A 49527-nucleotide genomic window follows, 5' to 3' on the forward strand; every position below is an offset into this window, starting at 1 on the left:
GCCGACTGGCCGCTGTCGGCCAGTCGGGCATCACTGCTGTCGAGCGGGAAGCCGGTGTGCGAGAAGGTGTGGCGCTCGATACGCTCGTCGGCGGCTTCGTCGTCAGTGCGGTGGTAGCGAATGACGCGAACGGCAAGGAGACGATTGTCGTGGACGGTGACGGTCGGGGTAGCCTGGCAGCGGCTGGCAGTGCCTGCGTCAGGGAGCGTAGCGGTGGCCATGGCAAGTGCACCTTGTTGCGAGGGAGTGAAGAAGGGGCGGAGCGTCTCCGGCTGCATCGGCATGGGCCCGGTACAGATGCCGGGCTCACACATTCCGCCCCTCTGGTTCACACTATAAGAAGCAGGTCTCAAGTTTCACCCGCCAGCCGCCAGACGGTTAGCGTGCGCTTAGCGCGGTCCGGGTCCCGTCGCGGCGGGCAAACCAGTCGTCAAGAGAGTCGGCTGCATTCAGTACATGCTGACGCAGGAAGGCTGCGGCACCGATGGCATCCTTGCTGCGGCACAGCGCCAGCAGATGGGTGTGTTCGGCCTGGGCCCGGTCTGCAAAATTGGTCAGCAGAATCTGCATTCGCGTATAGCGATCGGTGCGGTTGTGCAGTGACTCGACCAGGGCCATGGTCTGCGGTCGTCCGGCAGCACGATACAGCGCGATATGAAAACGGGCATTCAGCGTGCCCCAGTGGGCAATGTCGTGTCGTGCCAGAGCCGTCTCGAATTCGGCCAGCGCGGCGGCCGCTTCGTCGATATCGGCGGCACACTGGCGCGGCACGGCGCGCAGCAGCAGGTCGCTTTCGACCAGAGCACGGATATCGAGCAGTTCGCGTACATCATCCAGCGACAGCTCGGTCACCACCGCGCCGCGATGATCGAAAATCCGGACCAGCCCTTCGGCTTCCAGTTGCCGCAGGGCTTCCCGCACCGGCACGCGGCTGACGCCGAACTCCTGCGACAGGGCCTCCTGGCGCAGCTGGGTGCCACCGGTCAGGTCTCCGGTCAGGATGCGGTTGCGCAATGCCTCGGTCACGGCGGAGGTCAGGGTCTGGCGCGAAACACGCAGGTCGGGGGCGGTCATGGCGGTTTTGAGGGCAGTCGGAAAGGAAAGGGGACAGGCGGCAAGCGCACGATAGCGGTTGCCGCCTGCAGCGTCCAGCGCGGGTCAGTGCAGCGGCATGACCGGGCGGCAGGCCAGTGCGTCGTCGATGACGGCCTGCACCCGGACCCGTTCGTCACCGGTCAGTGGCAGCCGCGGCGCACGCACATGGCCGGTCCCGTAGCCGACCGCAAGTTCGGCCAGCTTGATGTTCTGCACCAGCTTGGTCGATACGTCGAGATGCAGCAGGGGGGCAAACCAGCGGTACAGGGCCAGCGCCTCGGCCAGACGGCCGGCGCGCATCAGCCTGTAGATGGCCACGGTTTCCTGCGGAAACGCGCAGACCAGCCCGGCCACCCAGCCCTGCACGCCGGCCGCCAGGCTTTCCAGCGCCAGGTCATCGACGCCGGTGAAGACGGCATAGCGGTCGCCGACGGCGTTGAAAATGTCGGTCACGCGGCGCACGTCGCCGCTGGACTCCTTGATCGCCTGGAATTTCGGCTCGTCGGCCAGCTCGGCCAGCATGTCTGGCCTGATGTCGACCCCGTAGGCGAGCGGGTTGTTGTAGATCATGACCGGCAGGTCGCTGGCCGCCGCCACGGCACGGTAGTGCACCAGCGTTTCGTGCCGGTCGGACAGATAGCGCATGCCCGGCAGCACCATCAGTCCGTGCGCACCCCGCTGCTGGGCGTCGGCGGCAAAGCGGCAGGCGTCACGCGTGCTGTTCTCGGCCACGGTGACCAGCACCGGCACCCTGCCGTCGGCCGTTTCCAGGGCGATCTGCAGGACATCGAGTTTTTCTGCAGAACTCAGTGTCGAGTTTTCCCCCAGCGACCCGACCATGACCAGCCCGTCGGCGCCACAACGGATCTGCCAGTCGTACAGTTTCTGCATCGCGGCGGCATCCAGCTCGCCGTCCGCGGTGAATTGGGTCGTGACGGCGGGAAACACGCCGGACCAGTGGATCGCTTTTTGCATGGGTTTCTCCTGTAGAGGGGCTGGCGGGGTCAGGGGGCGCCGCGGCCAGAGTCGGGCGCTCCATAAATTGTATACAATATTCAAAAATAATCAGCCGGATTGTCATCGCATGGGGGCGCTCAGGCGCAGGGCCGCTTTTTCCGGGGCAGAATGGCAAGAAATCCATCAGTTTTCGCGCGAAATCCCGTGCGGCAGAGGTCGTCGGCTACGGGAAAAAAAGCCGGTTGCACTGTTTGACAGTATTTTGTATACAAATACGAAGACATACCCGACAAGGATGCGACGCATGGACCGGATGGTTTTCGAATGTATCGACGGGCATACCTGCGGCAACCCGGTCCGTCTGGTGACCGATGGTGCACCCGTGCTGAACGGTGACACCCAGGCCGCGCGGCGCGAGGACTTCCTGGCCCGTTTCGACCGGATTCGCACCGGGCTGATGTTCGAGCCGCGCGGGCACGGGCAGATGTCGGGTGCTTTCCTGTATCCGTCGACGCGGGATGACTGCGATATCGCCGTGCTGTTTATCGAAACCAGTGGCTGCCTGCCGATGTGCGGCCATGGCACCATCGGTGTGGTGACGATGGCGATCGAACACGATCTGGTGACGCCGCGCACGGCGGGCGAGCTGATGCTGGATACGCCGGCCGGTCCGGTGCGGGCACGCTATACCCGGAGCGGGGACAAGGTGACCTCGGTCCGCATCACCAATGTGCCGTCCTTCCTGTTCCGGCGCGACGTGCCCGTCGAGCATCCGGCACTGGGCCCGCTGACGGTGGATATCGCCTATGGCGGCAATTTCTATCCAATTGTCGACAGCCAGCCCAATTTCCGCGACATGGCCGACTACTCGCCGGCGCAGCTGATCGAATACGGTCGCACGCTGCGCGAGCTGATCGATCGCGATCATCCGGACATCGTCCATCCGCTGCATCCGACCATCCGCGGCGTGCGCCACGTGCTGTGGACCGGTGCGCCGCGCATGGCAGGATCGGATGCACGCAATGCCGTGCTGTACGGCGCTTCGGCCATCGACCGCTCACCATGCGGGACCGGTACCTCGGCCCGGCTGGCGCAGCGGGTTGCCCGAGGCTGGCAGGACCCGGCGCGGCCGTTCGTGCATGAAAGCATCATTGGCAGCCAGTTTGTTGCCCGGGTCGAGCAACTGACCGAAGTGGGGCCGCACGCGGCCATCGTGCCGAGCATCGAGGGCTGGGCCAGGGTCACCGGCTACAACCGCATCGTGCTCGATCCGGCGGACGATCCGTACGCCTTTGGCTTCGAGCTTGCCTGATGAACGCGCCGACCGGGACTCGCGGGCAGGTCATCATCGTCGGCGCCGGCATTGTCGGTATCGGCGCCGCGCATGCGCTGCTGGATGACGGCTGGCAGGTGACGCTGCTCGAACGTCACCTGCCGGCGCGCGGGGCGTCATATGGCAATGCTGGCGCCTTTGCCGTCAGCGACATCATTCCCCTGTCGTCGCCGGGCATCATCCGCCAGGTGCCGGGCTGGCTGCTGGATCCGTGCGGGCCGCTGGCTGTGCGCTGGCGCCATCTGCCGACACTGGCGCCGTGGCTGTGGCGGTTTGTCCGGGCCGGCCACCCGGCCCGGGTCCGTACCCTGACCCGGGCCATGGCCGCGCTGCTGGGCCGGGTCGATGCCGACTATGCGCCGCTGATTGCGGCAGCCGGACTGACGCCGATGTGGCGACGGCGGGGTTCGCTGACCCTGTATCCGTCGCTGCGGGCGCGGGATGCCGACGCGGTCGCCTGGCGCAGCCGGCGCAGTTTCGGCATCCGCTGCATCGAAGTGGCCGACAAGGAACTGGCACAGCTTGAGCCCGGGCTGTCCGCGCCCTGGCATCAGGCAGTCAGGGTACCGGCCTGGTCTCATGTCGACGACCCGTACCGTTTTGCTACCGGCCTGCATGCGGCGGCGCTGGCGCGCGGAGCCCGCTCCGTGCAGGCAACGGTCGACCGGGTCGATCACGAACACGGGCGGGTGCGGGGTGTGGTGCTGGACGATGGCCAGCGGATCGCTGCTGATGCGGTGGTCATTGCCGCCGGCATCGACAGCGACCGCTTTACCCGCCAGCTGGGCCTGCGGGTGCCGCTGGAGAGCGAACGCGGCTATCACGTCACGCTGCCGCAGGCCGGCATCGAGCTGAACCATTTTCTGCAGCCGGCCGGCGAGGGCTTTGTCATCCTGCCGATGGGAGACGGTGCGATCCGGCTGGCCGGTACGGTCGAACTGGCCAGCCGTGACGCGCCGGAGAACTGGGCGCGCGCCCGGGTGCTGATCGACAAGGCGCGCCGCATCCTGCCGCCGTTCTCGACCGCTGACATGAGCCAGTGGATGGGCAACCGGCCGTCGCTGCCGGATACGCTGCCGATTATCAGTGCCGCACCCGGCGTGGACCGGTTGCTGTTCGCGACCGGACATGGTCATCTGGGCCTGACGCTGGCGGCGACCACCGGTCGTCTGCTGGCCGACCTGCTGGCCGGGCGCGACAGCGGCATCGACCTGGCGCCCTATGCGGCCACGCGGTTCTGAATCGGCGCTGGCGCCGCGCATTTCTTGACGCAAGCCGTTCTGATATCCCGCCGGGGGCCCGACCGGCAGGGAAACAACGATAACGGGTCGAGTCACCATCACAAGGAGAAGCACGCATGAGATCGCATCGAGTACTGCCCCGACGGCTGGCGCTGTGTACCCTGCTGGCCCTGTGTGCGGGTCATGCCGCGGCCGACCAGATCGTCAGGATCGGGTTTGCGTCGCCGCTGTCCGGCCCGCAGGCACACTATGGCAAGGACAATGAAAACGCCAGCAAGATGGCGATAGACGACCTGAACGGCAAGGGTCTGGTCATCGGCGGCCAGAAGATATCGTTCCAGCTGGTCACCGAGGACGACCAGGCCGACCCGCGCATCGGCACCCAGGTGGCGCAGCGCCTGGTCGACGCCGACGTCAAGGCGGTGATCGGTCACTTCAATTCCGGGGTGTCGATTCCGGCCTCGAAGATCTACAGCGATGCCGGCATTCCGCAACTGTCAGTATCGACCGCCGTGCCGTATACCCGTCAGGGACTGAAGACCGCATTCCGGCTGGTCGGCAGCGATGGACAGGTCGGTTCGGCGCTCGGTCACTTTGCCGTCAAGGAACTGAAAGCGAAAAGCATCGTCGCCATCGATGACCGCACCGCCTATGGTCAGGGCATCGCCGATGAATTCATCAAGGCGGTGCAGGCCAATGGCGGCAAGGTGGCGCGGCGTGAATACACCAACGACAAGGCGGCCGATTTCGCCGCGATCCTGACCGCCATCAAGCCGCTGAAACCGGACGTCATTTTCTATGGCGGCGCCGATGCGCAGGCTGCCCCGATGGTCAGGCAGATGAAGCGGCTCGGCATCAATGCGCGGCTGATGGGGGGCGACATGCTGAATACGCCCAAATTCATCGAACTGGCTGGTGCCGACGCCGCAGGTGAATTTTCCGCCGTGCCCGGGAGCACACTGGCATCGCGACCGGCCGGCAAGGTCTTCGAGCAGCGCTACAAGGCGCGTTTCAAACAGGACGTAGTACTGCTCGGCCCGCAATTCTACGATGGCGTGATGCTGGTCGCCGAGGCGATGAAGCAGGCCAACTCGACCGATCCGGCCAGATATCTGCCGGTGCTGGCAAAAATCAGCTACCGCGGCGTGACGGCCGACTTCACCTTTGACAGCCATGGCGACCTGAAGCAGGCGCCGGTGACCATTTCCGAGGTAAAGAACAACAAGTGGGAAACCCGCGCCATCATCCGCTGAGCCGGCAGCAGGCAGGCACCATGCCCCGATCGTGCATGGTGCCTGTTCAGTAATGGATATCGCGTCGTGCTCCGCAAGCCAGGCATCGCCAGCGCAGGCCATGCCTCCCATGGCACAGCACGCAGGGACCGCTGCAGTCGGGACAGCGCTCGCCCCGTCCGTGGCGCCAGCCGTGCAGCCGCCACACGCCGCGCCCGAACAGCACCACGGCCGCCAGCGCCAGGCAGGCAGCCAGGAAGCGCAGCACCACGGCCTTGAGCAGATCGTAGGCGGGAAGCAGGGCGGGGTGGTGCGTGACCGGCATCAGATCGAGATGAACCAGCCATTCGCACAATCCGGCCAGCCCGGCGAGCAGGACGACCGGACTGAGCAGATTTGAAACCAGCCGAAACGTGGAGAAGGGCATGCCTGATTATGGCATTGATTGCCCATGCCATGACAATGACGTTAAATGTGTCAGTCACATCAAGTGAATAAGGTCGGCGTCTTGACCTTTCAATCAAAAAACCCCTATATGCTTATGAGTGCCAAGACACATCACTGCCCGCTGGCGGGCAGACTACAAAGGAGACCGGCATGGAAAGCAGAAAGAGCTGGATCATCGCTGGCGCAGTCATCATCGTTGCCCTGATCTGCGTCTTTGTCTGGCGGTCCGGCGGACACTATCCGCAGGAAGGCCCGCTGGCGCGTCCGGATGTCGTGTTCCGGGACCCGGAATCCGGCAGCGTGCGCCAAGTAGAAGCTTACCTGAAGCAGAAATATCCTACCGCCGGCGAATACCGTGGCGGCAGCTGGTCCAGCATTGTCCAGCGCAGCGATGGGACCTACATGGTTGAGCACAAGTACCGGGTGTGGAATTCGGCCGGCAAAATGCTCGATTACGACCAGACTTTTATTCTGGATGCCGAGGGTAATATCCTGTCTGTACTCGATCACCACTAAAAGAATAATGGAAAAATTGCAGATTTTTCCGTAATTCGAGGGTATTTTCGTACGTCAATTTAAGCTTTATGCCATCGATATGGCGGGATTCAAATGGCTAGACTGCGAACTGGTCACTACCGACCAGCGAGCAGGAGATCCTCATGCAATCCCTTCCTCATACTGTTCACACACAGTCCCGGCGTCATTGGTCCCGGCGTTGCATCGCCGCCTTGTTCCGCGTCAGCGGTGCCATGGCCGTTGGTGCGGTGCCGATCGCGGAAGCCAGCAATGACTACCGCCAGCGCACTGCCGACAATCAGCGGCAGCAGCTTGCCGCTGCCGGTATTCCCGCCGGCATGATCGATGACGCCCTGTCCGGCCTGGCGCAGCCCGCCGGGCAACGCCCGGTGACCGATGCCGGCAATGGCCGGCCATCGTCATCACTGCCTTCCTATCCCCGCCTGTCCAGCGGCATACCGATCTCCAGCACGAAGAAGGGACCGTCGATACAGGGAGAGCGCCGCGCGACCGGTGTGTCCCGGCTGTCCAGCGGCATACCGATCTCCAGCACGAAAAAGGGGCCACCGATCCGGCGCGTGAAGTCGGCGTTGTCGACTGGCAATTATCTGGACAAATCACTGCGACCGACCCGGATGCTCGGCAAGCACTTCGGACGCGTAGCGGACAATGTGGCCGAAGATGGCTCCGGCTTCGGCATCAATCTGGTCAGCCGCGGCCAGCCGGGCACGCGCATCGGCGATGCCAGCTATGGCATGGTGGTCATGCAGCAGCGTTTCACCCTTGGTGACGACGCGCAGTTGACCACGCGTTATGGCATTGCCCGGCTGCAGGCGGGCAGCAGTAATGGCGTCAGCCAGTTCGCCGGCCTGCGTCACGTGCAGACCCTGGATGCCGGGCTGAAGCTGGAAAGCGAATTCCACTACGCGCGGCACCAGTCCGGCCAGCAATACGAACCGGGCAGCGAGCCTCGCCGCGATCAGCTGGCCGGTCAGATTGCCGTGGCGCTGCCTTACGCGGTGGGCACCGGCATGAAGGTCGAGCCGTTGTTCGGGCTGGCGCTGCGTCATGATCGGGAGATGGCACTGAATGCGCGTGCCGGTTCCGGCGATCTGCTGCGACTGTCAGCGCAGAGCGACAAGGCGCTGGATGGCGTGCTGGGGGTTCGCCTTGCCTTCCGTGGCGCCGAGGCCCGCGAGGGACGGGGGTGGCGGATCGATGCCGAAGCGCTGGCGCGGCCGCAGCTGTACCGGCAGGACAGCGGGCGCAGCGCCCACTGGGCCGACGACGTCGACACCCGCGTGGCCTTGCCGGGAAATCCGCGCAGCCGTTTCGGCTACGACGGGCGCCTCAGCATCAGTCATCGCAGCAAGGACCGGAGCCTGCTCAGTGTCAGCGCCTATGCCAGCCACAGTGACGGCATGAATGACCGGGGAATCATGACGACGTATCAGTCGTCATTCTAGTCGCCGGATAAGGCAAAAGACGTGACAGCGGCCCGGTTAACCCGGGCCGCTGGCTGCTTCCTTATTCCCTGTTCCCTTAACGGGATCAAGATTTCCTTGACGGGATCAAGCAGGTTCGGCTGCCTCGTTTTCGATCAGTGCCAGAGCGGCGAACGGATCGTAGGCCTTCCATTGCTGGGCCGGGGAGCCATTGAAGGTATATCCCCAGATCGGCTGGCCGTCGGTAGCCACCCGGCTCTTCACGTCAATGACCAGCGACGTATTGGCCAGGGAAGTGATATAGCCACCCTTTATCAGGAAGCTCCATTGCTGGGTCGGGGTCGGGGTGCCGTTGTACGGCGACAGCACCAGCGGCACCTGGTTGCCGGCCTGGCCATTGGCAAAGTCGATGGCCAGTGTGTTGCCACTGGCGGTCAGCAGGATAACGTTCTTGGCCAGATCGACATCCCAGATGGCATTGCGGCCGCCGCTGATCTTGCTGAGTACCAGCGGGGAGCCACTAATCTGGTCAGGCACACCGATGGCGAAGCTGGTATTGAGTTGCCACTGAATGATTTTCTGCTGAGTCGACATATAAGGCCTCCTTGAAATTATGCCCTCAGAATGGAAGGCACGTATTCGTCATAGGGGGCTTTGCGCCGTGCCGCAATGGATGGCTACCGGCCATTCGACAGCCGGTAGCCATATTTGCAGGGAAACGGGGAGGGTCGCCGGTTCAGCTGTCGAGTCCGGCCTGCACCAGTTCGGCCGCGCGCAACACTGCCCGGGCCTTGTTGCGGGTTTCGGCCCATTCGCTTTCCGGCACCGAGTCGGCGACGATGCCGGCGCCGGCCTGCACGTACAGCGTCTGGTCCTTGATCACCGCGGTGCGGATGGCGATGGCAAGGTCCATGTCGCCATTGAAGCCCAGATAGCCGACCGCGCCGGCATAGATGCCGCGCCGGGTCGGTTCGAACTCGTCGATGATTTCCATCGCCCGCACCTTGGGCGCGCCGGACAGGGTGCCGGCCGGGAAGGTGGCCTTCAGTACGTCCAGATTGCTCATGTCCTCGCGCAGGCGACCCTCGACGCTGGACACGATATGCATCACGTGCGAATAGCGCTCGATCACCATCTGGTCGGTCACCCTGACCGAGCCGATCTCGGTCACGCGGCCGATGTCGTTGCGGCCAAGGTCGATCAGCATCACGTGCTCGGCGATTTCCTTCGGGTCCGCCAGCAGCTCTTCCGCCAGCTGTTCGTCCAGCTCGCGGGTGGCGCCGCGCGGCCGGGTGCCGGCGAGCGGGCGCACGGTCACAGTGCGGTTTTCCTGGCGGACCAGAATCTCCGGCGAACTGCCGACCACGTGAAAATCGTCGAAGTGGTACAGGAACATGTACGGCGACGGGTTCAGGCTGCGCAGCGCGCGGTACAGCGCCAGCGGGCTGTCCGCAAACGGCATGATCATGCGCTGGCTCGGCACCACCTGCATCACGTCGCCATCGACGATATAGCGCTTGATGTCCTCGACGGCCTGCTTGAAGGCCGCCTCGCCCATTTCCGATTGTGCCTCGGTCCGCTGCGACGGCGTCGACAGCGGCAACGGGACCGGTTCGCGCAGCCGGGCGCGCAGCTGCGCGAGCCGGGCCTGCGCTTTCTGCCAGGCATTCGGCACCGCCGGGTCGGCATACACGACCAGGTACAGCTTGCCGGACAGGTTGTCGACTACGGCCAGTTCCTCTGACTGCATCAGCAGGATGTCCGGCGCACCGATCGGGTCCGGCTTGGCCGGGCGTGCGGCCAGTTTTTTCTCGATCAGCTTGATGGTTTCATAGCCGAAGTAACCGACCAGACCGCCGGTAAAGCGGGGCAGGGCCGCTTGCGGCGGGGTGCGGAAGCGTTGCTGGAAAGCTTCGATAAAGCCGAGCGGATCGCCATCCTGGCTCTCGACCACCCGGTCGCCATGTTCGACCTGCACCCGGGTGCCAATCACCCGCAACCGGGTCGAAGACGGCAGGCCGATAAACGAGTAGCGGCCGAAGCGCTCGCCACCGACCACTGATTCCAGCAGGTAGGTGTACGGCGCATTGGCGAGTTTCAGATAGACCGACAGCGGGGTGTCGAGGTCGGCGAACAATTCCAGCGTGACCGGAATGCGGTTGTAACCTTCGGCGGCATAGCGCGCGAAATCGTCTTGCGTCATGAGGGAAGCCCAATCAGGGTAAGGCAGTCAACAGGGAGGGGTGGCGGCCGGAACATCAATTCAGGCTTGCCATCGCCAGCTCGCCGGATTGGGCAGGAATTTCATGTCATGCAAACGGGGTGAGTCGTGATCAGTGCCGATTCTTAACGAATTCGACCGCATCGGCAAGCGTGGCGGCGATGTAGTCTGCCGCGTAGCTGCTGACGTCTTCGTAGCCGTAGCTGACCGAGATCGCCAGGCTGCCGGCATTGCGCGCGCACAGCACGTCATTGATCGAATCGCCGACCATGGCGATTTCCCGCGTCTGGATGCCCAGCGTGTGGGCCACATGGTGCAGCGGCTGTGCGGACGGTTTCTTTTCCGGCAGCGAGTCGCCGCCGACCTGAAGCGCGAACCACGGCGCGAGTTCGAGCCGGGTTGTCAGCTTTTCCGCCAGGGCGATCGACTTGTTGGTGACCAGCGCAATGGCGTAGCCGTTGTCGCGCATCTGCTGCAGCGCATCGAGCACGCCGGGATAGACCCGGGTGTGCACGTCGATATGGTCGCCATACCAGGCGAGGAACACGTTCATCGCCTCGGCGTGCTGTTCGAGCGGCACGCTGCCATCGCGCAGATCGGTCAGCGCCCGGTGGACCAGCGTGGCCACGCCGTCGCCGACGTGGCTGCGGATGCGGTCTTCCGCCAGCGGCGGCAGATGGAAATGGCGGCGAACCTGGTTGGCGGCGGCGGACAGGTCGGGGATCGAATCGACCAGCGTGCCGTCCAGATCAAGAGCAAAAGCGCGGATGGACATGGCTACCCTTCTGGCCCGGCCGGAACCGGGCGGATTGAAACTGTTGCCTGCCATGGTAAGGCAACGGGGGGCGCTTGACGACCCGGCGGCCGCTCAGCCGGCCGGATGCTGCCGGCGCAGCAGCACGAAGATGGCACCGTCGCCGCCGCCCTCGGGCGGCGCCGGACAGTAGGCGAGCACATCGGGATGGCGTCCCAGCGTGGCGCGCACCATCGGCCGCAGCACCGGCTGCCCGGCCACCGAGCCGAAACCCTGACCATGGATGACCGCAACCAGACGGGCACCGTCGTGCACCGAGCGGTGCAGGAACAGCAGCAGCCGGGCCTCGGCCGCATCGCGGTCCAGTCCGTGCAGGTCGAGCCGGCCGGCCAGCGGCCAGTGGCGGGCGCGGATTTTCTTCAGCACGTCGCGCGGGACGCCGTCGCGGGTGAAATCGGCCTGGGCGCGGTCCTCGTCAAACCAGCTGGCGAAATGATCCGCCTCCGGCGGACGGACCATGCCGGTCTGGCGCGGCTGCGGATGCGGCGAGGGCGGCACGCGTGCCGGGTGGACGCGGTTGTCCGGCGCGAGCGGCTGCACATCGCGCATCAACCACGAAAACGACGGGGACGGCGGCGGCAACGGCAAAGCCGGCACGGGTCGGGAGATGACCAGCGCCGGCTTCAGGGCCTTGAGCTGCGCCTTGAGCGGCTTGCGGCTCATGCGGCGTTCATGCTGCAGCGATCCTTACTTGTCGAGGTAACGCTCGGCATCGAGTGCGGCCTGGCAGCCCGACGCTGCACTGGTGACCGCCTGGCGGTAGATGTGATCCTGCACATCGCCGGCGGCGAACACGCCCGGCACGCTGGTCGCCGTGGCATTGCCATCGCGACCGCCGCGGGTGATCAGATAGCCGGTGGCGTCCATTTCCAGCTGACCCTTGAAAATCTCGGTGTTCGGTTTGTGGCCGATGGCGATAAAGACGCCGGCAACCGCGATGTCCGTGGTCGAGCCGTCCGTGGTCGACTTGACGCGCATGCCGGTGACGCCACTGTCGTCGCCGAGCACTTCGTCCAGCACGCTGTCGAGTTGCAGCGTGATCTTGCCTTCCCTGACGCGCTCTTCCAGCTTGCCGAGCAGGATCTTCTCGGCGCGGAATTCGTTGCGGCGGTGCACCAGCGTGACATGCGCCGCGATATTGGACAGGTACAGCGCTTCTTCGACGGCGGTATTGCCGCCGCCGATCACGGCAACGCGCTGCTTCTTGAAGAAGAAGCCGTCGCAGGTCGCGCAGCCGGACACGCCCCGACCCATGAAACTGGACTCGCTTTCGAGGCCGAGATACTGGGCCGAAGCGCCGGTGGCGATGATCAGCGCATCACACGTGTATTCGCCGGCATCGCCGACCAGGCGCAGCGGGCTGGCCGGGTCCTGCATGCGGGCGGAGAAGTCGACGGTATGGATCTGGTCGAACAGGATTTCGGTGTTGAAGCGCTCGGCGTGCTGCTGGAAGCGCTGCATCAGTTCCGGACCCTGCACGCCATTGGCGTCGGCCGGCCAGTTGTCGACATCGGTCGTGGTCATCAGCTGGCCGCCCTGGGCCATGCCGGTAATCATGACCGGGGCCAGGTTGGCGCGGGCGGCATAGACGGCGGCGGTGTAGCCGGCGGGGCCGGAACCCAGAATCAACAGAGGGCTGTGGCGGGATGTGCTCATGTCGGTCTTCCGTGCTAGGGGGAACAGGGTATTTTATCAGGTTTGCCGCAGGCGGCGCGCCGGGCGCCGCGGCGGAGGATTGCCGCGAAGGCTATCACCGGGTCCGGGGCGGGGCGAATTGATATTCCTGCAAACCCCGATAGCAAGCCGCTATGAGGGTCCGTCAGGCGCTTTCCGGTGGCGTTGCCGGCGGACTGGTCTTACCATGAGAGTCGGATGTCATGGGCCATGCCGGCCACGGCATTCAACTCTGTCTGTCGCCGGTCGATAAGACGGAGAGGCTTATACAGCCGGAAAGGAGTATCACCGTGGACAATGTTCAATCGACAAGCAGTGCCAACGTACTGGACCAGTCGGCTGTTTTCGCGATCAAGAAGCAACGCGACATCACCAAGGACACCATCAATACGCTGGTCGAGTCTACCGTGCAGCAAAGCCGTTCGGTCAATCCGGCCCATCTGGGTCAGAATATCGACGTGCGCGCCTGACCGGAAGTGAACGCCGGAACGGGCGGCCGCAAGGTCCGCCCGTTCTTTTTTGTGCCGGCTACTGCAGATCGGATTCGGGCTGCACCTCGGCAGCCGGCCCGGTGTGCACCGGACAGTAGCCATTGACTTCTTCCTTCGGCCGGGTGAAGTAGACGGCCACCGCGGCACACAGGGCGGCGAACGCCCAGACAATGAAGAAACTGATCGAATACCCGGCCAGCGGCGAATGGAACAGCGGTTCGCCATGGCGGTGCATTTCCATCGGATCGAAGGCGGTATAGAACGCCACGGTGGCCAGAAACGCCACGCAGAAGGAGGTCCACAGCACGATCGCTGTCCTGCTTGTCGTCATGTTCAGACTCCTGACTGTTTGCATTGACGGAGGGTGGCAGCCGGTCGCCGGCTGACCGATCCCGCTGATTTGTTTGCGGTTTTTCGAGGGTAGCCGGTGATCGGCATGACATCAAGGCGGGTCATGCCGCCGCTGCCATCGCCGGCCGCGATGGCGGCATCGTCAGCCGGCAGTGGTCGCGGCAGCCGCCACGCCGGGATAATGTCAAAACCATAGACCATCCTGGGCGAGAACATGCAACAGAATGTCCATGCCGTCGCCCGCCGTCGGCCGTCAGTCGCGGTATTGTGCTGGCCGTGCTGGCCGCCGCCGGCTTTTCCGCCAAAGCCATTTTCATCAAGCTTGCCTACCAGTACCAGGTCGATCCGCTGACCCTGCTGACCCTGCGCATGCTGTTTGCGCTGCCGTTTTTCCTGCTGATGGTGCTGACCCCGGGTGCGCTGCGCGCCGCCCGCAGCTATTCGCTCCGTACCTGGCTGGCGCTGGTTCTGCTCGGCGGCTGTGGCTACTACCTGTCCAGCCTGTTCGACTTTCTCGGACTGCAATACATCTCGTCGGCGCTGGAGCGGCTGGTGCTGTACCTGTACCCGACCTTCGTGCTGCTGCTGGCGGTGCTCTGTTTCGGTCGCAGGATCGGCCGGCGCGAATGGCTGGCGCTGGCGCTGTGCTACGGCGGCATCGGCCTGGCGGTGGCTCATGACCTGCGCCATGCGTTCAGTGGTGACGCGATCTGGCTCGGCGTGGCCTGGGTGCTGGCCAGTGCGGTCAGCTATGCCGTCTACCTGACCGGCGCCGGTGAACTGGTCAAGCGCATCGGCTCGGTGCGGATGGCGGCCTGGGGCTGTCTGTTCTCCACCGCCGGCATCGTGATCCACTTTCTGGTCACCCGCGACCCGCAGGCCTTGCTGCAGCCGTGGCCGGTCTATGGCTATGGCCTGGCCATGGCCGTCATCAGTACTGTGCTGCCGGTGGTATGGATGAATATTGCCATGACCCATATCGGCGCCAGCCGCATGGCCATGGTGTCGACCCTCGGGCCGGCCATCACCCTGGTGCTGGGCTGGCTGGTGCTCGGCGACGCGATGTCCGGCTGGCAGATCGCGGGGGCCTTGCTGGTGGTCGGCGGCGTGATCATGGTCAACCAGCGCAAATAGCCTGTCAGCGCGCGGTCGTATCGCTGTGCGACAATCGCGCGATCTGTCTTCCTTCCGTATCTGAAACCGATGAGTACTCCTGCACAAGCCGGCGTCAGCCCCGCTGACCGCCATGCCGCTGCCAAGCGCTCGACCCTGGTCAGCGTGGTGGTCAATGTCGTGCTGTCGACGCTGCAGATCGTGCTGGGCTTCTTCGCCCATTCCCAGTCGCTGATCGCTGACGGCTTTCACTCGCTGTCCGATCTGCTGGCCGATTTTGTCGTGCTGGCGGCAAACCGCGTCAGCCATGAGGCGGCCGATGCCAACCACCCGTACGGCCACGCCCGTTTCGAGACGGCTGCCTCAATGCTGCTCGGTCTGCTGCTGCTGATCGTCGGCATCGGCATGCTGTGGTCTGCCGGCATGAAAATGACCAATCCCGAGCTGATTCCGACCGTCCACCCGGTCGCGCTGTGGGTCGCACTGCTGACGCTGCTGTGCAAGGAAGGGCTGTTTCGCTACATGCTGCGCGTGGCCGAGTCGGTCAAGTCGAGCATGCTGGTGGCCAATGCCTGGCATGCCCGCTCGGACGCGGCCAGCTCGCTGGTGGTGGCGGTCGGCATTGGCGGCAACCTGATGGGCTACCGTTTCCTCGATCCGCTGGCGGCGGCGCTGGTCGGCTTCATGATCGGCCGTTCCGGCTGGAAGTTCGCCTGGTCGGCGCTGTCCGACCTGATGGACCGTGGCCTGTCAGACCATGAAGTGGACGAGATCCGGCAGACGCTGGCGGCCACGCCGGGGGTGCGCAATGTGCATGATCTGCGGACCCGGCACATGGGCGACTACGCGCTGGTCGATGCCCACTTGCTGGTTGATGGTCGTATCAGCGTATCCGAAGGGCACTATATCGCCGCGACGGCACGGCGCCGCGTGCTGCAGCATCACCGCGCGCTGGATGTGCTGGTGCATATCGATCCCGAGGATGACGAAGGCGAGCGCAATGCTTACGACCTGCCTTTCCGCGAGGCCGTGATGCAGCGACTGCGCGACAGCCTGGGTGACAGCGAGGCCGGCGGTTTCGAGATCCAGCTGCATTATCTGGGAGGCTGGCTGGATCTGGATATTGTGCTCGACGATCGCCTGACCGCGCCGGACCCGGCTGCCTGCGAGCAATTGCTGGCCCGGCTGAAGGCCGCGCTGGGCGAGCTGGCGCAGATCCGCGACATCCGCATCCTGCGACCGGCCTGCGCGATGCACCATGAGCGGGCCGATGACTGAGTGAGGCTAAGCATTTAAATAAACGCGATTTACCGGCCGTCCGTCCGGTAAAAAGCACTTGCCCCGGGGGGAGGGGCCGGGTACATTCCCCGGCCCGTATCCTGCCGGGGTTTTCCCGGCAGTTGCGCGGTTTTTAGCACCGTATCCGTAAACTCGTTTTGGCGGGATTCGGCTGGTCTTACTCTTGCATCCCAAGGAGTGGGAAGAATGTCTGATCTGGCTCAGGCCCAACTGCTGGGCGCGTCCTGCGCGCAATTGCCCATCCATACTTATTTTGATCCGGCATTCCATGAACTGGAGCAACAGCTGCTGTTCCGCGATGCGCCGGTCTACTATGGCCACGAGCTGATGGTGCCGAATGTCGGCGACTATCACACGCTGGAATGGATGGGGCACGGCAGAATGCTCAAGCGCAATGCCGATGGTGTCCGCCTGCTGTCCAATGTCTGCCGCCACCGTCAGGCGCTGATGCTGAAGGGGCGCGGCAATACCGACCACATCACCTGCAATATCCACGGCTGGACCTACGACAACCAGGGCCGGTTGCTCGGGGCGCCGCACTTTGCCGAAACGCCCTGTCTGAAGCTGGAGCAGGTCGAGCTGACCTGCTGGAACGGCCTGCTGTTCGATGGCCGCCGCGATGTCGCCCGCGATCTGGCGACACTCGGTGTTGCCCGTCATCTGTCGTTCGACCAGTACGGCTTCCACAGCGCCCATGTGACCGAATACGACTTCAACTGGAAAACCTTCATTGAAGTGTATTCGGAGGACTACCACGTCGATCCGTTCCACCCGGGGCTTGGCAATTTTGTCGATTGCGCCGACCTGAAGTGGGAGTGGGGCGAGCAGTATCACGTGCAGACGGTCGGGGTGAAGAACCGGCTGGCGCGTGCCGGCAGCCAGGTCTATGACGACTGGCATCAGCAGGTACGGCAGCGCCATGCCGACCGCCAGCCCGATTTCGGCGCCATCTGGCTGACCTACTATCCGAACATCATGGTCGAGTGGTATCCGCACGTGCTGGTAGTCAGCGTGGCCATTCCGCGCGGCGTCGACAAGACCACGGTCATTACCGAGTTCTACTACCCGGAAGACATCCTCTGGTTCGAGCCGGACTTTATCGAAGCCGAGCAGAAGGCCTACTTCGAAACCGCGGTCGAGGATGACGAAATCTGCTACCGGATGCACGAAGGCCGTCGCGCGCTGTGGCTGCGCGGCGACAGTGAGGTCGGTCCGTACCAGTCGCCGACCGAGGACGGCATGCAGCATTTCCACGAGTTCTACCGGCGGCAGATGGGGCAGGCCCTTGCCGGCTGACACGGCCTGTTCGCGGAGCGGCTGGCTGGCCCGGGCATTGCTGCTGCTCTGCCTGCTGCCGTCGGCCGCCGGCGCGGGCGTGGTCCGCGACCGTGAGCTCGGTTTCAGCATCGACCTGCCGCCGCGCTGGAAACTGACCTACCGCGAGCTGTCGGCCCCGGACCGTTCGCGGGCCTGGATTCCGTCGCGGCGCACCGACGCCGACCGCGGCCGGGCGCGCATCGAGGTCGAGCGCCGTCGCCATCCCGGGGCACGCAAGCTGGAGCGCGAGATCCGCCGCCGCGGCAAGGAACTGACCGCACCGCTCCGCATCCGGACCTATCCGCGCCCCAACCATACCGAACTGACGCTGGTTGAATACCGCGACGGCAGCTACGATCGCAGCGGTGCGTGGCTGGTCAACCGCTATCTGCTGGCCTACCTGCCGGTGGATGGCAAGACGCTGCTGGTTGCCCGCTGCCAGGCGGCGGAAACCGATTTCGCCCTCTATCGCGCCCAGCTGGAAAAAAGCTGTCTGAGCCTGTCGGCGCTGCCGCGCTGAGCGCGTCTGCGATACAATCCGTCCCTTCGTGCGCCGCGAGACCGAGCGGTGGCACACCGGGAACCCCAGTGGTTCCGCCAACTTCGACTGTTCTTCGAAGGGACATATCATGACCGCATCCGTCGATGCCGGCCGGGCACTCGTCGTGCTTTCCGGCGGCCAGGACTCGACCACCTGCCTGTACTGGGCGCTTGCCCGTTTTTCCCATGTGGAAGCCGTCACGTTCGACTATGGCCAGCGCCATCGGGTCGAACTGGCGTCTGCCCGCACCATCGCCACGCTGGCCGGCGTGCGCCAGACCGTGCTGCCGATCGACACCTTCAGCGCGCTCGGCGGCAATGCGCTGACCGACGACATCGCGCCCGAGGCAGCTGCCGGCGACGCGCTGCCGAATACCTTTGTGCCCGGTCGCAACCTGATTTTCCTGACCTTCGCCGCCGCCTATGCCTACCAGCATCAACTGGGCCATATCGTGACCGGTGTCGCACAGACCGACTATTCCGGCTACCCCGACTGCCGCGAGAACACGCTCAAGGCACTGGAACTGGCGATCAACCTGGGCATGGACGCCCGGCTGCAGCTGCACGCGCCGCTGATGTTCCTCAGCAAGGCCGATACCGTGCGCCTGGCACAGTCGGTCGGCGCGTTCGATGCGCTGGCCCACAGCCATACCTGCTATGAAGGCCAGGTGCCGCCATGCGGCCAGTGTGCTGCCTGCCAGTTGCGCGCCCGCGGCTTTGCCGAAGCCGGCGTCGCCGACCCGCTGCTCGTCCGGACGGGAGGCTGACATGCGTATCGTGCATTGTGCTGCGGCCGGCTTCGAGTCCGCGCGCCGGCTGGCGTCGGACGAGGCGCATGGTCACAGCTTCACGGTCAGTGCCCACGCCGCAACCGGGCTGGCTTCCCTGCGCGCCCGGTTGCATGAGGTGACGCAGGCGCTCGATTACCGCGACCTGAACCAGGTGCTGCCGTCGCCGGACGATGCGGCGCTGGCCGACTGGATCGCCGCGCGCCTGCCGATGGCGGCCGATCTGGTTCTGCGCAGCGCGCCCGACCGGGGTGTCGAGCGCGATGCTGACGGGACGCGGCGGGTCTGGCTGAAAAGCGGCTTCGAGGCGGCCCACCAGCTGCCGCACGTGCCGGCCGGCCACCAGTGCGGTCGCCTGCACGGCCACGGCTTCGGCGTGCGGCTGCTGGCCGATGCCGACCGACAGGACATCGCCGCGCTGCAGGCGGCCTGGGCGCCGCTGCATGCGCAGCTCAACCATGCATACCTGAATGCCTTGCCCGGACTGGACAACCCGACCAGCGAGAACCTCGCCGCCTGGCTGTGGCAGCGACTGGGCGCGGTCGTGCCCGGCCTGCGTGCCGTCGACGTCTTCGAGACCGCCACTGCCGGCAGCCGCTACGATGGCCACCGTTTCCGGATCTGGAAGGAAATGCGCTTCGAGGCGGCGGTGCCGTTCGACGGTCACGGCCGCTATACCGGTCACAGCTATCTGGTACGGCTGCATCTGGCCGGCCAGGTCGACGCCCGGGGCTGGGTGCGCGACTTTGGCGAGGTCAAGGCGCGCTTCAAACCGTGCTATGCCCGGCTCGACCACCATCCGCTCGACCAGCTGCCGGGCATCGGCGCCACCGACTGCGCCGGCATTGCCGGCTGGATTGCCGCGCAATTCGCCGCCGGGGTGCCGGAGCTGTGCCGGGTCGACGTGCTGGAAAACGACCACGATGGCGCCGAGTGCCGGCTGGCCGGGGAGGGGGCATGAACTACACGGTCAAGGAAGTGTTCTACACCCTGCAGGGTGAAGGCGCGCAGGCCGGCCGAGCGGCAGTGTTCTGCCGTTTCTCCGGCTGCAATCTGTGGAGCGGGCGCGAGGTGGATCGTGATCGCGCCATCTGCCGTTTCTGCGATACCGACTTTGTCGGCACCGGTCCGGACGGCGGCAAGTTCGCCGATGCCGGGGCGCTGGCCGCACATATCCGTGCCGGCTGGCGCGGGCAGGGCGGCACACCGTATGTGGTATTCACCGGCGGCGAGCCACTGCTGCAACTGGACGCTGCCCTGATCACGGCACTGCACCGGCTCGGCTTCGAAATCGGCGTCGAAACCAACGGCACGCTGCCGGCCCCCGACGGCATCGACTGGCTGTGCGTCAGCCCGAAGGCCGACACCGACTGGGTACAGCGCCGTGGCGACGAGATCAAGCTGGTCTACCCGCAACCGGCCCTGCTGCCGGACACGGTCGCCACCGACGGCTTTACCCACGCGTGGCTGCAGCCGATGGACGGCCCGGCACGCACGGAACACACCCGGGCGGCGATTGCCGCCTGCCTGACCGATCCCCGCTGGCGGCTGTCGGTCCAGACCCACAAGATCACCGGCATCCGCTGAAGCGGAGGCCGCTTGCCCATCCAGGAGTTTCCCCGATGAACCTGCACGACAAACTGAATGCCCTGGGCAGCCAGCGCACCGACTACCGCTACGACCAGCCGGACGCCGCGCTGCTGGAGCGCTTCCCGAACCCGTATGCCGAAGCGACGATCAACCCGCACGGCGTGACCGGCAGCCTGAACATCACCTGCCCGGAATTCACCAGCCTGTGCCCGGTCACCGGCCAGCCGGACTTCGCCACCCTTGTCATCGACATGATCCCGGGCGCGTGGTGCGTCGAATCGAAGTCGCTGAAGCTGTATCTCGGTTCCTTCCGCATGCATGGCGAGTTCCACGAAGCCTGCGTCTGCCGCATCTGCAACGATCTGGTCACCCTGCTGCAGCCGAAGTGGATCCGGGTCGAAGGCCGCTTCACGCCGCGGGGCGGCATCCCGCTGTGGCCGACCGCCGAGTGGCGCCAGCCGGGCTGCTGATTTCCGGCCGGCGCGCTGCCGGTTCACGGGCGGGCATGGTATTGTCCGGTCCATGCCCTTGACCCGAATTTCCTCGTCCCTGACCGGCCTGCCGCCGGACTGGGCCACGCGGCTGAAAACCGGCCAGCTTGGCGCGGCCTGGATGCTGGTTGCCGCCTTCTTCTTTGCGCTGATGGCCTCCTGCGTCAAGCTCGGCGCCGTCCATCATGGCGCGGTCGAACTGGTGTTCTGGCGAACGCTGTTCGGCATGGTGTCGCTGGGCGCCGTCGCCGGTGTGCGCCGGCAGTCCCTGCTGACGCCGAACTGGTGGGTCCAGGTCAAGCGCGGGCTGTTCGGCTATGTGTCGCTGGTCTGCTATTTCTCGGCCATGACCGAGCTGTCGATCTCGACCGCGGTCACCCTCAATTATTCGTCGTCGATTTTTCTTGCCCTGCTGTCGGTGCTGATGCTCGGCGAACGGCTGACGCCAAAGCTGCTGCTGTCGCTGGGGCTGGGACTGGTCGGCGTGGCACTGCTGCTGCGGCCGTCGATCGGCGCCGGTCAATGGCAGTCGGGGATGATCGGCCTCGGTTCCGGCCTGATGGCCGCCTTTGCCTATCTGCACGTGCGCGAACTCGGCCAGCTTGGCGAGCCGGACTGGCGCACCGTGTTCTGGTTTACCGGACTGTCCACCGTCTGCGGCGGCGTCTGGCTGCTGCTGAGCGGCGGATTCCGGCTGCCGACGGCCGAATCGGTCTGGCCGCTGCTTGGCATGGGCATCACGGCCACGCTGGCGCAGCTGGCGATGACCCGTGCCTATTCGCAGGGCGACAAGCTGGTCGCCTCCGCGCTCGCCTATTGCACCGTGGCCTTTACCGCGCTGGCCGGCGCCCTGCTGTTCGGTGACCGGCTCGACCTGCCGGCCGTGGCGGCGATCGTGCTGATCGTCGTCAGCGGGCTGATTGCGGCCAGACGCTGAGCGGGTGCTTTATAGGAAGCCCCCCGCTGCGCTACGATAGAAGAAAACCACCCCAGCCGAAGGAGGCACGCATGATCTCGATCCGCCCGCAGGATTTCGGCCTTGATGTCGCGTTGTACAACGAATTCACCCTGGCCGATTTCAAAAGCCTCGAAGCTGCGCTGCTCGACCGTTTCAACAGCCAGGCCAAACCCAATGTCCTGATCGACATGAGTGAAGTGGTCGACTTCACCATCGACATGGCCGTCGAGGAACTGCGCTTCGTCCGCGCGCACGAAAAGCATTTTGGCCGCATCGCCGTGGTGGTCAAGGACAACTGGATCAAGCTGGCGGCGCATATTGCCGGCCTGCTCAGCGGTGACACCGACGTGATGTATTTCGACAGCGCCGAGTCGGCCCGTGAATGGGTCGAGGGCGGGGAACTGCCCGCGGTCTGACGCACAGCCGGCCGCGCATCGCGGCCGGCCCTCCCATTGCAGAAGTCGCCACTGAAGACTGCGACAAGCCTGTCTGAGCAGTAAAATCTCCCCATACATAGGACTCCCCATCGCGTGGAGGCAATCAATACCCTGCTGTTGCTGGGTGGCGGCCTGCTGTTTCTCAGCGTGCTGGCCAGCCTGGTGTCGGCGCGTTTCGGCGTGCCATTGCTGCTGGTGTTCCTGGTGGTCGGCATGCTGGCCGGCGAGGACGGCCCCGGCGGCATCCGCTTCGACAATTACGGCGCAAGTTTCTTTATCGGCAACCTCGCGCTGGCCATCATCCTGCTCAACGGCGGCCTGCAGACCTCGATCAAGTCGTTCCGCACCGGCCTGAAGCCGGCGCTGTCTCTGGCCACCGTCGGCGTACTGGTGTCGGCCGGGCTGGTCGGCGTGTTCGCCATGCTGCTGATGGGCATCGATCTCGCCCATGGCCTGCTGCTGGGTGCCATCATCGGCTCGACCGATGCCGCCGCCGTGTTCGCGCTGCTGCGCTCCGGCGGCATCCGGCTGAACGACCGGGTCGGCTCGACACTGGAGATCGAGTCCGGCGCCAATGACCCGATGGCGGTGCTGCTGGTGCTGATGCTGGTCGGCTGGATGTCCGGCCGGGCCGACGGCGGGCCGCTGACGCTGCTGCTGACCTTTGTCACCCAGTTTGGCGTCGGCGCGCTGGCCGGACTCGGCGGCGGCTGGCTGCTGTCGCGGCTGTTCGCCCGGTTGCGGCTGGCGGACGGCCTGTATGCCCTGCTGCTGGCTGCCGGCGGGATTTCGCTGTTTGCGCTGGCGAACAAGATGGGCGGCAGCGGCTTTCTGGCGATCTACCTGGCCGGTGTGGTCATTGGCAACCGGCCGACACCGGCCTCGCCGATCATGCTGCCGGTCATGGATGGCCTGGCCTGGTTCGCCCAGGCGGTCATGTTCCTGATGCTCGGCCTGCTGGTCACGCCGTCGAAGATGGTGGGCGACCTGCCGCAGGCCTTTGCCGTCGCCGTGTTCCTGATGCTGGTGGCGCGACCGGTGGCGGTCATGCTCTGCCTGCGTCCGTTCCGCTTTCCGCGCCACGAAGTGCTGTTTGTCAGCTGGGTCGGCCTGCGTGGCGCGGTACCGATCGTGATCGCCATTTTTCCGATGATGGCCGGCGTGCCGGCCTCGGCGCCGCTGTTCGGCGTGACCTTTGCCGTGGTGCTGGTGTCGCTGCTGGTGCAGGGCTCGTCGCTCGGCTGGATGGCGCGCAAGCTGGGCGTGGTGGTGCCCGAGCCGGACCCGCTGCCCCAGGCCCGTGCGCCGCTGCTGGCGCTGACGCCGACGGCCGACTGGCTGACACTGAGCGTGCATCCCGACGCGGCAGCCATTGGCGAACCGGTCGGCACGGTGCTGGCCGGGGCCTTGCCCGGCGCTGCAGCGCATTGTCTGGCGCTGTCGCGCCACGGTCAGCTGATCGTGCCGGATGCCAGCACCCGCTTCGCTGCCGGTGACGACGTGCTGGTGCTGGCGCCGGCCGGAGAGGGCGAGGCGCTGTCGCGCGTTTTCCTGCCGCAGCCGGAGCAGGACGGGCCGCTGTGCGAGCGGCGCTTCTTCGGTGACTTCGTACTCGATGGCAGCGCACGGCTCGGCGATGTCGCCGGACTGTATGGTGAAACGCCGCCGGCGGATGAGGCTGATCTGACGCTGGATGCCCTGTTTGCCCGTCGTTATGCCTGCGTGCGGGTCGTTGGCGACCGTATCCGCATCGGCCGGTTGTGTCTGACCATCCGGGCCATGAACGACCGTCATGTCGGCCGCGTCGGCCTGAGGCTGGCGGCAGACCGCCAACTGCACCCGTTGGCGTGACCGCCTTGCATCCTGCGCGCACCGGCTCTAAAGTCCGCGCTCCATCGAAACCGACCCTACCCACTGATTGTCACGATGCTGAAACCGATTGCCCAACGCCTGGCCGAAGAACTCAACGTCCGCCTGGCGCAAGTGTCCGCCACCATCGAGCTGTTCGACGGCGGCGCGACCGTGCCGTTTGTCGCCCGCTACCGCAAGGAAGCCACCGGGGGTCTCGACGACACCCAGCTGCGCCTGCTCGACGAGCGCCTGCGCTATCTGCGCGAGCTGGATGACCGGCGCGACACCATCGTCAAGTCGATCGCCGAACAGGGCAAGCTGAGCCCCGAAGTGGAAAGCGCGCTCTACGCTGCCGGCGACAAGACCACGCTGGAAGACCTGTACCTGCCGTACAAGCCCAAGCGGCGTACCAAGGCACAGATTGCGCGCGAAGCCGGACTGGCGCCGCTGGCGGAGACGCTGCTGGCCGACCCGTCGCAGACGCCGGAAGCCGTGGCGGCCGGCTTCGTCAATGCCGACAACGGCGTGGCCGACATCAAGGCGGCGCTGGACGGGGCGCGGGCGATCCTGATCGAACGCTTTGCCGAAGATGCGCAGTTGCTGGGCGAGCTGCGCGACAAGCTGTGGCGCGAAGGTGAAGTCGTCGCGCGGGTCGTGCCGGGCAAGGAAAGTGCCGGCGCCAAGTTCGCCGACTATTTCGCCCATGAGGAACCGCTGCGCAGCCTGCCGTCGCACCGGGCGCTGGCACTGCTGCGCGGTCGCAATGAAGAATGCCTGACCCTGGCGCTGCGCTATCAGCCGGAAGACACGCCGCTGACCCAGCGCAGCGAATACGAGCAGCGCATCGCTGCCCGTTTCGGCCTGACCGATCAGGGCCGGCCGGCCGACAAGTGGCTGCTCGACAGCGTGCGCCTGTGCTGGCGGGCCAAAATTTTCCTGTCGCTGGAACTGGAGCTGTTCGGTCGGGTGCGCGAGGCGGCGGAAGAAGAGGCGATCCAGGTGTTCGCCCGCAACCTGCACGACCTGCTGCTGGCCGCACCGGCCGGCCCGCGCGCCACACTGGGGCTGGACCCCGGCCTGCGCACCGGGGTCAAGGTGGCGGTGGTCGACGCCACTGGCAAGCTGCTCGACACCGCGACCATCTATCCGCACGAACCGCGCCGCGACTGGGACCGCTCGCTGGCGACGCTGGGTGCACTGTGCGCCCGGCACAAGGTCGACCTGATCGCCATCGGCAACGGTACCGCCAGCCGCGAAACCGACCGGCTGGCGGCAGACCTGATCCGCCTGCACCCGGAACTCGGCATGACCCGGATCGTGGTCAGCGAAGCCGGTGCCTCGGTCTATTCGGCCAGCGAACTGGCGGCGCGGGAGTTTCCCGATCTCGACGTCAGCCTGCGCGGCGCGGTGTCGATCGCCCGCCGGCTGCAGGACCCGCTGGCGGAACTGGTCAAGATCGACCCGAAGTCGATCGGCGTCGGCCAGTACCAGCATGACGTCAACCAGAGCCAGCTGGCTCGTGCGCTGGATGCCGTGGTCGAGGATTGCGTGAATGCGGTCGGTGTCGACGTCAATATGGCGTCGGCAGCGCTGCTGACCCGGGTCTCGGGCCTGAATGCCACCCTGGCGGCGAACATCGTCGCCCATCGCGATGCGCACGGCGCCTTTGACAGCCGTACCGCGCTGAAGGCCGTGCCGCGCCTCGGCGACAAGACCTTCGAGCAGGCGGCCGGCTTCCTGCGGGTGATGGGCGGCGTCAACCCGCTCGATGCTTCGTCGGTCCACCCGGAAGCCTATCCGGTGGTGGAGAAGATCGTGGCCCGCTCCGGTCGCGAGGTGAAATCGATGATCGGCGACAGCGGTTTCCTGAAAACGCTGAAGGCGACCGATTACACCGATGAGCGTTTCGGCCTGCCGACGGTGATGGACATCCTCGGTGAACTCGACAAGCCGGGGCGCGACCCGCGTCCGGAATTCAGAACGGCGGCCTTTGCCGACGGGGTCGAGGATATCCGCGATCTGCAGCCGGGCATGGTGCTGGAAGGTGTGGTCACCAATGTGGCCAACTTCGGTGCCTTTGTCGATATCGGCGTCCACCAGGACGGACTGGTCCATATCTCGGCGCTGTCGAAGAAATACGTCGCCGATCCGCGCACGGTGGTCAAGGCCGGCGATGTGGTCAAGGTCAAGGTGGTCGAAGTCGACGCTCCGCGCAAGCGCATCGCGCTGACCATGCGCCTCGACGATCCGCTGGATGCGCCGCGTGCCGGAGCGGGCAGGGCTGCCGCTGTGGCCACCGGTGGCCAGCAGAAGCGTCGCCGCGACGACAAGCCGGCCGCCGCCGGCAACTCGGCCATGGCCGATGCCTTCGCACGGCTGAAGCGCTGATCGCGGCAGCAGGAAAAAAAGCCCTGGCGGTTTCCCCGCCAGGGCTTTTTTGCGATCGGGCCGGCTGATATCAGCGACCGTGTCCGGTCTTCTGTGTTTTCTGCTTCTTTTGCTCCTTGTGCGTCACTGCCTTGTGCGGCGCCGCTTTCTTGCTGGCGGCACTTTTCCGGTTCACGGCCTTGCCACTGGCCTTGCTGCCAGTCTTGCCCGCGTGCGCGGTCTGCCTGTTGCGCTTGCTGCTGCCGGCCTTGTGGTTTGCCACGGCTTTCCTGTTTGCCGACGCCTTGCTGCCGCGCACCGCCTTCTTGTGCGAATCCGGCCGGGCGCTGGCGTGGACGGCCTGTTTCTTGCCCTTTTCGGCATGGATCTTGCTTTTGCTGGCGGGACGGGCGGCCTTGCGCTTGTCGACCGTGGCGTGCTTGCCGTGCCGGGCCGAGGCGGTTGTTGCCGTGGCGGTTTTCTTCTTGCCGGCGTGCCGGGCGGAAACCGGCTTTGCCTGGGCGTGCTTCGCACTGGCCTTGTGCCGCGATGTCCGGGCGGAAACGGCGCTGTCGCGGCGCTTCTTGTCTGCCCTGGCCGTGTGGCGCGAAGCCTTGGCCGGGCGCTCGGCACGGCTGCCGCGCGAGGTGTTGTCGGCGGCGCGAGCCGGCTTGGCGGCGGTCGCCGGACGGGCCTTGCCGGCCTTGACCGGAGCTGGCATGTAGTCGCCGGGCAGGGGAACGTCTTCGGCGTGGGCCGAACAGAGGGTCAGCGCCGTCAGGCCGCCAATAAGGAACTGTATGAATTTACGCATTTTTTGTCAGGGCCGCAGGCGGTAAAGGGAATGTTTGAGAAATATTTATTCGAAATATTGAGCGATACAGTTAGTGGCAGTTATATTACCACGCATGGAACACCGCCCTGCGCGGGCGCCTGTTCCGCAACAACTACCCTCAAGGGAGAGAATGCATGAAACTATCGAGAAGAAACCTGGTGCTCGGGGCGCTGCTGTCGGCATTCGTGCTGACCGGCTGCGGCAAGAAGGAAGAAGCTGCCAATGTCCAGGCGCCGACTACGCCGGCTGCCGAGGTGAAGGAATATGTGGTTGGCACTGATGCCGCCTATGCTCCTTTTGAATTTGAAAATGACCAGAAGCAGGCCGAAGGTTTCGACATCGACGTGGTCACCGCCATTGCCGACAAGGCGGGCATCAAGGTCAAGTTCATCAATACGCCGTGGGAAGGCATTTTCGCCAGCCTGAATAACGGTGACCGTGATGCGCTGGTTTCCGCCATCACCATTACCGACGAGCGCAAGGCGTCGATGGACTTCTCCGAGCCGTACTTCGAGGCACGCCAGCTGATCGTGGTCGCCAAGGATGCCAAGGTTGCCAAGTTCGGTGACCTGAAGGGCATGAAGGTGGCCGTGCAGACCGGCACTACCGGCGATGAACTGGTGCAGAAGCTGCTCGGCAAGACCAGTGCCGACATCAAGCGCTTCGAAAGCACCCCGCTGGCGCTGAAGGAACTGGAAAGCGGTGGCGTGCAGGCCGTGGTCGCCGACAACGGCGTCGTCATCAACTATCTGAAGAACAACGCCGACAAGGGCCTGATCTCGGTCGAGGACAAGGACAGCTTCCACCCCGAGTATTACGGCGTCGCCGTGAAGAAGGGCAATGCCGAGCTGCTGGGCAAGATCAACGAAGGTCTGAAGGCGATCAAGGCCGACGGCACCTACGACAAGATCTACGCCAAGTGGTTTGGCGAAAACAAGTAAGCGGACCACGCTGAAGACATGCAATACCTGCGGCGCGCGTTTACCGCGCGCCGCCGTTTTTCCGGGAGAGGGGGAATGATGGACTTCCGGTTCGCAATGATTACCGAATACGCGCCGCTGTTTATCAGCGGCCTGAAGATGACGCTGGTCATCACGCTGATTTCCGTGGTGCTGGGTACGCTCATCGGTCTGTTCATGGGCATGGCGCGGCTGGCGGAAGCGCGCCACGGCATGAGCAAATACCTGCTGCGCTTTCTGGTCAAATGGCCTGCTACCGCCTATGTCACGTTCTTCCGCGGTACGCCGCTGTTCGTGCAGATCCTGCTGATTCACTTCGCACTGATGCCGACGCTGGTCCATCCGGTCGACGGACTGATCATCAGCGGTGACCTGGCCCGGGAAATCCGCCAGAACTACGGCGCGTTCTTCTCCGGCCTGCTGGCGCTGACGCTGAATGCCGGCGCCTACATCACCGAAATCTTCCGTGCCGGCATCCAGTCGATCGACCGCGGGCAGATGGAAGCGGCCCGTTCGCTCGGCATGAGCTACGGCAAGGCGATGAAGTTCGTTATCGTGCCGCAGGCGTTCCGGCGCATGCTGCCGCCGCTCGGCAACGAGGCGATCATGCTGCTGAAGGACAGTTCGCTGGTTTCGGCCATCGGTCTGGCCGAGCTGGCATTCGCCGCCCGTACCGTGGCCGGCGTCTACTCGCGCTACTGGGAACCGTACCTGACGATTTCCTTCCTGTACCTCGGCATGACCATGCTGATGGCGTGGGGCGTGTCGTCGCTGGAAAAGAAATACCGCATCGCCGCACGCTGAGGCCCGGAAACCGGTCCGCACGCGCAGACAAAAGAACAGCCCGGCTTGCCGGGCTGTTTCCGTTTTTGCATTCAATAATGTATGTGCTGCCGGCAGGCACCGCTCTCCGGCACGATATTCCCCGCAGCAGCAGGGGGGAATATTAGCCTTTGCCGCCATGGGACAGGCGCCGCGTGGTAGAATCAGGTCCATTTTTCCGGCCAAGCGATTGCCTCGAACACATGACCGATCAACTGTTTGCCAAAGAGACGATTCCCATCAGTCTCGAAGAAGAAATGCGGCGTTCCTACCTCGATTACGCAATGAGCGTGATCGTGGGCCGCGCACTGCCCGACGTGCGGGACGGCCTGAAGCCGGTGCATCGTCGCGTGCTCTTTGCCATGCACGAACTGTCCAACGACTGGAACCGTCCGTACAAGAAATCGGCCCGTGTCGTCGGCGATGTGATCGGTAAGTATCACCCGCACGGCGACAGCGCCGTTTACGACACCATCGTGCGGATGGCTCAGAATTTCTCGCTGCGCTATCCGCTTGTGGATGGTCAGGGCAACTTCGGTTCCATCGACGGCGACAACGCGGCCGCCATGCGTTACACCGAAATCCGCATGTCGCGCATCGCGCACGAAATGCTGGCCGATATCGAGAAGGAAACCGTCGACTTCGGCCCGAACTACGACGGCAGCGAACAGGAACCGCTGGTGCTGCCGGCCCGGGTGCCGAACCTGCTGATCAACGGCAGCTCCGGCATTGCCGTCGGCATGGCCACCAACATTCCGCCGCACAACCTCAACGAGGTTATCGACGGTCTGCTGGTGCTGCTCGGCAACCCGGAGATCACGCTCGACGAGCTGATCGACATCATCCCGGCGCCGGACTTCCCGACCGCCGGCATCATCTACGGCCTGGCCGGCGTGCGCGAAGGCTACCGCACCGGCCGTGGCCGTGTGGTGATCCGCGCCCGCACCCACGTCGAGGACATCGGCAAGGGCAGCGACCGCCAGGCGCTGATCATCGACGAACTGCCGTACCAGGTGAACAAGGCCAACCTGCTGATCAAGATCGGCGAGCTGGTGCGCGAGAAGGCCATCGAAGGCATTTCCGACCTGCGCGACGAGTCGGACAAGTCCGGCATGCGCGTGGTGATCGAGCTCAAGCGCGGCGAAATGCCGGAGATCGTCCTCAACAATCTGTACAAGCAGACCCAGTTGCAGGACAGCTTCGGCATGAACATGGTCGCGCTGGTCGACGGCCAGCCGCGACTGCTGAACCTGAAGCAGATCCTCGACGAGTTCCTGCGCCACCGCCGCGAAGTGGTGACGCGGCGCACGATCTTCGAACTGCGCAAGGCACGCGAGCGGGGCCATATCCTCGAAGGGCTGGCCGTTGCGCTGTCCAATGTCGACGAGATCATCGCCCTGATCAAGGCCGCGCCGACGCCGCCGGTGGCCAAGAGCGAGCTGATGGCGCGCGAATGGCACTCGGCGCTGGTCGAGGACATGCTGTCCCGCGTCGACGTCAGCCAGGCACGCCCGGACGGACTGCTGCCCGAGTACGGGCTGCAGAAGCAGGGCTACCGCCTGTCCGAAGTCCAGGCCCAGGCCATTCTGGAACTGCGCCTGCAGCGCCTGACCGGGCTGGAACAGGACAAGATCGTCAGCGAATACCGCGACGTGATGGACACCATCATGGACCTGCTGGACATCCTGTCGCGTCCGGAACGGGTGAACCAGATCATTGCCGAGGAACTGGCCCAGATCAAGACCCAGTATGGCGACGCCCGCCGCTCGGAAATCGAGCAGTACGGCGGCGACATCAATATCGAAGACCTGATCACGCCGCAGGACATGGTGGTCACGCTGTCGCACGGTGGCTACATGAAGGCGCAGCCGGTCGCCGACTACCAGGCCCAGCGCCGCGGCGGTCGCGGCAAGCTGGCGGCCGGGACCAAGGAAGAAGATTTCATCGACAACCTGTTTGTCGCCAATACCCACGACTACCTGCTCTGTTTCTCGAGCTTTGGTCGCATGTACTGGATCAAGGTCTACGAACTGCCGCAGGGCAGCCGCAACAGCCGCGGCAAGCCGATCGTGAATCTGCTGCCGCTGGCCGATGGCGAGAAACTCAATGCCATCCTGCCGGTCAAGGCCTTCAGCGACAGCGAATACGTGTTCATGGCGACCAGCCGTGGCACGGTCAAGAAGACGCCGCTGTCCGACTTCTCCCGTCCGCGCACCGCCGGCATCATCGCCGTCGACCTGGACGAGGGTGACCACCTGATCGGTGTCGCCGTGACCAGCGGCAGCAGTCAGGTCATGCTGTTCTCCGACGCCGGCAAGGCCGTGCGCTTCGACGAGGGCGACGTGCGCGCAATGGGCCGTACCGCCCGTGGCGTGCGCGGCATGGACCTGGCCGACGGCCAGCAGGTGATCGGCATGCTGGTCAGCAACGACGAAACGCTGCAGGTGCTGACCGCCACCGCCAACGGCTACGGCAAGCGCACGCCGATCGGCGACTACCGCAAGTCGCGGCGCGGCACCCAGGGCGTCATCGCCATCGATACCGGCGAGCGCAATGGCAAGCTGGTCGCCGTGGCGCTGGTCGAGGAGCAGGACGAGCTGATGCTGATGACGACCGGCGGCGTGCTGATCCGCACCCGCGTGTCCGAAGTCCGCGAAACCGGCCGGACCGCCCAGGGTGTGCGCCTGATCAATCTCGACGAGGGTGAACACCTGATCAGCCTGGAAAAGGTGGCCGAGAGCGACGAGGACCTGCCGGTCGACGACGACGCCATCGACGGCGCTGAAGCCGTGGACGGCGAGCCGGCTGCAGGTGAAACCGGCGAAGGCGAGGGCGCCTGATGAGCCCGGCGCTGTTCGAGCAGATGCAGAATTGGTTCGTCAGCATGCCGCATTGCGCGACACTCGGCATGCGGCCGGCCGGCCTCGACGAGGGCCGGCCGACGCTGGCCATCGACTGGCGCGACGAACTGGTCGGCAACCCGGTGACCGGTGTGCTGCACGGCGGCGCCATCACCAGCCTGATCGACACCACCAGTGGTCTGGCGCTGTTTGCCCGGCTCGACCAGCCCGAGGCCATCGCCACGCTGGACCTGCGCATCGACTACCTGCGCCCGGCCACGCCGGGCCAGCCGGTGTTCTGCCGTGCCGAGTGCTACAAGCTTGGCCGGCAGATCGCCTTTACCCGCGCGCTGTGCCACCAGGGCGATCCGGCCGACCCGATTGCCCATGGCGTCGCGACCTTCATGCGCGACTCCAGTCCGGCGGTGCTTGGCGGGGGGACGACATCATGAAATCCTATATGCAACGCTTCCAGGCGCTGCGCGATGCCGGCGATTTCGCCGGCATTATCGACAGCATCCCGTATGCGCGCCTGCTGGGTGTCGAGTTTGCCGAGGAGAGCGACGGTCGCCTGCTGTTCACCCTGCCGTTCCGCCAGGCCAGCATCGGCAACCCGATCCTGCCGGCGCTGCACGGCGGCGTGATTGGCGGCTTCATGGAAAACGCTGCGCTGATCCAGCTGATGTGGGTCCGCGAATCCGGCGAACCGCCGAAGACCATCGATTTTTCGCTCGATTACCTGCGTTCCGGCAAGCCGGACACGCTGCATGCCCGCTGCGAGTTCACCCGTCAGGGCAAGCGTATCGCCAACATGCAGATCACCGCCTGGCAGGACGATGAAAACAAGCCGGTCGCCGTGGCCCGCGCACACTTCCTGCTGAACTAGAATCAACCGGCGCGAAGGACACGCAAACGATGTCCGCACGCTCCCTGCACTGAGTCCCGCGCAGGTCATCGCGGGAGAGAAGAGGACCCATGAGCATCTACAACTTTTCCGCCGGCCCCGCCGTGCTGCCGCAGGACGTGCTGATCGAAGCCGCCCGCGAAATGACCGACTGGCATGGCTCCGGCATGTCGGTGATGGAAATGAGCCATCGCGGGCGCGAGTTCATGTCGATCGCCGCCGATGCCGAAGCCGATCTGCGCGAGCTGCTGGCCATCCCGTCGAACTACAAGGTGCTGTTCCTGCAGGGCGGGGGCCACAGCCAGTTTTCGATGGTGCCGCTGAACCTGCTCGGCGACCGGAAATCGATCGACTTCGTCGTTACCGGCCACTGGGGCAAGCTGGCGCTGAAGGAAGCCCATCGCTTTGCCGAAGTGAACGTCGCTGCCAGCGGCGAGGACAGCCAGTTCACCACCATCCCGCCGCAGTCCGGCTGGAAGCGTGACCCCGGCGCCGCCTATCTGCATTACGTCAGCAATGAAACCATCGGCGGCGTGCAGTTCCCGTATATCCCCGAATCCGACGTGCCGCTGGTTTGCGACATGTCCAGCGACTTCCTGTCCCGTCCGGTCGACGTCAGCCGCTTCGGCCTGATTTTCGCCGGTGCGCAGAAGAACGTCGGCCCGGCCGGCCTGACCCTGGTCATCATCCGCGAAGACCTGCTCGGCCATGTCCGTCCCGGCACGCCGACCATGTTCGACTACCGGGTTCACGCCGATGCCGACTCGATGTACAACACCCCGCCGACCTACGCCATCTACATGGCCGGGCTGGTGTTCAAGTGGCTGAAGGCGCAGGGCGGGCTGAAAGGCATTGCCGCGCGCAATGCCGAGAAGGCCGCGCTGCTGTACCAGGCCATCGACGCCAGCAACGGCTTCTACCGCTGCCCGGTCGACAAGCCGTACCGCTCGCAGATGAACGTGCCGTTCCGCCTGCCGAGCGAGGCACTGGAAGCGCAGTTTGTCGAAAGCGCCGCCGCAGCCGGTCTGGTGCAGCTGAAGGGCCACCGTTCGGTCGGCGGCATGCGTGCGTCGATCTACAACGCCATGCCGCTGGAAGGCGTGCGGACGCTGGTGCGCTTCATGAACGATTTCGCCCGCAACAACGGCTGAGCGCAGCACATGCTGACCGAATCCCTGCTGCGGCAGCTGGACAGCCTGTACCACGAAGGCGTGGCGCACGACGCCGGCACCGGCGTGCGCCGCGAACGCCGGCTGAACATCACGCCGGACACCGGGCGCTTCCTGTACCAGCTGGTCCGCTTCGGCAATGCGCGCCGAATTCTCGAAGTCGGTACCTCGAACGGCTATTCGACGCTGTGGCTGGCCGCAGCGGCTGACGATATCGACGGCCGCGTGATCAGCCTCGACATCGAGGCCGACAAGCAGACCGCGGCCAGCGCCCAGCTGGCCGCCGCCGGGCTTGACCACTGCGTCACCCTGTTCCGCGTCGACGCTTCGGCGTGGATCGCCGCCGCACCGGACGACGCCTTTGACCTCCTGTTCCTCGACGCCGACCGCAGCCGCTATGCCGGTGACTGGCCGCACTTGCAGCGCCTGCTGCGCCGCGGCGGTCTGATTGTGGTCGACAACGCCATTTCCCACGCCGCCGAATGTGCCGGCTTTCTCGACCTGGTCGCCGCCACGCCCGGCTACGTGGTCGAAACGCTGGCGCTCGGCAAGGGTGAATGCCTGATATTGAAAGCCTGATGTGTCAGACGAATTGCTCAAGCAACACCGCCATGCGATCGACGATATCGACGCACAAGTCCTCGAACTGCTGAACCAGCGCGCCGGCCACGCCCGCGCCATCGGCGAGATCAAGGGGGGCGGCATCATCTACCGGCCCGAGCGCGAAGCCGAAGTGCTGCGCCGGGTCAAGGAACGCAATCCGGGCCCGCTGCCCGGCGAGTCGGTGGCACGCCTGTTCCGCGAGATCATGAGCGAATGCCTTGCGCTGGAAAAACCGCTGTCGATCGCCTTTCTCGGCCCGGAAGGTACCTTCACCCAGGCGGCGGCGGTCAAGCATTTCGGTCATGCTGCCCACACCATTGCCTGCGCATCGATCGACGAGGCGTTTCGCGCCGTCGAATCGCGGACCTGTGACTACGTGGTCGCGCCGGTCGAGAACTCGACCGAAGGCGCCGTCGGCCGCACGCTGGACCTGATGGTCAGCAGCCCGCTGAAAGTCTGCGGCGAGGTCATTCTGCGCATCCATCACCACCTGCTGCGCCAGCGCGCCGACGCCCCGCCGCCGCGCAAGGTGTATTCGCACGCCCAGTCGCTGGCGCAGTGCCATGAATGGCTGAACCGTCACCTGCCCGATGTCGAGCGCGTGTCGGTGGCCAGCAATGCCGAAGCCGCCCGGCTCGCGTCCGAGGACGACACCGTTGCCGCCATTGCCGGCGAGGCCGCCGCCGAACGCTTCCAGCTGGTCCGCATCGCCGGCAGCATCGAGGACGAGCCGAACAATACCACCCGCTTCCTGGTGCTCGGCCATCAGGAATGCGTGCCGACCGGGCATGACAAGACCAGCATCGTCTGCTCGGCACAGAACCGCCCGGGCGCAGTGCACAGCCTGCTGGCGCCGATTGCCCAGGCCGGTGTCAGCATGACCAAATTCGAGTCGCGGCCGTCGCGCACCGGTCTGTGGGAATACGTGTTCTTCATCGACATGGAAGGCCACCCGGACGACAGCCACGTCACCGCCGCCCTGAACGAGCTGAGACGCTGCGCGGCCTTCGTCAAGGTGCTTGGCGCCTATCCCACTGCGGTACTGTAACGATTCGACCGGGCGGGGCCGTCCCGCCACGACAACCTTGCTGGATGGATGATGAAAAGCATTTGCGTATTTTGTGGTTCGAACTTCGGCGACAAGCCGGACTATGAACTGGGCGCCATCGCGCTGGGCCAGTTGCTGGCCCGCCGCGGGATCACGCTGGTGTACGGCGGCGGCAAGGTTGGCCTGATGGGCACCGTCGCCGACGCCACCCTGGCTGCCGGCGGCAAGGTCATCGGCGTGATTCCCGAATTCCTGCGTCTGAAGGAACTCGACCACCCGGGGCTCAGCGAGCTGCATGTGGTCGCGTCGATGCACGAACGCAAGGCGATGATGGCCGAGCTGTCCGACGGTTTTATCGCCATGCCGGGCGGCTACGGCACCTATGAGGAACTGCTGGAAGTGCTGTCGTGGTCGCAGCTCGGCATGCATCACAAGCCGGTTGGTCTGCTCGATGTAGCCGGCTTCTACACCCCGTTCCTGACCATGATGCGGCATACCGTCGAACAGGGTTTCGCCCGCGAGCAGAACCTCGACCTGATGGTGTCCGCCGCGACGCCGGACGCGCTGCTGGAACGCATGGCCGGCTGGGCGCCGGTGGCGGTCAGCAAGTGGCTGGACAAGCGGGCGATCTGACTGCGTGCATTTTTGGGCACAATGGCATGAGTGGCGCCGGTCGCTGCCCGGCGGGTTGATACACTGAAGGGTACGGCAGTCAGCCTGATCGGCTCTGCCAGTTTCCGCCTTTCAAATTCAGGAGCTTGTATGTCGAATCCGCTTCCCGTTGCTGTGGTCCTGTCCGGCTGCGGCGTCAATGACGGCACCGAGATTACCGAGGCGGTCGCGCTGATCATCGCGCTGTCCGAAGCCGGTCTTCCGTATGCATTCCATGCACCGGATCGCGAACAGGCGGTGACCGACCACCTCAGCGGCGACACCGCCGCGGGCACGCGCAGCATCCTGGCCGAGTCGGCCCGCATTGCCCGGGGCGACATCGCGCCGCTGGATGCGCTGCAGATCGACAAGGTCTCCGCCCTGGCTTTCCCCGGCGGTTTCGGCGCGGCCAGAAACCTGACCACTTTCGCCACTGATGGCGAGCAGGCGCAGCTCTATCCCGACGTCGCCCGGGTGATGCGCGACGCGCTGGCGGCCGGTACACCGGTGCTGGCAATGTGCGCCGCGCCGCTGGTGCTCGGCCTGGCTGCCCGCGATGCCGGCCTGCGCGATGTCGACCTCACCGTCGGCGCCACGGCAGGCAATCCGCTGGCGGCGGCGCTGGCCGCCTGGGGGCAGCATCCTGTCGACCGGCCGGTCGATGGCGTCTGCGTCGACTGCGCGCGCCGCCTGATCAGCGTGCCGGCCTATATGTGCGCCGGAGCCAATCCGGCCAGCATTTATGCCGCAGCCCGCGCCGCGGTGTCTGCACTGACGGCACTGGCCCGCTAGCCGCGCCCTCGCGGCCCCCGGCACGACGGCCTCCTGCTCCTGCACGAGGCCGCGTTTTCGCCCGGCCGTGCCACCCCGATTTTTCTTGTTGCATCTGGAGAAGCGCCATGAACAGACCCAGAGTCAGTGTGTTTCTGGGCGTCAGCCTTGATGGTTATATCGCTGGAGAATCCGACGACCTGTCATGGCTGTCCATCGTCCAGACCGATCCGCCGGAGGACACCGGTTACGAGGCGCTGATGCGCGAGGTCGATGTGCTGGTCCTGGGCCGGAACACGTACGAGAAAGTCCTGACCTTTGGCGACTGGCCGTACCACGGCAAGCGGGTCATCGTGCTGACCCACCATGCACTGTATCCGCGCCATGGCGAAGAAGCCCATGGCGGCGATCTGTGCGCGCTGCTCGCCGAACTCGGAGCAGCGGGCCATGCCCATGTGTATCTGGATGGCGGCATGGCCGTGCGCGACGGGCTGGCCGCCGGTGTGGTCGATACGCTGACCCTCAGCTGGGTGCCGGTCATCCTCGGTCAGGGAACCGCCCTGTTCGGCGTCGGGATGCCGACAAGCAAATGGCGGCTGGTCTCGTCCCGCGCCTTTCCCAGCGGCCTGGTCCAGGCGCGCTATCAACCAGTCTGAAGCACGGGTTTTGCGCATTTTTCATGCCAAAAGGATTGACAAAAGACGGCAAAATGCCCGATATGAATTCCTTGCCGGTTAATATTGCGATGCAAGGCGGACACCGCTACGCCTGCATCCACACACAATAACAACATCATTCAATACAACCCCTACAAGGAAAATCAGTCATGGCGTACGTAGCCGAAACCATTGCCGCATTGCAGCACAGCAGTCCGGCGCAACGGGAGTTCTATCAGGCTTGCGAGGAAGTGCTGCTGTCGCTGCAACCTCTACTGGATACCGATCCGAAATACCGCCGCCACAATATCGTGTCGCGCATCGTCGAGCCGGAACGGCAGATCATGTTCCGCGTCGCCTGGGTCGACGACCGTGGCGAAGTGCAGGTCAACAAGGGCTACCGGATCGAGTTCAACTCGGCCATCGGCCCGTACAAGGGCGGCTTGCGCTTCCACCCGAGCGTGAATGCCGGCGTGATCAAGTTCCTCGGCTTCGAGCAGATCTTCAAGAACTCGCTGACCGGGCTGGCCATCGGTGGCGGCAAGGGCGGGGCCAACTTCGATCCGAAGGGCAAGTCCGACAATGAGATCATGCGCTTCTGCCAGGCGTTCATGAGCGAGCTGTACCGCCATATCGGCCCGACCATCGACGTGCCGGCCGGCGACATCGGCGTTGGCGCGCGCGAAATCGGCTACCTGTTCGGCCAGTACAAGCGCCTGACCGGCCGCTACGAAGGCGTGCTGACCGGCAAGGGACTGAACTGGGGCGGGTCGCTGGCGCGCAAGGAAGCCACCGGCTATGGCACGGTGTACTTCGCCGGTCAGATGCTGGCCGATGCCGGGCAGACGCTGGAAGGCAAAACCTGCGTCGTCTCCGGCGCCGGCAATGTGGCCATCTACACCATCGAGAAACTGCAGGCCTGTGGTGCCCGACCGGTCACTGCCAGTGATTCGACCGGCTTCATCCACGACCCGGCCGGTATCGATCTCGCCCTGCTGAAACAGGTCAAGGAAGTCGAACACGCATCGCTGGCCCGCTATGCCGAGCAGCGCGGCGGAGTGCGCTTCGTGCCGGTGAGCGACTATGCGCCGGGCCGCAATGCGGTCTGGTCGGTACCGTGTGACGCCGCTTTCCCGTGCGCGACGCAGAACGAACTGAACGGTGACGATGCGACGCAACTGCTGAACAACGGCTGCAAGCTGGTCGCCGAAGGCGCCAATATGCCGTCCACCCAGGAAGCCGTCAGCCGCTTTCTCGACGCCGGCATCCTGTACGGCCCGGGCAAGGCTGCCAATGCCGGCGGCGTGGCCACCAGCCAGCTGGAAATGAGCCAGAACGCGTCGATGCAGCAGTGGAGCTTCGAGCAGGTCGACGCCCGGCTGCACGAGATCATGACCGGCATCTACCGCCAGGCCAGCGAGACCGCCCGCGAGTTTGGCGAACCGCACAACCTGGTGCTCGGTGCCAACATCGCCGGCTTCCGCAAGGTGGCCGACGCGATGATCGAGCAGGGCGTGGTGTAAGGGGCAGGGGAGGAAAGCAGGCGGCTTTGCCGCCGCCTGCTTTTGCTACTATGGGAATGAACGGAAAATTAATTGTTCTACTACTTGTTTAGTTTGCCGCCTGGGCGCGTTGGTAAAAGAATTATTGATGACAGCCATTTCGGCTTGTATCGGCAACACTGATAGAAATCCCCCTCGTTCAAAAACAAATTTTGTAGAGCATTGCCTTTTTTCCAATATTAAATAGCCATTCTCAATGGCTTATATGTACCTGGTTAAAAAATATGGAGAGTTTAAAATAATTGGCGGCGGGTTTTTTAGAGAAAGTTTATCAAATTTTGCACCGCGATTTAATTCAAATTCTATCTCTTGAAAGCGATCAAGCTCGTTTTCTCTATTGCGGAGTAATACATATGCAAAGACCCCCACCCCAATTTCTTCCTGTACTTTCAATAAAAATTCGCAACCAGCCTCAGTTAGAACGCTATAGCTTTCCCCTCTATTTGTTATCCCTGTTGCCCCTTCATGAAGTCTGAAATATCCGTAATAATTGTTTATTTTTGGTAATCCTGAAAAACCTCCATATGTTCTACTGGATTTCAATATCATAGAAGGCGTTTTAGACAGGATAAAATATCCGTAAGACATCTTCCATCCATTAATTTGCTATTCATTCGATGGAGTGCCTACCAATTACTGGCAGGCACTTGTTTGACAATTGTTATTAATTATTAGCGTGTTCTTCCGTACCACACATGTGCTCCATTCCGTGAAGATGTATGGTGGTGAGTATAAAAATTTACAGTAGCGGTTAATCATCTCAAAGGTCAAACTGGCAGCAAGAACTGTTGCAAAACTGGCCTCAGCTATATGATGTAACTGCTTGGTGCCAACATCGCCGGCTTCCGCAAGGTGGCCGACGCGATGATCGAGCAGGGCGTGGTGTAAGGTTGCGGGTCAACCGGATTCGGGCGCAGGATCCGGGATGACAGACCACACGGCAGGGCCATACCCTGCCGTGTTTTTCGTGGAGCATGCATGCCGACCGACCGCACTACCACTTTCCGCTGCCACCTCGATCTGCCGGCCGGTTTTCGCCGCGGCGACCTGCTGGCCTTTCATCGTCGTGATCCGCAACAGCAGGCCGAACAGGTCGATGACACCTCGCTGCGCAAGGGATTGATGTGGGACGGGTTGCCGGCCTGTCTGACGCTGCAGATTGCCGCACACGCTGCGGAAGCGACGCTGGAGATCGACGGCGAGCCCGCCACGGACGGAACGGCCGCGCTGACGGCGATGGTGCGGCGCATGCTCGGTCTGACCCAGCCGGTCGAGCAGTTTGAACAGTGCTACCGCGACCACCCGCAGCTCGGTGCGCTGATCCGGCATCATCCGGGGTTGCGGGTTCCGCTCAGCGCCACGCCGTTCGAGGCGCTGGCCTGGGCGATCACCGGCCAGCAGATCAGTGTCGGGGCGGCGATCTCGGTCCGTCGCCGCTTTATCCAGACCGCCGGTATCGCGCACCGCAGCGGCCTGTTCTGCCACCCGGACCCGCACCGGGTCGCCGCCCTCGATGAAGACCGGCTGCGCCAGGCCGGGCTGTCGCGTGGCAAGGCGCAGACCCTGCTGGCGCTGAGCCAGTGCGTGATCGACGGACAGCTGCCGCTGGATGACTGGCTCGGAGCGCCACCGGTCGATGACATCCGTGCCCGGCTGCTGCAGGTGCGCGGCATCGGCCCGTGGACGGTCAGCTATGGGCTGCTGCGCGGATACGGCTGGCTGGATGGTTCGCTGCATGGTGATGTCGCCGTCCGGCGCAATCTGCAGCGGCTGCTCGGGCGCGACGACAAGCCGGACGCCGCCGAGACCGAACGCTGGCTGGCCGGCTTTTCGCCATGGCGGGCGCTGGTCGCCGCCCACTTGTGGGCCATGCAGGCGGCAGACGGCTATTGACGGCCGGTTGCGGGCAACGAGTCATGGACAGCGCAAATGAAATTGATAATAATTATCGTTTCATTAATTTACCTGAACGCAGTCCATGTCCCTGCCGCGACGATTCCGTCTGTCCCCCTTGCTGCTCGCCACCGTTTCCCCCTTGTTGCTGACCGCCGCCGCCCGTGCCCAGACCGGGGACGCCGACGCGCCATCCACCGCCACCCTGCCGACAGTCACCATCGACGCCAGTGCCGATGCTTCGGCTGGCGGGCTCAGCAAACCGTATGCCGGCGGGCAGGTCGCCCGGGGCGGTCGGGTCGGTTTTCTCGGCACCCGGGACGATCTCGAGACCCCGTTCAGCATGACCAGCTATACCAGCAAGCTGATCCAGGATCGCCAGGCGCGCAGTGTCGGCGACGTGCTGCTCAATGACCCGGGGGTGAGGGTCGCGCGCGGCTTCGGCAATTTCCAGGAGTCGTATTTCATTCGCGGCTTCGTTCTCGGTTCGGACGATGTCGCCTACAACGGCCTGTACGGACTGCTGCCGCGCCAGTATGTGTCGGCCGAGCTGTTCGAGCGGGTCGAAGTGCTGCGCGGCGCCAACGCCTTTCTGAACGGCGCCACGCCGGGCAACGGCGGCATCGGCGGCGCTATCAACCTGCTGCCGAAACGCGCGCCGGCCGATGACCTGAACCGGGTCACACTGGGCGCATCCAGTGGCGGGTTGGGCCATGGGGCGATCGACCTCTCGCGCCGCTTCGGTCCCGACGGCCGGGCCGGCGTGCGCCTGAACGCCGTGCGGCGCGAAGGCGGTACCGGTGTCGACAACGAGAACGTCGACCTGGGCATGGTGTCGGTCGGTCTTGACTGGCGGGATACCGATCTGCGCCTGTCGGCCGATATCGGTCACCAGGAATACGCGCTGACCGGTGGCCGGCCGAACGTCACGCTGGCGGCCAGCGCCACCCGGGTGCCGGATGCGCCGGACAGCCGCCGCAACTATGCCCAGCCATGGAGCTATTCGCGGGAGCGCGACACCTTTGGCACCGTGCGCGGCGAGTACGATCTCGCCCCGAAGCTGACCGCCTGGGCCGCGTTCGGCCTGCGCGAAACCCACGAGGCCAACTCGCTGGCCAATCTGACCGTGAGCAATGCCAATACGGGCGCGGCGACGACCTATCGTGCCGACAATCGTCGCGACGACTCGGTGAAGAGCGGGGAGGCCGGGCTGCGCGGTTCGCTGCAGACCGGCAGTATCGGACACGAACTGGTTGCGGCCGCCTCGATGTATTCGCTGCAGGCGAAAAATGCCTATGCGTGGAGCAATTTTGCCTCCCCGCTGGCCACCAGTCTGTACCACCCGGTGGTGCTCGACGAACCGGCGGCGACCTATCTGGTCGGCGGCCGGCTCGACTCGCCGCTGACCACGCGCCGCGACCGGCTGACCAGCATCGCCGTATCCGACACGCTGTCGATGTTCGACGACAGCGTGCGGCTGACGCTCGGCGCACGCAAGCAGAGCATCGATACCCGTACCTACAGCTACAACACCGGGGCGCAGCAGACCCACTATGACAAGAGCCGGGTGACGCCGGCCGCCGGGCTGGTGATCAGGCTGCGCCCGGCGCTGTCGCTGTATGCGAACTATATCGAGGCGCTGGTGCAGGGCGACACGGCCGGCAGCAATGCGGTCAATGCTGGCGAGACCTTTGCCCCCTATGTGTCGCGGCAGAAGGAAATCGGCGTCAAATACGACGCGGGCAGGATTGGCGGCACGCTGGCGCTGTTTGCCACCAGCAAGCCGTCCGGCTATCTGGACCCGGTGACCCGCTACTATGGCGTCGAGGGCAAGGACCGTCATCGCGGCATCGAACTGACGGTGCATGGCGAGGCGATGCCGGGCCTGCGCCTGCTCGGCGGCCTGACCGTGCTCGATGCGGAGCAGCAGCAGACGGCAGGCGGCAGCAATGACGGCAACAAGGTCATTGGCGTGCCCGGCATCCAGGGCAGTGTCGGCGCCGAGTGGGATGTGCCATGGCTGGCCGGGCTGGCGCTGGATGCGCGCCTGATCGCCACCGGCCACAGCTATGCCAATGCCGCCAACACGCTGCGGGCGCCGGGCTGGTCGCGGCTGGACATCGGCGCGCGCTACCTGACCGAGATCGGCGGCAAGCTGGTGACCTGGCGGGCCCGGGTCGACAATGTGGCCAACCGCGATTACTGGAGCTCGGTCGGTGGCTATCCGGGTAATGGCTATCTGGTTCAGGGTGCGCCGCGCACCTTCAGCGCCACGGCCACGGTCGATTTCTGAGCGCAGGCAATGGACAGCAGCGGGCACTGACGACAGTGCCCGCTTTCTCATATCCATATTCCAAGACAGACTAAATGTTTCAATCCATATATTGTTATGGCTAAATGGATTAGCGCGCGAACGCCAGCGCCGGTACATTGCGAACTATCGTTTCGCGATTACAGAACAGGCGCAACATGCATCTCTCCGAGCACCGGCTCACGCATCTGAAGCAACTTGAAGCGGAAGCCATCCATATCATCCGGGAAGTGGCTGCGGAATTCGACAATCCGGTCATGCTGTATTCGATCGGCAAGGACTCGGCCGTGATGCTGCATCTGGCGGCCAAGGCCTTCTATCCCGGCAAGCTGCCGTTCCCGTTGCTGCATGTCGACACAACGTGGAAATTCCACGACATGATCACCTTCCGCGACAAGATGGCGGAACGCTACGGCTTCAAGCTGCTGGTACACACCAATGCCGAAGGGCTGGCGCAGGGCGTCACGCCGTTCACGCATGGCAGCGCGCGCTATACCGACGTGATGAAAACCGATGCCCTGAAGCAGGCGCTGAGCCAGTACGGCTTCGACGCAGCCTTTGGTGGCGCCCGTCGCGATGAAGAAAAATCGCGTGCCAAGGAGCGGGTGTATTCGTTCCGTGACAAGAACCACCGCTGGGACCCGAAGAACCAGCGGCCGGAACTGTGGAACCTCTACAACAGCCGCCACAATCCGGGCGAATCGATCCGCGTGTTCCCGCTGTCAAACTGGACCGAGCTCGACATCTGGCAATACATCTACCTGGAAAACATCGACATCGTTCCGCTGTACTACGCAGCAAAACGACCGGTGGTCGAGCGCGACGGCATGCTGATCATGGTCGACGACGACCGCCTGCCGCTGAATCCGGGTGAAACCCCCGAGTGGCGTTCGGTGCGCTTCCGTACCCTTGGCTGTTACCCGCTGACCGGTGCGGTCGAATCCACCGCCGCGACGCTGCCGGAGATCATCCAGGAAATGCTGCTGACGCGGACCAGCGAACGCCAGGGCCGGGCCATCGACCACGACCAGTCCGGCTCGATGGAAAAGAAAAAAATCGAAGGGTATTTCTGAATGGCGCACCAATCCGAACTCATCGCCCACGATATCGGCGGCTACCTGAAGCAGCACGAGAACAAGGACCTGTTGCGCTTCATTACCTGCGGCAACGTCGATGACGGCAAATCCACGCTGATCGGTCGGCTGCTGCACGATTCCAAACTGATTTTCGAGGACCATCTGGCGGCCATTGCCCGCGACTCGAAAAAGTACAACACCACCGACGGTGAAATCGACCTGGCGCTGCTGGTCGACGGGCTGCAGGCCGAGCGCGAGCAGGGCATCACCATCGATGTCGCCTACCGCTACTTCAGCACCGACAAGCGCAAGTTCATCATCGCCGACTGCCCGGGACACGAACAGTACACCCGCAATATGGCCACTGGCGCCTCGACCAGCGATCTGGCCATCATCCTTATCGATGCCCGCTACGGCGTGCAGACCCAGACCCGCCGGCACAGCTTTATCGTCAGCCTGCTTGGCTTGCGCCATGTGATCGTCGCGGTGAACAAGATGGACCTGCTCGATTTCGACCAGCAGGTGTTCAACGACATTCGCGATGACTACCTCGCCTTTGCCGGCCAGCTCGACATTCCCGACATCCGCTTCGTGCCGATCTCGGCGCTGCGTGGCGACAATGTCGTCACTGCCAGCGAACACACGCCGTGGTACGACGGTCCGACCCTGATGTCGCTGCTCGACAGCGTCGATGTCGGCGACCGTGCCGCGCAGAGCGCCTTCCGGCTGCCGGTGCAGTACGTGAACCGGCCGAACCTGGATTTCCGTGGCTTCTGCGGCACGATCGCCTCGGGTGAAATCCGCCCCGGCGACGCGATCACCGCGCTGCCGTCCGGACACCGGAGCCGGGTCGCACGCATCGTGACCGCGGACGGTGATCTCGATGTTGCCTTCGCCGGTCAGGCGATCACGCTGACGCTGGCGGACGAGATCGACATCTCGCGCGGCGACATGATCGTTCACGACGGTGAAGCGCTGCCGCAGGTTGCGGCCGCCTTCGACGCGTCGCTGGTCTGGATGGATGCCACGCCGCTGAGCCCGGGCAAGGGTTATGTGTTCAAACTGGGCGGCAAGCAGGTGGCTGGCCGGGTGGCGGCGATCCACAAGCGGATCGATGTCAACACCATGCAGCCGCATCCGGCCGATCTGCTGCAGCTGAACGAGATCGCCCGCGTGCGCATCGAGCTGGACGCACCGGTTGCGTTCGACCTGTATGCAGAGTGCCGCGCCACTGGCAGCCTGATCGTCATCGACCGCCTCAGCAATACCACGGTCGCAGCCGGCATGATCCGTGCTGCGGTGAGGGCAGGCGGGGACGGTCAGCCGCGCACGCCGGAGCAGGAGCTCGCACACTACCGGGCTTTCGAGCAGGAGCTCAATGCGCTGGTCCGGCGTTACTTCCCGCACTGGGAGGCAAAGGACATCGCCAGCCTGCTGTCCGGGAAGTAATCCCCCGACTCCTCCCACGCACAAGCCGGCCGTCTGGCCGGTTTGTGCGTGGGGCAGACTGCGCGCGGCCTTGCCTGCTGCTGCTTTCCGTCAAATTAGCTGACCGGTCCGGCCACTTTGGTCCTACACTTTGACGCTAATATTTCATTGATTCGCCGACACCATGGCTCATCTGTTCACTCCGTTTTCGCTGCGTGACGTCACGTTTGCCAACCGCATCGGCGTCTCGCCGATGTGTCAGTACTCAGCCTGTGACGGGCTGGCCAACGACTGGCACCTGGTTCATCTGGGTGGACTGGCACGGGGCGGGGCCGGGCTGGTGATGAGCGAGGCGGTCGCGGTGTCACCCGGCGGACGCATCAGCCCGCAGGATCTCGGCCTGTGGAACGCCGGGCAGATTGCGCCCCTGGCGCGCATTGTCGACTTTATCGCCGGGCAGGGCAGCGTGGCCGGTATCCAGCTGGCCCACGCCGGCCGCAAGGCCAGCACCCACCGGCCCTGGGATGCGCGGCGCGGCACGATCGGCATCGAAGACGGAGGCTGGCCCACGGTGGCGCCGGCCGCTGTCGCCTTCAGCGACCATGCCACCCCGAAGGCCCTGAGCACCGGTGAGATCGGGGCCATCGTCGCCGACTTCGCCGCGGCGGCCATCCGCGCCCGCCAGGCCGGCTTCCGGGTGGTCGAAATCCATGCCGCCCATGGTTATCTGCTGCACCAGTTCCTGTCCCCGCTGAGCAATCGCCGCAGCGACGACTACGGTGGTGGCTTCGGCAATCGCACCCGGCTGACGCGGGAGGTGGTCCGTGCGGTGCGCGATGTCTGGCCGGCCTCGCTGCCGCTGTTCGTCCGCCTGTCAGCCACCGACTGGGCCGAAGGCGGCTGGACACCGGATGAATCGGTCGAACTGTCCCGGCTGCTGAAAGCCGATGGCGCCGACCTGATCGACATGTCGTCCGGCGGACTGGTGCCCCATGCCGCCATCCCGGTCGGCCCGGGCTACCAGACCGCGTTTGCCGCCGATGCCCGCCATCGCGCCGGCGTACCGGTGGCGACGGTCGGCATGATTACCTCGCCGGCACAGGCTGACCATATCGTGCGCAGCGGACAGGCCGACATGGTATGGCTGGCACGCAAACTGCTGCGCCAGCCGCACTGGCCGCTGCATGCTGCCGAGGTGCTGGGGCAGGAAGTCCCGTGGCCACCGCAATATGTGCGTGCCGCCGCAGCCGGCACCCCGATCCGCGACTGACCCCGGGCCCGCTTCCCATGACTTTCGACGACTCGACGCCATTGCGCCGGCTGCCCGACTTTGTCTCTTTCTGGCTGGCCAGACTGCTGACCACCAGCGCTTTTCAGGTGCTGTCGGTCGCGATCGGCTGGCAAGTGTATTCGCTGACCCACAATGTCTTCGATCTCGGCCTGGTCGGACTGATCCAGTTCCTGCCACGTATCGCGCTGGTGCTGGTGATCGGCCATGTCGCCGACCGCTACGACCGCCGCCGCGTGGTCGGTATCGCCCAGCTGCTGCAGGCACTGAGCGCGCTGTCGCTGGCCCATGGCGTCTTCAGCGGCGGGCTGACCCGGGAGTGGGTGTTCCTGGCCGCATTCATCATGGGGGCGGCGCGGGCGTTCGAGCAACCGACCTCGCAGGCGCTGCTGCCGATGCTGCTGCCGACGGCCGTGCTGCCACGGGCCATCGCTGCCAACGCGTCGGCCAACGAACTGGCCACCATCGTCGCCCCGGCGCTCGGCGGCTTCCTGTATGCGATCGGTCCCGGCGAAGTCTATCTGCTCGGCGGCGGCTGCTATCTGCTGGCCTGCGTGCTGAACCAGCTGCTGCGTCCGCGACCGACCACCGCCGCGCCGGCCCAGGCCGCCAGCCTCGACACTTTTCTGGCCGGCATCCGCTTTATCCGCAGTCGGCCGGACATCCTCGGTGCCATTTCGCTGGACATGTTCGCCGTGCTGCTGGGCGGTGCCACCGCACTACTGCCGGTGTTCGCCCGCGACATCCTGCATGCCGGCCCGATGGGGCTCGGCCTGCTGCGTTCGGCACCGGGCATCGGCGCACTGCTGATGTCGTTGTGGCTGGCGCGCTATCCGCCACGACACCGGGTCGGCAGGGTCATGTTCATGGCTGTCGCGGTATTCGGTCTGTCCACCATCGTGTTCGGCCTGTCGTCGAGTTTCCCGCTGTCGCTGGCGGCACTGGTAGTCCTTGGTGCTTCCGACATGATCAGCGTGGTCATCCGCAGCGCGTTTATCCAGCTGGAAACACCGGACGAGATGCGCGGCCGGGTCAGCGCGGTCAACATGCTGTTTATCGGCGCGTCGAATCAACTGGGGGAATTCGAGTCCGGCGCGACGGCGGCACTGGTCGGCACCGTGCCGTCGGTGGTGATCGGCGGCGCCGGCACGGTGCTGGTGGTGGTGCTGTGGATGCGGCTGTTCCCGTCGCTGGCGAAACGCGAGCAGTTGGTGACGCAAGCACATTGAGTGCTCAGCATGCCGCTTAGCAAAAAATTTCTTTTGCATCCCGTCGGCGGACAATATCGTCGCTTGCCGTAATGGAATTTGGCTTGCGCTGGGTATGGTGACTGCCAGTTGATTCCAGAAATCCGCGAATTTGCCCAAATCCGCGATATCCGGCTGTCGTTACTCTCCTGTAACCCCGTGCCTGCATTTCATAAAATAAAGATTCTGCAGCAGAAGGGCGTGTGCGCATAAACGGACTTTTCCCTTCAATAAAAACAGGCTCAAGAAGTTCGTCGCCGGACTGGCACGGCAGTAATGTGATTTGCAATGCCTGGTCAGGCAGACCGGAAAAATCAAGGCGTTCGGCCAATTCATGCATGGATAAAGTCACCGACTTCAATCCCCCACTGCTGATTTCTGCTGACCCGGCACTGCCGTGGCCAATGATTTTTAACTTGTCTCCAATTGAAATTTCACTGAATATCTCGTCATCCTGCTGATTCATCAAGGTCATGCTGTTTATGGCAAGATAGTTCCCTATGCTCATTATGGTGGATTTGATTTCTGTTTCCTTTACGCCGGCATTCAAAAGTGATTTTCTTGACAAATCTGACGTATTGTATTTTTCAAATAAACTTTTCCCCATTGCTGCGGCGAAATCAGAGCGCCTCTTCTTTAGTTCTTCATAAAAATCCAGCTGTTCATTCCTTGAAGAAAATACAACAATGTCAGGTTTTTTGTTTACGGCATACTTCTGTGTATACAGTGCAATAGCGATGTCTACGGTATCGCGACTGAGAAAAGGAACGTATATATATCCGGAGCCCCTCAACCCACTCCGGTCACGCAACGTCAGCGGATTATTGCTGACCATGCGGAACAGATTCAGGCCATCAATGGTGCCCCCCGGATCGGGATTGATCCAGCGCCCGAGC

At 64.4% G+C, this 49527-nt stretch carries 49 protein-coding genes and 1 pseudogene; 37 read left to right on the forward strand and 13 right to left on the reverse strand.

Annotated features, from left to right (window positions below):
• The 3 genes from DFO50_RS17085 to DFO50_RS17095 form a co-directional block, all read right to left on the reverse strand.
• On the reverse strand, positions 1-221 hold a 221-nt coding region (locus DFO50_RS17085; protein WP_146745130.1), incomplete at its 3' end, for a hypothetical protein.
• Positions 222-378: 157 nt separating this feature from the next.
• Positions 379-1074, reverse strand: coding sequence for a GntR family transcriptional regulator (locus DFO50_RS17090; RefSeq protein WP_112692917.1), 696 nt, complete (start codon positions 1072-1074; stop codon positions 379-381).
• Between the two features lie 84 nt (positions 1075-1158).
• A complete protein-coding gene (locus DFO50_RS17095) occupies positions 1159-2070 on the reverse strand; it encodes a dihydrodipicolinate synthase family protein (protein WP_112692918.1) in 912 nt (303 codons plus the stop codon).
• A 286-nt stretch (positions 2071-2356) separates the two neighbouring features.
• Here DFO50_RS17095 and DFO50_RS17100 point away from each other — a divergent pair, with 286 nt between their 5' ends.
• The 3 genes from DFO50_RS17100 (at position 2357) to DFO50_RS17110 (ending at position 5879) form a co-directional block, all read left to right on the forward strand.
• Positions 2357-3364, forward strand: a complete 1008-nt coding sequence (locus DFO50_RS17100; protein ID WP_028500125.1) for a 4-hydroxyproline epimerase — start codon at positions 2357-2359, stop codon at positions 3362-3364.
• The gene (locus tag DFO50_RS17105; RefSeq protein WP_112692919.1) at positions 3364-4626 is read left to right on the forward strand and encodes an FAD-binding oxidoreductase; all 1263 of its coding nucleotides are present in this window, start codon (positions 3364-3366) and stop codon (positions 4624-4626) included. Before DFO50_RS17100 ends, DFO50_RS17105 begins: the two co-directional genes overlap by 1 nt.
• 116 nt (positions 4627-4742) lie before the next feature.
• On the forward strand, positions 4743-5879 hold the full coding sequence (locus tag DFO50_RS17110; RefSeq protein ID WP_107889877.1) for a branched-chain amino acid ABC transporter substrate-binding protein: 1137 nt from the start codon (positions 4743-4745) through the stop codon (positions 5877-5879).
• Positions 5880-5925: 46 nt separating this feature from the next.
• Here DFO50_RS17110 and DFO50_RS17115 read toward each other — a convergent pair whose 3' ends face one another.
• A complete protein-coding gene (locus DFO50_RS17115) occupies positions 5926-6285 on the reverse strand; it encodes a hypothetical protein (protein WP_107889878.1) in 360 nt (119 codons plus the stop codon).
• 170 nt (positions 6286-6455) lie between these two features.
• On the opposite strand from DFO50_RS17115, the gene DFO50_RS17120 reads away from it, so the two are divergent.
• Positions 6456-6821, forward strand: a complete 366-nt coding sequence (locus DFO50_RS17120; RefSeq protein WP_028500129.1) for a hypothetical protein — start codon at positions 6456-6458, stop codon at positions 6819-6821.
• Between the two features lie 212 nt (positions 6822-7033).
• Positions 7034-8287 (forward strand): autotransporter outer membrane beta-barrel domain-containing protein, encoded by a 1254-nt coding sequence (locus DFO50_RS17125; protein WP_112692920.1) that lies wholly within the window; start codon positions 7034-7036, stop codon positions 8285-8287.
• Between the two features lie 105 nt (positions 8288-8392).
• Here the strand turns inward: DFO50_RS17125 and DFO50_RS17130 are convergent, their stop codons facing one another.
• From DFO50_RS17130 to trxB, 5 genes are all read right to left on the reverse strand, one after another.
• Positions 8393-8860 carry an RICIN domain-containing protein gene (locus DFO50_RS17130; RefSeq protein WP_051529015.1) on the reverse strand — a complete coding sequence of 156 codons (468 nt, stop codon included), beginning with the start codon at positions 8858-8860 and terminating at the stop codon, positions 8393-8395.
• 142 nt (positions 8861-9002) lie between these two features.
• On the reverse strand, positions 9003-10469 hold the full coding sequence (gene trpE / locus DFO50_RS17135) for an anthranilate synthase component I (RefSeq protein WP_028500131.1): 1467 nt from the start codon (positions 10467-10469) through the stop codon (positions 9003-9005).
• A 130-nt stretch (positions 10470-10599) separates the two neighbouring features.
• Complete coding sequence (locus DFO50_RS17140; RefSeq protein ID WP_028500132.1) at positions 10600-11262, reverse strand: phosphoglycolate phosphatase; 663 nt, start codon at positions 11260-11262, stop codon at positions 10600-10602.
• A 93-nt stretch (positions 11263-11355) separates the two neighbouring features.
• Positions 11356-11964, reverse strand: coding sequence for a Smr/MutS family protein (locus DFO50_RS17145; RefSeq protein WP_036386646.1), 609 nt, complete (start codon positions 11962-11964; stop codon positions 11356-11358).
• Between the two features lie 24 nt (positions 11965-11988).
• Positions 11989-12957 (reverse strand): thioredoxin-disulfide reductase, encoded by a 969-nt coding sequence (trxB, locus tag DFO50_RS17150; protein WP_028500133.1) that lies wholly within the window; start codon positions 12955-12957, stop codon positions 11989-11991.
• Between the two features lie 308 nt (positions 12958-13265).
• Between trxB and DFO50_RS17155 the strand changes: the two genes are divergently transcribed.
• On the forward strand, positions 13266-13445 hold the full coding sequence (locus DFO50_RS17155) for a putative motility protein (RefSeq protein ID WP_107890370.1): 180 nt from the start codon (positions 13266-13268) through the stop codon (positions 13443-13445).
• 58 nt (positions 13446-13503) lie between these two features.
• Here the strand turns inward: DFO50_RS17155 and DFO50_RS17160 are convergent, their stop codons facing one another.
• Positions 13504-13797, reverse strand: a complete 294-nt coding sequence (locus DFO50_RS17160; RefSeq protein WP_112692921.1) for a hypothetical protein — start codon at positions 13795-13797, stop codon at positions 13504-13506.
• 212 nt (positions 13798-14009) lie between these two features.
• Here DFO50_RS17160 and DFO50_RS17170 point away from each other — a divergent pair, with 212 nt between their 5' ends.
• From DFO50_RS17170 to DFO50_RS17225, 13 genes and pseudogenes are all read left to right on the forward strand, one after another.
• Positions 14010-14951: a DMT family transporter gene (locus tag DFO50_RS17170; protein ID WP_112692923.1), complete on the forward strand. Its 942-nt coding sequence runs from the start codon at positions 14010-14012 to the stop codon at positions 14949-14951.
• A 69-nt stretch (positions 14952-15020) separates the two neighbouring features.
• Positions 15021-16208, forward strand: a complete 1188-nt coding sequence (locus DFO50_RS17175) for a cation diffusion facilitator family transporter (RefSeq protein ID WP_051529017.1) — start codon at positions 15021-15023, stop codon at positions 16206-16208.
• Between the two features lie 207 nt (positions 16209-16415).
• Complete coding sequence (locus tag DFO50_RS17180; RefSeq protein ID WP_028500135.1) at positions 16416-17525, forward strand: aromatic ring-hydroxylating dioxygenase subunit alpha; 1110 nt, start codon at positions 16416-16418, stop codon at positions 17523-17525.
• Positions 17515-18066, forward strand: coding sequence for a hypothetical protein (locus tag DFO50_RS17185; RefSeq protein WP_112692924.1), 552 nt, complete (start codon positions 17515-17517; stop codon positions 18064-18066). Before DFO50_RS17180 ends, DFO50_RS17185 begins: the two co-directional genes overlap by 11 nt.
• Positions 18067-18175: 109 nt before the next feature.
• The gene (gene queC / locus DFO50_RS17190; RefSeq protein WP_028500137.1) at positions 18176-18853 is read left to right on the forward strand and encodes a 7-cyano-7-deazaguanine synthase QueC; all 678 of its coding nucleotides are present in this window, start codon (positions 18176-18178) and stop codon (positions 18851-18853) included.
• A 232-nt stretch (positions 18854-19085) separates the two neighbouring features.
• A pseudogene (locus DFO50_RS19920) lies at positions 19086-19481 on the forward strand (6-pyruvoyl tetrahydropterin synthase family protein); the annotation flags it as partial.
• A gap of 24 nt (positions 19482-19505) precedes the next feature.
• A complete protein-coding gene (locus DFO50_RS19925; protein ID WP_233495299.1) occupies positions 19506-19835 on the forward strand; it encodes a 6-carboxytetrahydropterin synthase in 330 nt (109 codons plus the stop codon).
• Complete coding sequence (queE, locus tag DFO50_RS17200) at positions 19832-20461, forward strand: 7-carboxy-7-deazaguanine synthase (protein ID WP_112692925.1); 630 nt, start codon at positions 19832-19834, stop codon at positions 20459-20461. The genes DFO50_RS19925 and queE overlap by 4 nt, the downstream gene beginning before the upstream one ends.
• Positions 20462-20496: 35 nt before the next feature.
• A complete protein-coding gene (gene queF, locus DFO50_RS17205; RefSeq protein WP_028500139.1) occupies positions 20497-20934 on the forward strand; it encodes a preQ(1) synthase in 438 nt (145 codons plus the stop codon).
• Positions 20935-20992: 58 nt separating this feature from the next.
• Positions 20993-21892 (forward strand): DMT family transporter, encoded by a 900-nt coding sequence (locus DFO50_RS17210; protein WP_233495298.1) that lies wholly within the window; start codon positions 20993-20995, stop codon positions 21890-21892.
• 71 nt (positions 21893-21963) lie between these two features.
• Complete coding sequence (locus tag DFO50_RS17215; RefSeq protein ID WP_028500141.1) at positions 21964-22329, forward strand: STAS/SEC14 domain-containing protein; 366 nt, start codon at positions 21964-21966, stop codon at positions 22327-22329.
• A 114-nt stretch (positions 22330-22443) separates the two neighbouring features.
• Positions 22444-24201, forward strand: coding sequence for a potassium/proton antiporter (locus DFO50_RS17220; protein ID WP_028500142.1), 1758 nt, complete (start codon positions 22444-22446; stop codon positions 24199-24201).
• A 75-nt stretch (positions 24202-24276) separates the two neighbouring features.
• Positions 24277-26589 (forward strand): Tex family protein, encoded by a 2313-nt coding sequence (locus tag DFO50_RS17225; RefSeq protein WP_028500143.1) that lies wholly within the window; start codon positions 24277-24279, stop codon positions 26587-26589.
• A gap of 70 nt (positions 26590-26659) precedes the next feature.
• Here DFO50_RS17225 and DFO50_RS17230 read toward each other — a convergent pair whose 3' ends face one another.
• Positions 26660-27382, reverse strand: coding sequence for a hypothetical protein (locus DFO50_RS17230; RefSeq protein WP_107889886.1), 723 nt, complete (start codon positions 27380-27382; stop codon positions 26660-26662).
• Between the two features lie 155 nt (positions 27383-27537).
• Between DFO50_RS17230 and DFO50_RS17235 the strand changes: the two genes are divergently transcribed.
• The 12 genes from DFO50_RS17235 (at position 27538) to gdhA (ending at position 39349) form a co-directional block, all read left to right on the forward strand.
• Complete coding sequence (locus tag DFO50_RS17235; RefSeq protein WP_028500145.1) at positions 27538-28344, forward strand: basic amino acid ABC transporter substrate-binding protein; 807 nt, start codon at positions 27538-27540, stop codon at positions 28342-28344.
• A 78-nt stretch (positions 28345-28422) separates the two neighbouring features.
• A complete protein-coding gene (locus DFO50_RS17240) occupies positions 28423-29166 on the forward strand; it encodes an amino acid ABC transporter permease (protein ID WP_028500146.1) in 744 nt (247 codons plus the stop codon).
• 221 nt (positions 29167-29387) lie between these two features.
• Positions 29388-32024: a DNA gyrase subunit A gene (gyrA, locus tag DFO50_RS17245; protein ID WP_028500147.1), complete on the forward strand. Its 2637-nt coding sequence runs from the start codon at positions 29388-29390 to the stop codon at positions 32022-32024.
• The gene (locus DFO50_RS17250) at positions 32024-32476 is read left to right on the forward strand and encodes a PaaI family thioesterase (RefSeq protein ID WP_028500148.1); all 453 of its coding nucleotides are present in this window, start codon (positions 32024-32026) and stop codon (positions 32474-32476) included. The genes gyrA and DFO50_RS17250 overlap by 1 nt, the downstream gene beginning before the upstream one ends.
• Positions 32473-32910, forward strand: a complete 438-nt coding sequence (locus DFO50_RS17255) for a PaaI family thioesterase (RefSeq protein ID WP_028500149.1) — start codon at positions 32473-32475, stop codon at positions 32908-32910. The genes DFO50_RS17250 and DFO50_RS17255 overlap by 4 nt, the downstream gene beginning before the upstream one ends.
• Before the next feature lie 89 nt (positions 32911-32999).
• Positions 33000-34079: a 3-phosphoserine/phosphohydroxythreonine transaminase gene (gene serC / locus DFO50_RS17260; protein ID WP_028500150.1), complete on the forward strand. Its 1080-nt coding sequence runs from the start codon at positions 33000-33002 to the stop codon at positions 34077-34079.
• Between the two features lie 9 nt (positions 34080-34088).
• A complete protein-coding gene (locus DFO50_RS17265) occupies positions 34089-34676 on the forward strand; it encodes an O-methyltransferase (protein ID WP_107889887.1) in 588 nt (195 codons plus the stop codon).
• A gap of 1 nt (position 34677) precedes the next feature.
• On the forward strand, positions 34678-35748 hold the full coding sequence (pheA, locus tag DFO50_RS17270; RefSeq protein WP_028500152.1) for a prephenate dehydratase: 1071 nt from the start codon (positions 34678-34680) through the stop codon (positions 35746-35748).
• Positions 35749-35799: 51 nt separating this feature from the next.
• Entirely contained in the window at positions 35800-36381 is a 582-nt protein-coding gene (locus DFO50_RS17275) for a TIGR00730 family Rossman fold protein (protein WP_028500153.1), read from the forward strand.
• A 129-nt stretch (positions 36382-36510) separates the two neighbouring features.
• A complete protein-coding gene (gene elbB / locus DFO50_RS17280; protein WP_107889888.1) occupies positions 36511-37191 on the forward strand; it encodes an isoprenoid biosynthesis glyoxalase ElbB in 681 nt (226 codons plus the stop codon).
• Between the two features lie 107 nt (positions 37192-37298).
• Positions 37299-37826 carry a dihydrofolate reductase family protein gene (locus DFO50_RS17285; protein ID WP_028500155.1) on the forward strand — a complete coding sequence of 176 codons (528 nt, stop codon included), beginning with the start codon at positions 37299-37301 and terminating at the stop codon, positions 37824-37826.
• Positions 37827-37996: 170 nt separating this feature from the next.
• Positions 37997-39349: an NADP-specific glutamate dehydrogenase gene (gene gdhA / locus DFO50_RS17290; protein WP_107889889.1), complete on the forward strand. Its 1353-nt coding sequence runs from the start codon at positions 37997-37999 to the stop codon at positions 39347-39349.
• Positions 39350-39589: 240 nt separating this feature from the next.
• Here the strand turns inward: gdhA and DFO50_RS18990 are convergent, their stop codons facing one another.
• Positions 39590-39976, reverse strand: coding sequence for a hypothetical protein (locus DFO50_RS18990; RefSeq protein WP_146745131.1), 387 nt, complete (start codon positions 39974-39976; stop codon positions 39590-39592).
• A gap of 390 nt (positions 39977-40366) precedes the next feature.
• Here DFO50_RS18990 and DFO50_RS17295 point away from each other — a divergent pair, with 390 nt between their 5' ends.
• The 6 genes from DFO50_RS17295 to DFO50_RS17320 all read left to right on the forward strand — a co-directional run bounded on the left by DFO50_RS17295 (position 40367) and on the right by DFO50_RS17320 (position 48613).
• Positions 40367-41281: a DNA-3-methyladenine glycosylase gene (locus tag DFO50_RS17295; RefSeq protein WP_028500157.1), complete on the forward strand. Its 915-nt coding sequence runs from the start codon at positions 40367-40369 to the stop codon at positions 41279-41281.
• Positions 41282-41366: 85 nt separating this feature from the next.
• Complete coding sequence (locus DFO50_RS17300; protein ID WP_107889890.1) at positions 41367-43574, forward strand: TonB-dependent siderophore receptor; 2208 nt, start codon at positions 41367-41369, stop codon at positions 43572-43574.
• 146 nt (positions 43575-43720) lie between these two features.
• Positions 43721-44665: a sulfate adenylyltransferase subunit CysD gene (gene cysD, locus DFO50_RS17305; protein WP_255420251.1), complete on the forward strand. Its 945-nt coding sequence runs from the start codon at positions 43721-43723 to the stop codon at positions 44663-44665.
• Complete coding sequence (gene cysN / locus DFO50_RS17310; protein WP_028500160.1) at positions 44666-46117, forward strand: sulfate adenylyltransferase subunit CysN; 1452 nt, start codon at positions 44666-44668, stop codon at positions 46115-46117.
• Between the two features lie 163 nt (positions 46118-46280).
• Complete coding sequence (locus tag DFO50_RS17315; protein ID WP_112692926.1) at positions 46281-47366, forward strand: NADH:flavin oxidoreductase/NADH oxidase; 1086 nt, start codon at positions 46281-46283, stop codon at positions 47364-47366.
• A 17-nt stretch (positions 47367-47383) separates the two neighbouring features.
• The gene (locus DFO50_RS17320; RefSeq protein WP_112692927.1) at positions 47384-48613 is read left to right on the forward strand and encodes an MFS transporter; all 1230 of its coding nucleotides are present in this window, start codon (positions 47384-47386) and stop codon (positions 48611-48613) included.
• A 16-nt stretch (positions 48614-48629) separates the two neighbouring features.
• On the opposite strand, the gene DFO50_RS17325 is transcribed toward DFO50_RS17320, so the two are convergent.
• Positions 48630-49527, reverse strand: an 898-nt coding sequence (locus DFO50_RS17325; RefSeq protein ID WP_146745132.1) for an RHS repeat-associated core domain-containing protein, incomplete at its 5' end; no start/stop codon positions are given.

The sequence above is a fragment of the Microvirgula sp. AG722 genome (assembly GCF_003269145.1).
Classification (GTDB): Bacteria; Pseudomonadota; Gammaproteobacteria; order Burkholderiales; family Aquaspirillaceae; genus Microvirgula; species Microvirgula aerodenitrificans.

Excerpts from the sequence above, each read along its gene's own strand:
- DFO50_RS17090 (WP_112692917.1), bottom strand. The coding sequence starts at position 1,074 with ATGACCGCCCCCGACCTGCGTGTTTCGCGCCAGACCCTGACCTCCGCC.
- DFO50_RS17095 (WP_112692918.1), bottom strand. The coding sequence starts at position 2,070 with ATGCAAAAAGCGATCCACTGGTCCGGCGTGTTTCCCGCCGTCACGACC.
- DFO50_RS17100 (WP_028500125.1), top strand. The coding sequence starts at position 2,357 with ATGGACCGGATGGTTTTCGAATGTATCGACGGGCATACCTGCGGCAAC.
- DFO50_RS17105 (WP_112692919.1), top strand. The coding sequence starts at position 3,364 with ATGAACGCGCCGACCGGGACTCGCGGGCAGGTCATCATCGTCGGCGCC.
- DFO50_RS17110 (WP_107889877.1), top strand. The coding sequence starts at position 4,743 with ATGAGATCGCATCGAGTACTGCCCCGACGGCTGGCGCTGTGTACCCTG.
- DFO50_RS17115 (WP_107889878.1), bottom strand. The coding sequence starts at position 6,285 with ATGCCCTTCTCCACGTTTCGGCTGGTTTCAAATCTGCTCAGTCCGGTC.
- DFO50_RS17120 (WP_028500129.1), top strand. The coding sequence starts at position 6,456 with ATGGAAAGCAGAAAGAGCTGGATCATCGCTGGCGCAGTCATCATCGTT.
- DFO50_RS17130 (WP_051529015.1), bottom strand. The coding sequence starts at position 8,860 with ATGTCGACTCAGCAGAAAATCATTCAGTGGCAACTCAATACCAGCTTC.
- trpE (WP_028500131.1), bottom strand. The coding sequence starts at position 10,469 with ATGACGCAAGACGATTTCGCGCGCTATGCCGCCGAAGGTTACAACCGC.
- DFO50_RS17140 (WP_028500132.1), bottom strand. The coding sequence starts at position 11,262 with ATGTCCATCCGCGCTTTTGCTCTTGATCTGGACGGCACGCTGGTCGAT.
- DFO50_RS17145 (WP_036386646.1), bottom strand. The coding sequence starts at position 11,964 with ATGAGCCGCAAGCCGCTCAAGGCGCAGCTCAAGGCCCTGAAGCCGGCG.
- trxB (WP_028500133.1), bottom strand. The coding sequence starts at position 12,957 with ATGAGCACATCCCGCCACAGCCCTCTGTTGATTCTGGGTTCCGGCCCC.
- DFO50_RS17160 (WP_112692921.1), bottom strand. The coding sequence starts at position 13,797 with ATGACGACAAGCAGGACAGCGATCGTGCTGTGGACCTCCTTCTGCGTG.
- DFO50_RS17175 (WP_051529017.1), top strand. The coding sequence starts at position 15,021 with ATGAGTACTCCTGCACAAGCCGGCGTCAGCCCCGCTGACCGCCATGCC.
- DFO50_RS17180 (WP_028500135.1), top strand. The coding sequence starts at position 16,416 with ATGTCTGATCTGGCTCAGGCCCAACTGCTGGGCGCGTCCTGCGCGCAA.
- queC (WP_028500137.1), top strand. The coding sequence starts at position 18,176 with ATGACCGCATCCGTCGATGCCGGCCGGGCACTCGTCGTGCTTTCCGGC.
- DFO50_RS19925 (WP_233495299.1), top strand. The coding sequence starts at position 19,506 with ATGCGCTTCGAGGCGGCGGTGCCGTTCGACGGTCACGGCCGCTATACC.
- queE (WP_112692925.1), top strand. The coding sequence starts at position 19,832 with ATGAACTACACGGTCAAGGAAGTGTTCTACACCCTGCAGGGTGAAGGC.
- queF (WP_028500139.1), top strand. The coding sequence starts at position 20,497 with ATGAACCTGCACGACAAACTGAATGCCCTGGGCAGCCAGCGCACCGAC.
- DFO50_RS17215 (WP_028500141.1), top strand. The coding sequence starts at position 21,964 with ATGATCTCGATCCGCCCGCAGGATTTCGGCCTTGATGTCGCGTTGTAC.
- DFO50_RS17225 (WP_028500143.1), top strand. The coding sequence starts at position 24,277 with ATGCTGAAACCGATTGCCCAACGCCTGGCCGAAGAACTCAACGTCCGC.
- DFO50_RS17230 (WP_107889886.1), bottom strand. The coding sequence starts at position 27,382 with ATGCGTAAATTCATACAGTTCCTTATTGGCGGCCTGACGGCGCTGACC.
- DFO50_RS17235 (WP_028500145.1), top strand. The coding sequence starts at position 27,538 with ATGAAACTATCGAGAAGAAACCTGGTGCTCGGGGCGCTGCTGTCGGCA.
- DFO50_RS17240 (WP_028500146.1), top strand. The coding sequence starts at position 28,423 with ATGGACTTCCGGTTCGCAATGATTACCGAATACGCGCCGCTGTTTATC.
- gyrA (WP_028500147.1), top strand. The coding sequence starts at position 29,388 with ATGACCGATCAACTGTTTGCCAAAGAGACGATTCCCATCAGTCTCGAA.
- DFO50_RS17250 (WP_028500148.1), top strand. The coding sequence starts at position 32,024 with ATGAGCCCGGCGCTGTTCGAGCAGATGCAGAATTGGTTCGTCAGCATG.
- DFO50_RS17255 (WP_028500149.1), top strand. The coding sequence starts at position 32,473 with ATGAAATCCTATATGCAACGCTTCCAGGCGCTGCGCGATGCCGGCGAT.
- serC (WP_028500150.1), top strand. The coding sequence starts at position 33,000 with ATGAGCATCTACAACTTTTCCGCCGGCCCCGCCGTGCTGCCGCAGGAC.
- DFO50_RS17265 (WP_107889887.1), top strand. The coding sequence starts at position 34,089 with ATGCTGACCGAATCCCTGCTGCGGCAGCTGGACAGCCTGTACCACGAA.
- DFO50_RS17275 (WP_028500153.1), top strand. The coding sequence starts at position 35,800 with ATGAAAAGCATTTGCGTATTTTGTGGTTCGAACTTCGGCGACAAGCCG.
- elbB (WP_107889888.1), top strand. The coding sequence starts at position 36,511 with ATGTCGAATCCGCTTCCCGTTGCTGTGGTCCTGTCCGGCTGCGGCGTC.
- DFO50_RS17285 (WP_028500155.1), top strand. The coding sequence starts at position 37,299 with ATGAACAGACCCAGAGTCAGTGTGTTTCTGGGCGTCAGCCTTGATGGT.
- gdhA (WP_107889889.1), top strand. The coding sequence starts at position 37,997 with ATGGCGTACGTAGCCGAAACCATTGCCGCATTGCAGCACAGCAGTCCG.
- DFO50_RS18990 (WP_146745131.1), bottom strand. The coding sequence starts at position 39,976 with ATGTCTTACGGATATTTTATCCTGTCTAAAACGCCTTCTATGATATTG.
- DFO50_RS17295 (WP_028500157.1), top strand. The coding sequence starts at position 40,367 with ATGCCGACCGACCGCACTACCACTTTCCGCTGCCACCTCGATCTGCCG.
- DFO50_RS17300 (WP_107889890.1), top strand. The coding sequence starts at position 41,367 with ATGTCCCTGCCGCGACGATTCCGTCTGTCCCCCTTGCTGCTCGCCACC.
- cysN (WP_028500160.1), top strand. The coding sequence starts at position 44,666 with ATGGCGCACCAATCCGAACTCATCGCCCACGATATCGGCGGCTACCTG.
- DFO50_RS17315 (WP_112692926.1), top strand. The coding sequence starts at position 46,281 with ATGGCTCATCTGTTCACTCCGTTTTCGCTGCGTGACGTCACGTTTGCC.
- DFO50_RS17320 (WP_112692927.1), top strand. The coding sequence starts at position 47,384 with ATGACTTTCGACGACTCGACGCCATTGCGCCGGCTGCCCGACTTTGTC.